General features: G+C 70.9%; 51 protein-coding genes (2 of these 51 cut by a window edge). 32 read left to right on the top strand and 19 right to left on the bottom strand.

Translation table 11 applies throughout. The features are described from left to right. Together ACGGCP_RS25515 and ACGGCP_RS25510 are read right to left on the bottom strand one after the other, a co-directional pair. Positions 1-343 carry the 5' portion of a response regulator gene (locus tag ACGGCP_RS25515; protein ID WP_392971051.1) on the bottom strand. Its footprint begins 332 nt before the window's first position, so the window shows 343 of its 675 coding nt (coding positions 1-343); its start codon is at positions 341-343; its stop codon lies beyond the left edge, outside the window. Continuing rightward, positions 343-1,698: a sensor histidine kinase gene (locus ACGGCP_RS25510; RefSeq protein WP_392971048.1), complete on the bottom strand. Its 1,356-nt coding sequence runs from the start codon at positions 1,696-1,698 to the stop codon at positions 343-345. Before ACGGCP_RS25510 ends, ACGGCP_RS25515 begins: the two co-directional genes overlap by 1 nt. Positions 1,699-1,841: 143 nt before the next feature. Between ACGGCP_RS25510 and ACGGCP_RS25505 the strand changes: the two genes are divergently transcribed. Then, positions 1,842-2,639: a DUF998 domain-containing protein gene (locus ACGGCP_RS25505; RefSeq protein ID WP_392971045.1), complete on the top strand. Its 798-nt coding sequence runs from the start codon at positions 1,842-1,844 to the stop codon at positions 2,637-2,639. Positions 2,640-2,918: 279 nt separating this feature from the next. On the opposite strand, the gene ACGGCP_RS25500 is transcribed toward ACGGCP_RS25505, so the two are convergent. Further along, the gene (locus ACGGCP_RS25500; protein WP_392971042.1) at positions 2,919-3,179 is read right to left on the bottom strand and encodes a hypothetical protein; all 261 of its coding nucleotides are present in this window, start codon (positions 3,177-3,179) and stop codon (positions 2,919-2,921) included. Positions 3,180-3,572: 393 nt separating this feature from the next. Here ACGGCP_RS25500 and ACGGCP_RS25495 point away from each other — a divergent pair, with 393 nt between their 5' ends. Beyond that, positions 3,573-4,016, top strand: coding sequence for a hypothetical protein (locus tag ACGGCP_RS25495; protein ID WP_392971039.1), 444 nt, complete (start codon positions 3,573-3,575; stop codon positions 4,014-4,016). A gap of 48 nt (positions 4,017-4,064) precedes the next feature. Here ACGGCP_RS25495 and ACGGCP_RS25490 read toward each other — a convergent pair whose 3' ends face one another. After that, positions 4,065-4,772, bottom strand: a complete 708-nt coding sequence (locus tag ACGGCP_RS25490; protein ID WP_392971036.1) for a siderophore-interacting protein — start codon at positions 4,770-4,772, stop codon at positions 4,065-4,067. Between the two features lie 66 nt (positions 4,773-4,838). Here ACGGCP_RS25490 and ACGGCP_RS25485 point away from each other — a divergent pair, with 66 nt between their 5' ends. Continuing rightward, positions 4,839-7,430, top strand: coding sequence for a GNAT family N-acetyltransferase (locus ACGGCP_RS25485; RefSeq protein ID WP_392971033.1), 2,592 nt, complete (start codon positions 4,839-4,841; stop codon positions 7,428-7,430). 66 nt (positions 7,431-7,496) lie between these two features. Here the strand turns inward: ACGGCP_RS25485 and ACGGCP_RS25480 are convergent, their stop codons facing one another. Continuing rightward, positions 7,497-8,531, bottom strand: a complete 1,035-nt coding sequence (locus ACGGCP_RS25480) for a polysaccharide lyase family 1 protein (protein WP_392971030.1) — start codon at positions 8,529-8,531, stop codon at positions 7,497-7,499. A gap of 196 nt (positions 8,532-8,727) precedes the next feature. On the opposite strand from ACGGCP_RS25480, the gene ACGGCP_RS25475 reads away from it, so the two are divergent. The 8 genes from ACGGCP_RS25475 to ACGGCP_RS25440 are packed head-to-tail and all read left to right on the top strand — an operon-like array spanning position 8,728 to position 18,161. Continuing rightward, complete coding sequence (locus tag ACGGCP_RS25475; RefSeq protein ID WP_392971027.1) at positions 8,728-10,065, top strand: ABC transporter substrate-binding protein; 1,338 nt, start codon at positions 8,728-8,730, stop codon at positions 10,063-10,065. A 26-nt stretch (positions 10,066-10,091) separates the two neighbouring features. Further along, a complete protein-coding gene (locus ACGGCP_RS25470) occupies positions 10,092-11,012 on the top strand; it encodes a carbohydrate ABC transporter permease (protein ID WP_392971099.1) in 921 nt (306 codons plus the stop codon). Positions 11,013-11,022: 10 nt separating this feature from the next. Continuing rightward, positions 11,023-11,919 carry a carbohydrate ABC transporter permease gene (locus tag ACGGCP_RS25465; protein WP_392971024.1) on the top strand — a complete coding sequence of 299 codons (897 nt, stop codon included), beginning with the start codon at positions 11,023-11,025 and terminating at the stop codon, positions 11,917-11,919. Between the two features lie 14 nt (positions 11,920-11,933). Next, entirely contained in the window at positions 11,934-13,454 is a 1,521-nt protein-coding gene (locus ACGGCP_RS25460; RefSeq protein WP_392971021.1) for a glycoside hydrolase 43 family protein, read from the top strand. Next, positions 13,447-14,328 carry a PmoA family protein gene (locus ACGGCP_RS25455; protein ID WP_392971018.1) on the top strand — a complete coding sequence of 294 codons (882 nt, stop codon included), beginning with the start codon at positions 13,447-13,449 and terminating at the stop codon, positions 14,326-14,328. The genes ACGGCP_RS25460 and ACGGCP_RS25455 overlap by 8 nt, the downstream gene beginning before the upstream one ends. A 15-nt stretch (positions 14,329-14,343) precedes the next feature. Next, the gene (locus ACGGCP_RS25450; protein WP_392971015.1) at positions 14,344-15,270 is read left to right on the top strand and encodes a PmoA family protein; all 927 of its coding nucleotides are present in this window, start codon (positions 14,344-14,346) and stop codon (positions 15,268-15,270) included. Beyond that, the gene (locus tag ACGGCP_RS25445) at positions 15,267-16,460 is read left to right on the top strand and encodes an ROK family protein (protein ID WP_392971012.1); all 1,194 of its coding nucleotides are present in this window, start codon (positions 15,267-15,269) and stop codon (positions 16,458-16,460) included. Before ACGGCP_RS25450 ends, ACGGCP_RS25445 begins: the two co-directional genes overlap by 4 nt. Positions 16,461-16,511: 51 nt before the next feature. Beyond that, positions 16,512-18,161 (top strand): long-chain fatty acid--CoA ligase, encoded by a 1,650-nt coding sequence (locus ACGGCP_RS25440; protein ID WP_392971009.1) that lies wholly within the window; start codon positions 16,512-16,514, stop codon positions 18,159-18,161. Between the two features lie 305 nt (positions 18,162-18,466). Here ACGGCP_RS25440 and ACGGCP_RS25435 read toward each other — a convergent pair whose 3' ends face one another. Beyond that, positions 18,467-19,078, bottom strand: coding sequence for a TIGR03086 family metal-binding protein (locus ACGGCP_RS25435; protein ID WP_392971006.1), 612 nt, complete (start codon positions 19,076-19,078; stop codon positions 18,467-18,469). Between the two features lie 75 nt (positions 19,079-19,153). Between ACGGCP_RS25435 and ACGGCP_RS25430 the strand changes: the two genes are divergently transcribed. Beyond that, a complete protein-coding gene (locus tag ACGGCP_RS25430) occupies positions 19,154-19,648 on the top strand; it encodes a hemerythrin domain-containing protein (protein WP_392971003.1) in 495 nt (164 codons plus the stop codon). 3 nt (positions 19,649-19,651) lie between these two features. Here ACGGCP_RS25430 and ACGGCP_RS25425 read toward each other — a convergent pair whose 3' ends face one another. The 5 genes from ACGGCP_RS25425 to ACGGCP_RS25405 all read right to left on the bottom strand — a co-directional run bounded on the left by ACGGCP_RS25425 (position 19,652) and on the right by ACGGCP_RS25405 (position 26,571). Then, positions 19,652-21,256 (bottom strand): DUF4041 domain-containing protein, encoded by a 1,605-nt coding sequence (locus ACGGCP_RS25425; RefSeq protein ID WP_392970999.1) that lies wholly within the window; start codon positions 21,254-21,256, stop codon positions 19,652-19,654. A 170-nt stretch (positions 21,257-21,426) separates the two neighbouring features. Further along, on the bottom strand, positions 21,427-22,587 hold the full coding sequence (locus ACGGCP_RS25420) for a CHAT domain-containing protein (RefSeq protein WP_392970996.1): 1,161 nt from the start codon (positions 22,585-22,587) through the stop codon (positions 21,427-21,429). Between the two features lie 20 nt (positions 22,588-22,607). After that, a complete protein-coding gene (locus ACGGCP_RS25415) occupies positions 22,608-24,242 on the bottom strand; it encodes a tetratricopeptide repeat protein (RefSeq protein WP_392970993.1) in 1,635 nt (544 codons plus the stop codon). Beyond that, complete coding sequence (locus tag ACGGCP_RS25410; protein WP_392970990.1) at positions 24,239-25,297, bottom strand: hypothetical protein; 1,059 nt, start codon at positions 25,295-25,297, stop codon at positions 24,239-24,241. The genes ACGGCP_RS25415 and ACGGCP_RS25410 overlap by 4 nt, the downstream gene beginning before the upstream one ends. Further along, positions 25,294-26,571 (bottom strand): hypothetical protein, encoded by a 1,278-nt coding sequence (locus tag ACGGCP_RS25405; protein WP_392970988.1) that lies wholly within the window; start codon positions 26,569-26,571, stop codon positions 25,294-25,296. The genes ACGGCP_RS25410 and ACGGCP_RS25405 overlap by 4 nt, the downstream gene beginning before the upstream one ends. A 95-nt stretch (positions 26,572-26,666) precedes the next feature. Between ACGGCP_RS25405 and ACGGCP_RS25400 the strand changes: the two genes are divergently transcribed. Beyond that, the gene (locus ACGGCP_RS25400; RefSeq protein WP_392970985.1) at positions 26,667-27,929 is read left to right on the top strand and encodes a PA2928 family protein; all 1,263 of its coding nucleotides are present in this window, start codon (positions 26,667-26,669) and stop codon (positions 27,927-27,929) included. 69 nt (positions 27,930-27,998) lie between these two features. Next, entirely contained in the window at positions 27,999-28,787 is a 789-nt protein-coding gene (locus tag ACGGCP_RS25395; RefSeq protein WP_392970982.1) for a hypothetical protein, read from the top strand. 20 nt (positions 28,788-28,807) lie between these two features. On the opposite strand, the gene ACGGCP_RS25390 is transcribed toward ACGGCP_RS25395, so the two are convergent. Then, positions 28,808-29,224: a DUF4259 domain-containing protein gene (locus ACGGCP_RS25390; RefSeq protein ID WP_392970979.1), complete on the bottom strand. Its 417-nt coding sequence runs from the start codon at positions 29,222-29,224 to the stop codon at positions 28,808-28,810. 127 nt (positions 29,225-29,351) lie between these two features. Here ACGGCP_RS25390 and ACGGCP_RS25385 point away from each other — a divergent pair, with 127 nt between their 5' ends. Next, positions 29,352-32,093, top strand: a complete 2,742-nt coding sequence (locus ACGGCP_RS25385; protein WP_392970976.1) for an Hsp70 family protein — start codon at positions 29,352-29,354, stop codon at positions 32,091-32,093. A 96-nt stretch (positions 32,094-32,189) separates the two neighbouring features. Here ACGGCP_RS25385 and ACGGCP_RS25380 read toward each other — a convergent pair whose 3' ends face one another. Both ACGGCP_RS25380 and ACGGCP_RS25375 read right to left on the bottom strand, forming a co-directional pair. After that, the gene (locus ACGGCP_RS25380; RefSeq protein WP_392970973.1) at positions 32,190-32,606 is read right to left on the bottom strand and encodes a DUF3592 domain-containing protein; all 417 of its coding nucleotides are present in this window, start codon (positions 32,604-32,606) and stop codon (positions 32,190-32,192) included. Positions 32,607-32,725: 119 nt separating this feature from the next. Then, on the bottom strand, positions 32,726-34,441 hold the full coding sequence (locus tag ACGGCP_RS25375) for a carbohydrate-binding protein (RefSeq protein ID WP_392970970.1): 1,716 nt from the start codon (positions 34,439-34,441) through the stop codon (positions 32,726-32,728). A 206-nt stretch (positions 34,442-34,647) separates the two neighbouring features. Here ACGGCP_RS25375 and ACGGCP_RS25370 point away from each other — a divergent pair, with 206 nt between their 5' ends. The 6 genes from ACGGCP_RS25370 (at position 34,648) to ACGGCP_RS25345 (ending at position 42,122) form a co-directional block, all read left to right on the top strand. Then, entirely contained in the window at positions 34,648-35,676 is a 1,029-nt protein-coding gene (locus ACGGCP_RS25370; RefSeq protein ID WP_392970967.1) for a LacI family DNA-binding transcriptional regulator, read from the top strand. Between the two features lie 43 nt (positions 35,677-35,719). After that, positions 35,720-36,967 (top strand): extracellular solute-binding protein, encoded by a 1,248-nt coding sequence (locus tag ACGGCP_RS25365; protein ID WP_392970964.1) that lies wholly within the window; start codon positions 35,720-35,722, stop codon positions 36,965-36,967. Positions 36,968-36,979: 12 nt separating this feature from the next. Continuing rightward, complete coding sequence (locus ACGGCP_RS25360) at positions 36,980-37,957, top strand: carbohydrate ABC transporter permease (RefSeq protein ID WP_392970961.1); 978 nt, start codon at positions 36,980-36,982, stop codon at positions 37,955-37,957. After that, complete coding sequence (locus ACGGCP_RS25355) at positions 37,954-38,766, top strand: carbohydrate ABC transporter permease (RefSeq protein ID WP_392970958.1); 813 nt, start codon at positions 37,954-37,956, stop codon at positions 38,764-38,766. The genes ACGGCP_RS25360 and ACGGCP_RS25355 overlap by 4 nt, the downstream gene beginning before the upstream one ends. 4 nt (positions 38,767-38,770) lie before the next feature. Continuing rightward, positions 38,771-40,672 carry a glycoside hydrolase family 127 protein gene (locus ACGGCP_RS25350; protein ID WP_392970955.1) on the top strand — a complete coding sequence of 634 codons (1,902 nt, stop codon included), beginning with the start codon at positions 38,771-38,773 and terminating at the stop codon, positions 40,670-40,672. An 832-nt stretch (positions 40,673-41,504) separates the two neighbouring features. After that, complete coding sequence (locus ACGGCP_RS25345) at positions 41,505-42,122, top strand: hypothetical protein (RefSeq protein ID WP_392970952.1); 618 nt, start codon at positions 41,505-41,507, stop codon at positions 42,120-42,122. Here ACGGCP_RS25345 and ACGGCP_RS25340 read toward each other — a convergent pair whose 3' ends face one another. Then, complete coding sequence (locus tag ACGGCP_RS25340; protein ID WP_392970949.1) at positions 42,123-42,545, bottom strand: winged helix-turn-helix transcriptional regulator; 423 nt, start codon at positions 42,543-42,545, stop codon at positions 42,123-42,125. A gap of 83 nt (positions 42,546-42,628) precedes the next feature. Between ACGGCP_RS25340 and ACGGCP_RS25335 the strand changes: the two genes are divergently transcribed. Genes ACGGCP_RS25335 through ACGGCP_RS25325 form a run of 3 tightly spaced genes read left to right on the top strand, consistent with a single transcriptional unit; the run spans position 42,629 to position 45,051 of the window. Beyond that, positions 42,629-43,537, top strand: a complete 909-nt coding sequence (locus tag ACGGCP_RS25335) for an NmrA family NAD(P)-binding protein (RefSeq protein WP_392970946.1) — start codon at positions 42,629-42,631, stop codon at positions 43,535-43,537. Positions 43,538-43,587: 50 nt separating this feature from the next. After that, positions 43,588-44,445: an N-acyl homoserine lactonase family protein gene (locus ACGGCP_RS25330; protein WP_392970943.1), complete on the top strand. Its 858-nt coding sequence runs from the start codon at positions 43,588-43,590 to the stop codon at positions 44,443-44,445. Positions 44,446-44,487: 42 nt separating this feature from the next. Beyond that, a complete protein-coding gene (locus ACGGCP_RS25325; RefSeq protein WP_392970940.1) occupies positions 44,488-45,051 on the top strand; it encodes a DUF4291 domain-containing protein in 564 nt (187 codons plus the stop codon). Positions 45,052-45,183: 132 nt separating this feature from the next. On the opposite strand, the gene ACGGCP_RS25320 is transcribed toward ACGGCP_RS25325, so the two are convergent. From ACGGCP_RS25320 to ACGGCP_RS25310, 3 genes are all read right to left on the bottom strand, one after another. After that, on the bottom strand, positions 45,184-45,639 hold the full coding sequence (locus tag ACGGCP_RS25320) for a hypothetical protein (protein WP_392970937.1): 456 nt from the start codon (positions 45,637-45,639) through the stop codon (positions 45,184-45,186). Between the two features lie 86 nt (positions 45,640-45,725). Then, positions 45,726-46,550, bottom strand: coding sequence for an ABC transporter permease (locus tag ACGGCP_RS25315; RefSeq protein ID WP_392970934.1), 825 nt, complete (start codon positions 46,548-46,550; stop codon positions 45,726-45,728). Beyond that, positions 46,547-47,467, bottom strand: coding sequence for an ATP-binding cassette domain-containing protein (locus tag ACGGCP_RS25310; protein ID WP_392970931.1), 921 nt, complete (start codon positions 47,465-47,467; stop codon positions 46,547-46,549). Before ACGGCP_RS25310 ends, ACGGCP_RS25315 begins: the two co-directional genes overlap by 4 nt. 144 nt (positions 47,468-47,611) lie before the next feature. Between ACGGCP_RS25310 and ACGGCP_RS25305 the strand changes: the two genes are divergently transcribed. Genes ACGGCP_RS25305 through ACGGCP_RS25290 form a run of 4 tightly spaced genes read left to right on the top strand, consistent with a single transcriptional unit; the run spans position 47,612 to position 51,012 of the window. After that, the gene (locus tag ACGGCP_RS25305) at positions 47,612-48,808 is read left to right on the top strand and encodes a sensor histidine kinase (protein ID WP_392970928.1); all 1,197 of its coding nucleotides are present in this window, start codon (positions 47,612-47,614) and stop codon (positions 48,806-48,808) included. Then, positions 48,805-49,482: a response regulator gene (locus ACGGCP_RS25300; protein ID WP_392970925.1), complete on the top strand. Its 678-nt coding sequence runs from the start codon at positions 48,805-48,807 to the stop codon at positions 49,480-49,482. Before ACGGCP_RS25305 ends, ACGGCP_RS25300 begins: the two co-directional genes overlap by 4 nt. A gap of 49 nt (positions 49,483-49,531) precedes the next feature. Then, positions 49,532-50,317, top strand: coding sequence for a DeoR/GlpR family DNA-binding transcription regulator (locus ACGGCP_RS25295; protein WP_392970922.1), 786 nt, complete (start codon positions 49,532-49,534; stop codon positions 50,315-50,317). Positions 50,318-50,358: 41 nt separating this feature from the next. Beyond that, positions 50,359-51,012: an NUDIX domain-containing protein gene (locus tag ACGGCP_RS25290; RefSeq protein WP_392970919.1), complete on the top strand. Its 654-nt coding sequence runs from the start codon at positions 50,359-50,361 to the stop codon at positions 51,010-51,012. Positions 51,013-51,057: 45 nt separating this feature from the next. Here ACGGCP_RS25290 and ACGGCP_RS25285 read toward each other — a convergent pair whose 3' ends face one another. Further along, a complete protein-coding gene (locus ACGGCP_RS25285) occupies positions 51,058-52,455 on the bottom strand; it encodes an MFS transporter (protein WP_392970916.1) in 1,398 nt (465 codons plus the stop codon). A gap of 121 nt (positions 52,456-52,576) precedes the next feature. On the opposite strand from ACGGCP_RS25285, the gene ACGGCP_RS25280 reads away from it, so the two are divergent. The 4 genes from ACGGCP_RS25280 to ACGGCP_RS25265 all read left to right on the top strand — a co-directional run. Continuing rightward, complete coding sequence (locus ACGGCP_RS25280; RefSeq protein ID WP_392970913.1) at positions 52,577-53,494, top strand: LysR family transcriptional regulator; 918 nt, start codon at positions 52,577-52,579, stop codon at positions 53,492-53,494. Between the two features lie 84 nt (positions 53,495-53,578). Then, positions 53,579-54,955, top strand: coding sequence for an alpha/beta hydrolase family protein (locus ACGGCP_RS25275; RefSeq protein ID WP_392970911.1), 1,377 nt, complete (start codon positions 53,579-53,581; stop codon positions 54,953-54,955). Between the two features lie 194 nt (positions 54,956-55,149). After that, positions 55,150-56,700: an amino acid adenylation domain-containing protein gene (locus tag ACGGCP_RS25270; protein WP_392970908.1), complete on the top strand. Its 1,551-nt coding sequence runs from the start codon at positions 55,150-55,152 to the stop codon at positions 56,698-56,700. Continuing rightward, positions 56,697-56,983: the 5' end (the start) of a hypothetical protein gene (locus ACGGCP_RS25265; protein WP_392970905.1), read on the top strand. It continues 1,000 nt past the right edge of the window; only the first 287 of its 1,287 coding nucleotides appear in the window; the start codon lies at positions 56,697-56,699; its stop codon lies off the right edge, out of view. Before ACGGCP_RS25270 ends, ACGGCP_RS25265 begins: the two co-directional genes overlap by 4 nt.

The following is a 56,983-nucleotide window of genomic DNA, read 5'->3' as shown; positions in this document are numbered from 1 at the left end:
TCAGGTCCCCGGGCGGCGCGTCCTTCAGCAGGAACCCGCTGGCGCCCATGCGAAGCGCCTCGTACACGTAGTCGTCGAGATCGAAGGTGGTGAGCATGAGCACGCGCGGCCGCCGCTCCTCGGGCGCCGACAGGATCCGCCTCGCCGCCTCCAGACCATCCATAGTGGGCATCCGGACGTCCATGAGGACCACGTCGGGCCGCAGCCGCGCCGTCTCGGTCACCGCGCCCACACCGTCCTCGGCGTCCCCGACGACCTCGATGTCCGCCTGCGCGTTCAACAACGCCGCGAAACCGGCGCGGACCATCGCCTGGTCGTCGGCGATCAGCACCTTGATCTGCACTAAGACTCCTCTGCGCTCGAACGGTCCTCGATCGGCAGCACCGCCCGCACACGGAAACCCCCGTCGGCCGTCGGTCCGGTCTCCAGCGTCCCGCCGTCGAGCGAGACCCGCTCGCGCATCCCGACCAGGCCCAACCCCGACCCGTGCGGATCAGACGCGGGCGAACCCGCAGGCCGCGCCGACCTATGGCTCGCCAGCCTCTCCAAGGGAGGGCCGTTCACCACCGTAACCGTGACCTGCCCGTCAGCGGCGGCGACATCCGCCTCGACCACCGCCCCCGGCGCGTGCCGGACCACGTTGCTCAACGCCTCCTGCACCACCCGGAACACCGTGAGCGCCACCGTCTCCGGCAGCTCCTCCGGCAGCTGCCCGACCCGCAGCTCCACCGGCGTCCCCGCCCGCTGCACCGCCTCCGCCAAACCGTGCAGCGCCTCCGGGCCCGGCTGCGGCTCACGCGCGCCCGCCTCGTCCTCGCTGCGCAGCACCCCCAGCAGCCGCCGCATCTCCGCGAGCGACTCGCGCGCCTGGTCGCTGATCGACCGGAACTCCGCCTTCGCCTCCTCACCAAGGTCCGCGAGCCGGTACTCCGCCGTCGACGACTGCACCGTGATCACCGACATGTGGTGCGCCACGATGTCGTGCAGCTCCCGCGCGATCCGCGTCCGCTCCTCCAACAGCCGCCGCTGATGCCGCTCCGACTCGGCGACTCGCTCCTCCTCGGCCACTCGCAGTCGCCCCTGCCGCGAGATCCGCACCGTGAACCCGATCAGGAACGCCAAAGCGCCCAGCAGCGCCCCCAGCGTCAAACTGTCGGACGCCGGAGTCGGCGTCGGGTTCGAGACCGGGTCCGACACGATCGTCACCAGCCGTGCGTTCGAGAGCCAGATCGCCGCCGCGCCCGCCAGGAAATACGACGACCACGCGATCACACCCGCCCACGGGCGCCGGTCGCGCGCCAGCGCGAACAGGACCACCATGAGCGCGAACAGGTTCGGCGACGTGAGCGGCCACGGCTGCCAGCCGATGAAGTCCGCGCCGAACATCACCGCGACCAGCGACCCCATGACCAGAAGCCACGCCTCCACCGGACGGAAACGCGCCAGTACGACCGCAGCGGCCGTCGCCATCGCCGGGATCGCGCCCCAGCCGATCTCGTAGTCGTACCGGAGCACCTGGTCCTGGCTGAACAGCAGCACCAGCGCCAGCGGCACCGACCCCGGCCCGATGAGCGCGAGCGTCGTCGTGAACCGCCAACGCCACGTCCCCGAACCGACCGGACCGGCCGCGACCAGGTAGTTGACCACGACACGGACGGCGCTGAACGGAGCGGGCTCGGACTTCTCACGGGACTTCACGGCACCAACCTATGCCGCCCGCGGCCTGCGCGACCTCACTCCCGGGTACGGGTCGCCGACCCGCGTCTCACCCCTGGGTATGAGGCCCGATTCCACGCCTCGGCTTGAGGGAACCGCACGTCCCCGCCCCTACCGTTCGCCGCATGATCCAGAACCTGTTCCGTTCCCGCGCAGCCGAAGTGACCGCCATGGCCGCGGTCGCGGCCAGCCAGGCCGGTTTCGCGGTGATGCACCTGACCCAGTCCGGCGCGGTCGACCCGGTGGCGACGCCGGTCTCGAGCTACGCCCTGACCTGGCCCGGGATCCTCCTGTTCCCCGCCTCCGTGCTGGCGCTCGCGCTGGCCTGCGCGATCCTCGCCGGGCGCGGGGTCGGCCTCGCCCGCGAGGGCTTCATCCGCTTCCTGCTCGGCTCGACCGCCGTGATGCTGCTGTGCGCGGCGGTCTTCCGGACCGGCACACCCGAATCGGGGCTGACGTGGTGGGCGCAGATCCACCGCTACACCGCCGGTGCGGCGTTCGTGCTGCTCACCGTCGTCGCGGCGTTGTGCGCGATCCGCATGAAGGACGCCGACGTGCCCGACTGGGTGCGGCGCGGCACGTGGTGGGTGACGGGCCTGGCGGCGCTGACGTTCCTGACGACGACGCTGAACACGTTCCTGCCGGGCTTCCTCGACGGCGGCGACTGGCGCGGGGTCGGGCAGCGGGTGCTGCTGGTCGTGCTCTCGGCGCTGGTGTGGATCCTCGTCGCGAACTCGACGCGGGTCACGGTCCCGGCCCGGACGGCAAGGCCCGCAGCGGTTCCGGCGAGTGCGGACAGATCGGGCGCGGTCGCGACGGGCGGGACGGCCTCGCCGATCGGGGCAGCGTCGAGCGGTGTCACGGCGGCCGTGGCCGGAGCCGTTGTCGACGCGGTGCCCGCGCTGGCGGGGACGCGGTCATGATCGGGGCGGGGAAGCTGCGCGCCCGGTTGGGCCGGGCGCGGATGGCATTGGGGAAGTGCGGGGAGTTGCGGGGGCGCGGGCCGGTGCGGGCGTGGCGCGACGGCGAGGTCTTCGGCGGGCGGCCGGAGGAGGCCCGGGAAGGGCCGTCCTTCGGGAGCTGGTTCTAGGGGCTAGGGGCGGCCGGTGCCCCGGGGCAGGTCGGGCCCGGTGCCCGGGGCGGCGCGGCTCGGTCCGGCGCGGTGTTCGTTCAGGCGCTGGTCGGCTCTCCGCGGTGCTCGGTCAGATGGAGTTCGCGTACTGCTCGAAGGTGTCCGATCCTCCCTGGTAGAGCGTGAGGGCCTCTTCGAGCTTCTCCTTCGCCTGCTGCCACTGGCCGAGGGCCTCGCCGGGCATGGAGCTGCCGGTGTCCTGGGTGGCGGCGGTGCCCGCGCCGATCGCGTTGTCCGTCTGGGACTGGGCGCCGCCGATGGCGCCCATCGCCTCCTGGACCTGCTCGATCGCGCCCTGGATCTGCGACTTGATCTCCGCGGTGCTTGCCATGGGGCCGCCTCCTCGCCTCGGGTCTGCTGACTGCCAGCATCACGGTAGTGGACCCGGGGCGTTTTCCACGGCCGACGCGTCGAAGCCGAAGCGGCAGCAGAGGCGCGCGACGGATCCGACCGCCACTGGGACCGCCCGGGCGAGGGCCCGCTGCCTCCGGGCCTACCTGTGTCTTCGCTCAACCCGGACACCCCGGCGCCGCATCGTGCTCTAATCGGGGGCGGGGAGCGGTCGACAGCGATCCGCCAGTGCCGCACCGAAAAGCGACACTGCGGCCAAGGCCGCCGGTTCGTCTCGGAACCGGACGTCCCCGAGATCCCTGAACGGCCCGCCCGAGGGCGGGGCCCTGCCGCGTGCCCGCGGCGATTCGAGATCCCAACGGGGGGAACATCAATGAAACTCGCACGAGTCCTCAGCGCCGTCTTCGCAGGCGCGGCCTTCATCGCCGTCACCGCGACCGGCGCCGCCGCTGCGGAAGAACAGGGACGCGGCGTCGACGACGGCTTCACCGTCGCCACGCAGAACGACGCCGGGTACGCCCAGTACGTCGACTACGGCAAGGGCGGGTCAGGAGGCGGGAACAACGACGACTACGTCGAGATCGACGACACCTGGGCCGACGGCTGGGACATCTGGGTCCGGGTGACCCAGAACGGCGACTCGCACTACAAGGAGTACAAGCGCGGCGCGTGGGGCGACGTCATGGTCTGGGACCCGTTCCGCGACAACAACGTCAAGCCCGGCGACACGATCGAGATCGAGGTCTGCCTCCTCGACCCCGACAGCAACCAGCACGACGAGTGCAACGAGCACGGCGACGTCTCCGCCGACGGATGACCGCGGACGCGCTGCGCGGGCGTCCCGGTCCGGTGCGCCCGCGTCCTGCTACTCGCGCCAGTACGCCATGGCGTGCATGCGGTCCTTGGGGAAGCCGATCTCCTTGCGGGCGAACGCGGTGAGGGCTCGGGTGGCCTTGGCCTCGCAGGCGATCCAGCAGTAGGAGCGGGCGGGGTCGGCGGCGAGAGCGGGGAGTTCCGCGCGGACGCGGTCGGCGAGGGCGTCGCCGTCGCGGGGGACCAGCCGGAGGTCGTGATGCGCGGTGGTGCGGTGGGGGAGCTCGTCGTCGCTGGAGGTCTCGAACCAGACGGTCGCGGGGGTGTCGGGGAAGGCGTCGAGGAGCGAGTTGACCGCCGGGAGCGAGGCGGCGTCGCCGACGATGAGGAGGCGCTCGGGCTCGGGGTCGAGGGGCGCGAAGCCGGTGCCGTAGACGGTGGCCTGGACGGTGTCGCCTGGCTGGGCCTTCTGGGACCAGTCGCTGGCGATGCCGTTGTGCAGGGCGAACTCGATGGCGAACGTGCCGGCTTCGCGGTCGGGGTCGACGAGGGTGTAGCCGCGCTGGTGGGGCTTGCCCTGGTTGTCGAACCAGAGGCGGACCCACATGGTGGGGTGGACGCCGAGTTCGGCGAGGAGGCCGCCGTCGGTGAACTCGAGGCGGCGGTAGTGCTCGGTGATCTGTGTCGCGCCCGTGACGGTGAAGGTGAAGTCCTTGGCGCGCAGCAGTTTCAGTACTGCGCCCTCCCAGCCGTGGCCCATGTCCGTTCCCTTCTCGCATCCCTGTGCGAAACTACGATCCAACGATTAGGTTAGACTAACCTAACTATGAGCTTCGTGTGCTATCGGGACGCCTGGGGCGTCCCCCATCTGCGCGCGGCCGATCCCCAGTCGCTCGCTTTCGCCCAGGGCCGCAACGCCGCCGACGACCGCGCCTGGCAGCTGGAGACCCTGCGCCGCCGCGCGGCCGGGACCTCGGCCGCCGTGTTCGGCGCGGAATGGCTGCCCTGGGACCGGCTCGCCCGCCAGACCGGCATCGCCGACGCGGCGAAGGCGGCCTTCGCGCGCCTCGACCCCGCGACCGCCGCCTGGGTCGGCGCCTACACCGACGGCGTCAACGCGGGCCTGGCCAAGGCCGACGCGCCGGAGTTCCAAGGCCCCCCGGGGGTCTGGGAGCCGTGGACGCCGCTCGCCGTCTGGCACGCCGAGCACCTGCTCTTCGGGTCCGGGTTCCCCGCGAAGCTCTGGCGCGAGCGCGTCATCGAGCACCTCGGGGAGGACGCGGTCGACCGGTTCGCCATGGACGGGCCCGCCCCCACCGGGTCGAACGGCTGGATCGTCGACGGGACGCGCACCGCCTCGGGCGCGGCGATCGTCGCGGGCGACCCGCACCGGTTCCTCCAGCTCCCCGGCGCCTACCAGCAGATCCGCCTGGCCTGCAACGAGTTCGACGTCGTCGGCCTCGCCATGCCCGGCATCCCCGGAATCGCCCACTTCGGACACACCGGGGACGTGGCGTGGGGGATCACCAACGCCATGGCCGACACGCAGGACCTCTTCCACGAGCGGCTGCGCCGCAGCGCCGACGGCACCGTCGAGGCCTTCGGCCCCGCAGGCTGGGAACCGACCAGGTCCTGGACCGAGACGATCGAGGTCGCCGGGGCCGAACCCGCCGCGGTCGAGGTGATCCAGACCGGACGCGGATCCGTCATCGCCGACGACGGCGAGACCGCCCTGAGCCTGCGCAGCCCCCTCCACGCCGAACCCGAGATCGGCTTCGCCGCCCTGCCGCGACTGCTGCGGGCGCGCACCGCGGCCGACGTCGACGCCGCCCTCGACGACTGGGTCCTCCCGGTCAACGTGGTCATGGCCGCCGACACCGCGGGCGGCCTCCTCCACCGCGTCGCCGGACGCGTCCCCGAACGCGACGCCGCCAACCTCGTCCGCCCCGTCCCCGCCTGGGAGGCGCAGTACGCGTGGCGCGGCTGGAAACCCATGGCCTCCAAGGAGGTCCACGGCATCGCCGCCATGGCGAACGACCGCGGCATCTCCGGGGAGCTCGGCGTCGAGTTCTGCGCGCCCCACCGCGCCGAGAGGATCACCGCGCTCCTCGGCGGCCGCGACGACTGGACCGCCGCCGACATGGCCCGGATCCACGCCGACACGTTCCTGCCCACCGCCGCACCGCTCCTCGCCCTCGTGTCCAAACTGGACCTGAGCGGTGACGCTGCGCGGCTGCGCGACCGGCTGCTCGCCTGGGATTGCCGGATGGACGCCCAGAGCACGGATGCCGCCGCGTTCGCCGCCTTCCGCGCCGCGTTCATCCGCGCGCTCGCCGCGCTGCCCGTGTTCGCCCCGCTCGCCGCCCCGTCGCGCTACCCCGAGGTCTTCGCGCCCTGGCTCGTGCTCGAGGTCCGCATCGCGTTCGCCCTGGAGCACCTCCTCGACGGCGACCTCGTGACCCCCGCCGAACGCGATACCGCACTGCGCCAAGCGATCGAGACGGCCGCCGTGGCACCACCAGCGGCCTGGGGCGACGTGCACCGGCTCGTCCCCTGGCGCGACATCGACCCGCCCGAAGCGCTCGACGGCATGTCCGGCGACGCCGACTGCATCCTGTCGACCTCCGGCGCCCCCGGCATCACCGAGGACTTCGCGCGCGGCCCCGCCGCCCGCTGGGTCTGGGACCTCGCCGACCGCGACCAGTCCCGCTGGATCGTCCCCTTCGGAGCGTCAGGCGTCCCCGGGACGCCGCACTACCGCGACCAGTTCCCGCTGTGGCAGCGCGGCGAACTCGCCCCCGTCGTCACCGACTGGCAACAGCTGCAAGAGGAGTACCGCATGATCGACCGCCCCGCAGTCTTCGAGCAGACACTCGACGGCTTCGGCACCGTCGCCGTCGTCCCCGTCAGACCGAAAGAGGACCTCGACCTCGTCTACGGGTGGGTCACCGAGGAGCGCGCCCGCTTCTGGGGCATGACCGAGCACACCCGCGAATACGTGCTCGAGATCTACGAGTACCTCGAATCGCTCGACACCCACCACGCCTACCTGCTGCTGCGCGACGCCCAGCCCGTCGCGCTGTTCCAGACCTACGAGCCCGCTGCCGACCCCGTCGGCGAGTGCTACGAGGTCGAGCCCGGCGACATCGGCGCGCACCTGCTCGTCGCCGCCGCCGGCGGGAACGCCACGGTCGGTTTCACCGGCGCCCTCATGGGCGTCCTCGCCGCGTTCCTCTTCGCCGACCCCGATCACCGGCGCATCGTCGTCGAACCCGACGCCCGCAACGAGCAGGCCGCGGCCCGCATGCGCCGCACCGGGTTCACCCTCGGCCCGCAGATCGAGGTCGAGGGCAAACGCGCCCAGCTCGCCTTCCTGCGCCGCGAGGACGCGCCCTGCGAACTGCTCCGCGAACGCTGAACAGCGGCCCCCGGCACTGGTGCGCAGTGCCGGGAGCCGCCGCAGAGAATCCAGTCGCGCCGCAGCTCAGGTCCCAATCTCGGGCTGCGGGCCGCTGAATTCGTTCAGGAGGGCCGGGACGGCCGCCGCCGGGTCGGCCTTGTAGTCGTAGAAGTCGCGCGGGTCGAACGCGTCGCCCTGCTCGCGGATCACGTCGCCCCACGTGCAGTCCACGGTGATGTTCCCCCGCTGCACCAGCTCGCCGTCCACTGTGTAGTAAGGGTTGTGCGTGCCCCGGTAGAAGCTGTTCTCGATCACCGCGCTGGTCTTGCCGCGCACGTAGTTGCCGTACGCCGAGGCGTTCTCCAGGTAGTTGTTGTACATGTGCAGGTTCGCGATGTTGTCGGCGCTCGGGTTGCGCTGCACGGTGTTCTTGAACCAGTTGTGGTGGATCGTGATCTGCGAGGTCACGTTCGGCGTCCAGCCGATCCCGAAGGTCTTGTTGTTGTCGAAGAACCGGTTCCAGGAGACGGTGAGGAACGTCGTGTCCTTGCGGCTGTCGAGCAGCCCGTCGTTCATGCGCGTCAGCGTGTTGTGGTCGATCCAGATGTGGTCGGCCGTGTCCAGCTGGATCGCGTCGAAGTCGTACTCCTTGTCGTCCGGGTCGTCCTCGGGCATGAGGGTGTCCCGGATCGTCAGGTTCCTGATGATGACATTGTGGACGCCGGTGCCGAGGAAGAACCCGCCGCCGACGATCTCGCCGGACGTGCCGACGCCGACGATCGTCTTGTCGGAGGCCACCTTGAGCTCGGTCCCCTTGGGCTCGATCGTGATCGCGCCGGTCACCTTGACGACGTAGGGCTCAGGGGCGGTGACGTACTGCTGGAGCTCGGCCATGGTGTCGACCTCCACCACGGCGCCGCCTTCGCCGCCGGTGGTCGGGCCGCGGCCCAGCCCCGGGAGCGACGCGAAGCCGTCGGCGGTGTCGGACCAGCCCTGGCGGGGGCGGCTCGGGGGTTCGGCGCTCGCGGGGACGGCGGCGGCGAGGCCGGCGAGGACGAGCCCCGCTGCGGCGGCGGCCGCCGCGGCTCGGCGCAGCCTCGTTGCGGGCCAAGGGTTCATGTGACGCTCCTATCGACGGGGGCGGCGTCTGCTCGGCTCAGCCTAGGCACGGTCATCGATTTGCGTCAATGGGTTGCCGAAACTTCCATCTAATTTTTTTCATGACTTGACATAACCTGGCTCACAGCCCTAACCTGGTCGCACTTATCGAGTCCGATCGATACCCCCCACCCCTCACCGTGAAGGGACCGCAAGCGTGACCACTGAACGACCCCCCGCCTCCGGCTCGGAGCTCAACCGCCGCAACCTCATGAAGCTCTCCGGCCTCGGCCTGGCCGCCGTCCCCGGGCTCGCCGCCTGCGGGCGCGGCTTCGGCGGAGGTGGCGACGACGAGAGCGGCGACGGCGTCACCCTCAACATGGTCTGGTGGGGCGACGCCACCCGGGCCGAGAAGACGCAGGCCGCCCTCGACATCTTCATGGAGGCCAACCCCGACATCACGATCGAGGTCGAGTACCAGGACTCCGGCCCCTACCAGGACAAGCTCGCCACCCGGTTCGCCGCGAACGACGCGCCCGACCTCATGGCGATGCGCATGGACTCGCTGCGCGAGTACGCCGACCGGGGCGCGCTCCTGGACCTCAACGAGTACGGCGACGACATCGACCTGAGCGGCCTCAGCGAGAACGCCGCCAACCTGGCCGAAGTGGACGGTTCGGTGTTCGGCGTCCCGGCCGGGCTCAACGCGGTCGGGTTCGTCATCCGCAAGGACTTCGCCGAGCAGTACGGCGTGGCCGTCCCCGACGGGTACACCTGGAGCTGGGACGACCTGGCGGCGTTCGCGCAGGGCATCAGCGACGCCTCCGGCAAGGAGGTGTACGGCACCGGGTACGACGTGCAGACCCTCCAGAACCTCGTCGTGTGGGTGCGCCAGCAGGGCGAGGACCTGTTCACCGAGGACGGGAAGCTCGGCGTCTCCGCGGGCACGATGCAGGCCTGGTTCGAGCTGGCCGACGGGATGCGCCAGTCCGGCGCGTACCCGCCCGCCGGGTTCTTCGAGGAGATCGGCGGCTCCGCCGACCAGTCGTACATCGCGCAGGGCAAGCTCGCGTCGCAGATCATCCCGACGAACAACTTCCTGGGCTACAACGAGGCCTGCGGCGGGAACCTGGCGCTGCTGCGCATCCCCGGCGAGACCCAGGCAGTGCGCAGAGGGCAATCGGTTGACTGCCCGCACCTGTGGTCGGTCGCGGCGGCCTCCAAGCACCCCAAGGAAGCTGTGAGGCTCCTGAACTTCCTCACCAACGACCCCGAGGCGTCGCTCGCCACCGGCACCACCCGCGGCGTCCCCGCGAGCACGGCCGTCGCCGAGGAGATCAAGGACTCGCTCGAGCCGGACGACCTGGCCGCGACCGAGTACCTCATGGGACTGCAGGGCGAGGACCTGCCGCGCTCCTACACGTACCCGCCCGGCGGCAGCGCGATCGCCGACTTCCTCGACGTGATCGCCGTCGAGGTCGAGTTCGGCCGCCAGAGCCCCGCCGACGGGGCGGCCCAGTTCATCACCGAGGCGACGGCGGCGATCGAAGGGTGACCACCGCGCCGACCAAGACCGCCGTCATGCCGGGGGCGGTCGCCCCTCCTGCGCCGCAAGCGAAGCCGCGGCGCAGGAGGGCGCGAAAGGACCGCGCCGGGTACCTCTTCCTGCTGCCGTGGTTCATCGGGATGCTCTTCACGGTCGTCCCGTTCTTCGCGTCGCTCTACCTCGCGTTCACCGACTACAACCTCCTGAACGCTCCGAAGTGGATCGGCATGGAGAACTTCGCGGACATGTTCCGCGACCCCGTGCTGCTCAAGTCGCTGCAGGTCACGTTCGTGTACACGTTCGTGTCGGTGCCGCTGTCGCTCGCGGCCGCGCTCGGCGTCGCGATGATCCTCAACCGCGGCATCCGGGGCCTGCCCTGGTACCGGGCCGTGTTCTACCTGCCCTCGCTCCTCGGCGCGAGCGTCGCCGTGGTCCTGTTGTGGCGGTACGTGTTCGGGTTCGACGGGATCGTGAACGCGTTCCTCGGCTGGTTCGGGATCGACGCGATCTCGTGGACCTCCGACCCCGACTACGCGCTGACGACGCTCATCATCCTGCACATCTGGACGTTCGGGTCGCCCATGGTGATCTTCCTGGCCGGGCTGCGGCAGATCCCCACCATGTACTACGAGGCCGCCGCCGTCGACGGCGCCTCGAAATGGCGGCGCTTCCGGTCGATCACCCTGCCGCTGCTCAGCCCCATCATCTTCTTCAACCTCATCCAGTCGCTCATCGCGTCGTTCCAGACGTTCACGCAGGGCTTCGTGATGAACAACGGCGGCGGCGGACCGGCGAACTCCACATTGTTCTACAACCTCTACCTGTACCAGCAGGGCTTCAACCAGTTCAACATGGGCTACGCCTCCGCGATGGCCTGGACCCTGCTCGTCATCATCGCCGTGTTCACCGCGATCACGTTCTTCACCGCCAAGTACTGGGTCAACTACGACAGCTGAGGTCCCGCCAATGTCCACGACCTTGCCAAGGGTCAAGAAGTCCAACGAGGACACCGACGCGCTCATCGAGCGCTTCGGCAGCACCCGCAAGAGCCGCTTCTCCCGGCACGTGATCCTGTGCGTCATCGGCCTGGTCATGATGTACCCGCTGCTGTGGCTCGTCTCCAGCTCGCTCAAACCCAACGGCCTCATCTTCGACGACCTGTCGCTGTGGCCCGCCGAATGGAACCCGTCCAACTACAGCGACGGCTGGACCGCGCTCGAGTACGACTTCGGGATCTACTTCTCCAACTCGATCATCATCGTCGTCCTCAGCATCGTCGGGAACCTCTTCTCGTGCTCCCTCGCCGCGTACGGGTTCGCGCGGCTCAACTTCACCGGCCGCAAGCTCTTCTTCGCGCTCATGCTCGGCACCATGATGCTCCCCGGCCACGTCCTGCTCATCCCGCAGTACATCCTGTTCGCGAAACTCGGGTGGCTCAACACCTACTATCCGCTGCTCGTCCCGAACTTCCTGGCCACCAACGCGTTCTACATCTTCCTCATGGTGCAGTTCATGCGCTCGCTCCCGCAGGAGCTCGACGACGCCGCCCGCATCGACGGCTGCGGACCGTTCCGCACCTTCTGGAGCATCATCCTGCCGCTGTGCCGCCCCGCGTTCGCCACCACCGCGATCTTCACGTTCATCTCCGTGTGGAACGAGTTCTTCGGGCCGCTGCTCTACCTCACCGACCCCGAGCTGTACACCGTGCCGCTCGCACTGCGCCAGTTCATCGACTCCGAAGGCCAATCCCAGTGGGGCCAGATGTTCGCGATGTCCGTACTCTCCCTCGCGCCCATCATCGGCTTCTTCATCGCCGGACAGAAATACCTGGTCAAAGGCATCGCCACCACCGGCCTCAAATAATGAACGGGAACACCTTGCCACACTTCCTCTCGAAGCACAGCGGCCCCGACAACGGCGACGGCACCTACCGCAACCCGGTCCTGCGAGCCGACTGGTCCGACCCCGACGCGATCCGCGTCGGCGACGACTTCTACCTCACCGCCTCCAGCTTCCACCGCGTCCCCGGCCTCCCGATCCTTCACAGCCGCGACCTCGTGAACTGGACGATCATCGGCCACGCACTCCAGCGGCTCGTCCCCGAAGACGACTTCCGGACCCCGCAGCGCGGCGGCGGCGTCTGGGCCCCCGCCCTGCGCCACCACGCAGGCCGGTACTGGATCGTCTACCCCGACCCCGACCGCGGCCTGTTCGTCACCAGCGCCGAAGACCCCGCGGGGGAGTGGACCGAACCGCACCTATTGAAGGGCGGCAAGGGGCTCATCGACCCGTGTCCACTATGGGCATCCGACGGGAACGCCTACCTCGTGCACGGCTGGGCCAAGAGCCGCGCCGGCATCAACAACCGCCTCACCGTCCACCGCATGAACGACGACGCCACCCAGCTCCTCGACGACGGCACCGTCGCCATCGACGGCGACCGGCTCCCCGGCTACCGCACCCTCGAAGGCCCCAAGTTCTACGAACACGACGGCTGGTACTGGATCCTCGCCCCCGCCGGAGGCGTCACCGAAGGCTGGCAGTCCGCCTTCCGCTCCCGCGACCCCTTCGGCCCCTACGAAGACCGCATCGTCCTCGAACAAGGCCACACCGACGTCAACGGCCCCCACCAAGGCGCCTGGGTCACCACAAAGGACGGCGCCGACTGGTTCCTGCACTTCCAGGACAAAGGCCCCTTCGGCCGCGTCGTCCACCTCCAGCCCGTGCACTGGACCGACGACGGCTGGCCCAGCATCGGCGACAACGGCACCCCCGTCACCGCACACCCCAAACCCGTCGCGGGCGAACCGCCCACCGCACCCGCCGCCTCCGACGACTTCACGTCAACCATCGGACCCCAATGGGCCTGGCAAGCCAACCCCCAACCAGGCTGGGCCACAGTCGACCACGGCCTCCACCTCGCCTGCGTCCCCGGCACCCCCGACCTCCGACACCTCCCCAACCTCCTCGGCCAGCGCCTCCCCGACGGCGGCTGCCGCGCCGAGACCGCCATCCGCCTCCACCACCCCGCCGACGGCGCCACCGCAGGCCTCGCCCTCGTCGGCGACGACCACGCCTGGATCGGACTCACCCGCGACGGCGACACGACCCGCATCACCTGCCGAACCGCCGAAGCCGGAACACCGGCCCGGCAGAACGGCCCCGAGCGGCCGGTCGCGACCGGCGCCGACACCTCTGTGAGGGTTGGTGTCGACGTCGATCCGACCGGCCGCAGCCAGTTCTGGGCCGCACCCCCCGGCGAAGAACCCCAACCGTTCGGCGCACCCTTCCAAGCCGTCCAAGGCCGCTGGGTCGGCACCGCGATCGGCCTCTTCGCCACCGGAACCAGCGGCACCGCCCGATTCGACGCCGTCCGGATCACCCACGCCGATGGATGACCAGACCACCCTCACCCAGACCCACCCGCTCATCCTCGGCGGACAGACCGTCGCCCAATACGTCTGGCGGCCACACCTCCCGCACACCCTCTCCCCCCGCCCCTACCTCCACCCCGTCCGCACCCTCAACGGCACCCGCGTCACCGAAGCCATGCCCCCCGACCACCTCCACCACCTCGGCGTCAGCATCGCCGTACCCGACGCCGGCGGCGTCAACTTCTGGGGCGGCCGCACCTACGTCCGCGACCGAGGCTCACTCCCCCTCCCCAACCACGGCGTCCAACGGCACCACCGCTGGGAAGCCCGAACCGACACCGTCCTCGCCCACGAACTCCACTGGATCGCCCCCGACGGCACCCTCCTCCTGCGCGAACGCCGCCGCATCGCCGCCCGACCCGTCGACCACCGCGCCTGGGCGCTCGACTTCCGCTACACCCTCCACAACCACACCCCCGAACCGCTCCACATCTCAAGCCCCGGCGCCAAAGGCCGCACCGGCGCCGGATACGGCGGTTTCTTCTGGCGCGCCCCCCTCGGCCCCGACGGCGCACACGTCCACGGCCCCAACGCGACCGGCACCGAACACCTCCACGGCACCGCCACCCCCTGGCTCGCCCTCCGCTCAGGCGAACCCCGACCCTGGACCCTCGTCTTCATTGACATCGCCGCCCAACGCGACCCCTGGTTCATCCGCAGCGGCGACTACCTCGGCGTCGGCCCCGCACTCGCCTGGACCGAGCCCCTGATGGCCGCCCCGGGCGACGGCCCCCGCCGACGTATCATCACCGTAGTCGCCGACGGCGACCTCAGCCCCCGAGCCATCGAAGGCCTGGTCGACACCGTCACGGCCAGCCCCGCACCCCGCGAGGCCTAAGTGATTGGAGCCGCAATGGAGCACTCCGGCACTGTCCGCGCACTCCACGCCGACCAACCCCTCGGACTCCACGTCGACGGCCGCGAAGTCGCCAGCTACGTCTGGCGCTCCGACCTGCCCGCCTCCACCGCGCCCCGCCCCTTCCTCCACCCCGTCCGCACCCTCAACGGCACCGTCGTCACCGACGCCCGACCCCACTCCCACACCCACCAGCTCGGCATCAGCATCGCCGCCCCCGACATCGGCGGCCGCAACTTCTGGGGCGGCCGCACCTTCGTCGCCGGACACGGCCCCGCCTGGCTCGACGACCACGGCGCGCAACGCCACCGGAGATGGCTGCGGCACACCGAAACCGAGCTCGCCCACACCCTCCACTGGGTCGACCGGGACGGTGCGGCGCTCCTCAGCGAACGGCGCGCGATCGCCTGCGTCCCTTTGACTCCCGACGCCTGGACGCTCTCGGTGCAGACCCGGCTCGCCAACGCCACCGACCGACCGCTGCCGATCCGCAGCCCCGCCGCGCTCGGCCGCGTGGGCGCCGGATACGGCGGGTTCTTCTGGCGCGGCCCCGCCGTCAGCGGGCAGGTGCGCGTACAGAGCCCCGCCGGGACCGGCGTGCGCGCCGTCCACGGCACCACCGCGCCCTGGCTCACCGTCTCCGGCACCAGCGGCGGCGACTCCGGCAGCAGCGCAGGCGCTTCCGAAGTCAGTGCAGAGTGGACGATACTGTTCGCGCCCGCCGACGCCACCACCGCCCGGGACCGCTGGTTCGTGCGCGCCCGCGACTACCTCGGCGTCGGCTCATCGCTCACATGGGACCGTCCACTGGTACTCGAACCCGGCGAGCAGATCGAGCGGCATATCCTCGCAGTCGTGGCAGACGGCAACCTCACCGAAGACGCGGCCGCCGCGCTCGCCGAAGCAGCGCGGCCCCCGGCATGAACGCGGCCCGCTCGAACGACCCCGCCCGGCAGGAACGCCTGCGCGCGTTGAACCTCGAACTGGTCTTCCGGCACGTCCTCGCCGCCGAGGCCCCCGTCTCGCGCACCGAGCTCGCCGCCGCCACCGGCCTCACCCGGCCCACCATCACCCGCATCGTCGAAGAGCTCATCGCCGGGCGGCTCGTCACCGAGACCGGCGCGACCCCCGACGGCCGGGCCGGGCGCCCCCGTATGGGTCTCACCCTCTCCCGAACCGGACCCGCCGGGCTCGGACTCGACATCCGCACCGACGGCCTCGCCGCGTGCGTCGTCGACCTCCACGGCACCGTGCGCCACCTCGCGTACACGCCGTTCACCGAGACCGAGGCGCCCGCCGTCCTCGAACGCCTGGGCCGCATGGCGACCGAAGCCGCCGCCGTCGCCGCCGCCGAAGGGCTCACCGTCGTCACCGCCACCCTCGCCGTCCCCGGCCCCACCGACGACGGGATCGTCCGCACCGCCCCCTCCTTGGGCTGGCGCGACGTCGACGCCGGAACCCTGCTCGCCGAACACCTCAGCCACCTCGACGTCACCACCAATGTGGACAACGAGGCGAACCTCGCCGCCAGAGGCGAACTCCACCGCGCCACCCCCGACCACTTCCTGTACATCTCAGGCGGACTCGACATCGGCGCCGGCATCATCCTCGACCGCCGCCTCATGCGCGGCTCCCACGGCTGGGGCGGCGAACTCGGCCACCTCACCATCGACCCTGACGGCAAACCCTGCCGCTGCGGCTCGCGCGGCTGCCTCCAGACCTACGCCAGCCTCGCCGCCATCCTCGACGGCGAAACCCTCCCCGCCGGCCTCACCGCCGACGCCGCCCTCCTCACCTGGGCCGACGCCGGACGCCCCGAGACCATCGCCGCCCTCGACACCGCCGCCACCGCCCTCGGCATCGCCGTCGCCAACGTCCTCAACCTCCTCGACATCGACACCGTCCTCCTCGGCGGCAGCTTCGCCCTCCTCTCCTCCTGGCTCATCAACGGCGTCGAAGCCGAGATCGGCCAACGCGTCCTCTCCGCCCGCTGGACCCCCGTGACCGTGCGCCCCGCGACCCTCGGCCCCGACGCCGCCGCGATCGGCGCCGCCATGGCCGTCATCGACCGCATCCGCCGCGACCCGACCGAATGGCTCGCCTCCGGACGGTGACACGGCCCGCCCCGACACGGCAGGATGGGCGTTGAGCAAAGGAGACGTGCAATGACGCACCAGCCCGGCAGCGCGCGAACCGGCCAGGCCGCGAACGGCCCCGGCCCGACGCGCGAACCCGACCCCGCCCTCGACGGCCCCGGCCAGGGAACCCTCTCGATCGCCGCGATCCTCGCCGAGACCGCCCGCCGCCGCCCCGAGGCCCCGGCCCTGCACTTCATGGACCAGACCATCGCCTACGGCGACCTGTGGAACCAGACCCGCGCCTACGCGGGCGCGCTCGCCGCGCGCGGCATCGGCCCCGGCTCCCGGGTCGCCATGATCATCCCCAACGTCCCCGACTTCCCCCGCGTCTACTACGCCGCGCTCGCCCTCGGCGCGGTGGTCATCCCCATCCACCTCCTCTTCAAATCCGAGGAGATCCGCTTCGTCCTCGAAGACGCCGAAGCCGACCTGGTCGTCGCCGCCGCCCCGATGCTCGCCGAAGCCGCCCCGGCCGCTGCCCTCGCGGGCATCCCCCTGGTCACGGTCCTCGCCCCCGAAGGCCTCGAACTCGACGGCCGACCCGTCGACCGCCTCGAGGCCGAAGCCGCCACCGCCGCCCCGATCGACCGGTACGCCTCAGTCCACCCGCTCGCCGCCGCCACGATCCTCTACACCTCGGGCACCACCGGCACCCCCAAAGGCGCGGTCGGCTCCCACCTCGCCGTCATCGAGCAGGTCCATACAGGACTCCTGGACACCTTCGAGTACCGGCCCGACGACGTGCTCTACGGCGGACTCCCGTTCTTCCACACCTTCGGCCAGACTGTCGTCCTCAACGCCGGGTTCCGCCGCGGCGCGGCCATCATCCTGCTCCCCAAGTTCGACCCCGACGAAGCCCTCGCGCTCCTGGTCCGCCACAAGGCGACCGTCTTCGCCGGCGTGCCCACCAACTACGCGGCCATGGTCGCCGCCGCGACCCGCAGTCCCGACCGGCCCCCGCTGCGGATCGCGATCTCCGGCGGCGCCGCCCTCCCGACCGCGCTCCTCGAGGCGTTCGAAGTCGCCTACGGCGCCCAGGTCCACGAGGGCTACGGCCTCACCGAGACCTCCCCGGTCGCCAGCTTCAACCTCATCTCGGAACCCATCCGGCCCGGCACGGTCGGCAAGTCCATCTGGGGCGTCGATGTCGCGGTCGCCGACCCGGAGGCCGAGGACCGCATCGACCTCCTCCCGCCCGACACCCTGGGCGAGATCGTGGTGCGCGGCCACAACCTCATGAAGGGCTACCTCGGCCGCCCCGACGCCACCGCCACCGCGGTCGTCGACGGCTGGTTCCGCACCGGCGACCTGGGAACCGTTGACGGCGACGGCGTCATCCGGATCGTGGACCGCAAGAAGGACATGATCATCCGCAACGGCTACAACGTCTACCCCACCGAGGTCGAAGCCGTGCTCTCCCGACACCCGGCCGTCGCGCTCGCGGCGGTCTTCGGTGTCCCGCACGAGGAGCACGGCCAGGAGGTCCATGCCGCGATCGTCCCGGCCGAAGGCGCCGAGCCCGATCCGGCCGAGCTCGTCGCCTACGTGAAGGCGAAGATCGCCGCCTACAAATACCCCCGGGTCGTGCACGTGGTCGAGGCCCTGCCGCTGGGCCCGAGCGGCAAGATCCTCAAGCGTGAACTCCAGCGCCTGTATGGGGATGCGCCTGCGGCGTAGGTATGTCGTGCAGTTGTTGTGGCGGGCGGCCGAGCTGGTGGCTCGGCCGCCCGCGCCTTGCTCCCGCGGGAGCGAGGGGTGTGGCACCTGGCGGGGGCCACGCGCGGCTGGATTGCCGCGCGTGACCTCGGTATGGCGACATATCGCGATTCCCTCTTGTCGCCGCCATCCCGCTGGTGCCAGATGGCTTTTGATTCCGTTTTTGCTATCTACTACAACATGTTGAGTAGTGGAGTGGCAACAGAAAGTTTCCGCCTGTGGATAACTTGTGGATTCGGAGTCGTTCTGCCTGTGGATAACTGGCGTTACCGCAGGTCGTTCATGGTGAGGTGCGGATCGCGGCCGAGGGTTGCCAGGAGGCGGTCGAGTTTGTCCAGGCCTGGGTCGATCGCGACGGCCGGGGCGAAGGGCGCGTAAGGGCCGTTGCGGGTCGGGCCGTCGAGCGGGACCTCCTCGGCGAGGGGGAGTACGGCGGTGAGGATGTCGTCGTCGAACTCGGGCTTGCGGCCAATCGACACGCCCACATCCCAGGCGTGCACGACATAGTCGATGAAGTGGAAACCGAGTGCCTGCCGCCCGGGGACGGGGAGCGAGCGGTCGTCGCCGACGAGGATCGGCCATTCGCGGTCCAGCGCGCCGGGGGAGTTGAAGGCGGCGACGACTTCGCCAGCGGAGGCCGCGAATTCCTCACCGGGCCCGCCCGGAGCGGGCAGCTCGGCCCAGGTCTCGAGGGCGAACGCCTCGCCGCGAGCGGCCGAGGCGAAGCCGCGGTTCTGGCCCGTCATGTGGGCGATCAGCTGTGAGAGATCCCAACCGGCGCAAGGGGTATGGGCGCTGAGCTGGTCTTCGCGGACCTCAGCGACGATCGCGGTGGCGATCGTCATCGTCCGACGGTGGAGAGGGAGGAGATCGGTCATGACCGGGATCATAGGCCGCCCGCGCATGCGCCGATAGAATCGTCGCGGCGCATCCGCCCCACGGGGCGGCGCGCCGTGATCGAAGGAGCACTAACCATACATTCCGACACCGACCGCCTGGTCGCGTTCAGCACCCAACTCCGCAACGTCCACCAGCGCCTCCGCAAGGCGCTCGACCTCGCCCGCCGCTCGATAGACGGCGAGTTCGACGACGGCGACACCGCCGGGCAGGACCTCCTGCTCTTCTGCCGCGGCTTCTGCTCGGCCCTCTCCGGCCACCACCGCAGCGAGGACGGCGGCCTCTTCCCACAGGTCATCGCCGAGCACCCCGAGCTCAAACCCGTGATCGCCAACCTCATGAGCGACCACAACATGCTCGAGCACCTCATCGGCCAGCTCACGGCCGCAATGGACTCGGATGCCGGGGCCGATGAGCTCCACCGCCACCTCGACGGCATCGGCGCGGTCATGGAGACCCACTTCAGATACGAGGAGAATCAGCTCCTCAAGGTACTGGACGCCCTTGCGATCGAGGGCGATCCGACCGCGCTCCTGGGCGATCTCGCCTAGCGGTCAGGCGGGTCGGGGCGCACCGCCGCTGGCCCGCCACTCGTAGGCCTCAGGTTCATCGGTGTACTCGAGCAGGTGCTCGCCCGCGAGTTTCGCCAGCGCCTCGCGGACCTGCAGCGGGGTCACGTAGAAGAACTCGCGACGCAGGTTGACCTTGTTCACCCGGTGCTCGGCGAAAATCTCGTGGAGGCGGGCTTCGAGGCCGCGCGCGTCTTCGCTGAACACGATGGCGTGCACGTCGAAGCGGAACGGCACGGATGCGTCACCGAGTTCGTTCACCCGGTCCATCGGTTCGAGCCGACGGGTCATGCCGATTTTCACCATCTGGTCGCCGAAGGCTCCCCTGTTGGAGATCACGTACACGTGGCCCGCAGCCGAGTTCGCCTGCCGGGCCATGACGTTCTCGAAAGCGGCGTCGACCTCGTCGAGTTTCGCGGTCAACGCTGCGGCCGCCGCTGTGTCGCCGTTGGCAGTGAGCTTTGCGATCGCCGAACGGAGGTGGGCGCGTTCCTTCTCGAGCTTCTCCTGTTCCTTGAGCATCTCCCGCTGGGCTTTCTCCTCTTCGCGCTCGCGGGCTCGCTGCTCTCGGATGCGTTCCTTCTCCTCCTCGGTCTTCGCCTTGTAGTCGGCGGTCAGCTGGAGTTCCCGAACGCGTAGCCGGTGGTACGCGTCGGTGATGCGCATGTCCATGGTCGAGCCGAGACGGATGATGGTCTCGCGGGTCTTCTGGAGCCGGTCGACAGCCGAATCGAGTTTGTAGGGCCGCATGGTGCGTACCAGGCTGTCGGCGTCCGCGTTGTAGGCGCGGAGCATCAGCTTCGAGAATTCCCGGACCATCTTCTTCCCGGCAGTGGCGGAGCCGTTCACGTGCCAGTTGGAGATGCTCGAAATGGCCTTGTCGCTCTTGGCCAGCGACTTGTACTTGGACTTGATGGTCTCCAGTTCGGCCTTGTACGCGACCGCGTCTTCGAGCGGATGGGTGTACTCGTACACGCCGACCTCTTGGAGCAGGGCCTCGTCGCGGGTCACGACGAGTGACCGCTTGGCCTTCTCCAGTTCGAGGCTCACGCGGTGGAGTTCGGTGTTGGCGGCGGTGGCCTGCATACCGATCTGGTGGAGCTGGTCCTGTGCCTGCGCGTCGGCCGCTGCCTTCCTGGCGGCGGTTTCCGCGTCGAGATGGTCGATCATCGCCTTGCGGCGGTTGGTCTCGACCGCGAGTTCTGCGGCATCGAGCGCCCCGAGGGTCTGCAGTTCGCCGACGGTTGCGACGAGCGCCCGCTGGAGTCGTCCTGCGAACTCCTCGATGGCCGCCACCTGTGACTCCAAGCGTCCCTTGCGGGTGAAGCCGGTCTCGGATGCCGAGACGGAGGCGATCGGGGTGGTCAGGAGCAGCTGGAGGTCGGGATTGACCTGCGGCGCAGTCGAAACCGGTGCTTGGGCGGCTTCCGGTGGGGCTGGCGCGGGTGCGGGAGGCAGCGGTTCCGCTGCCACCCACCATTGCCAGCCGGGAGGGGCGCTCGGCCAGACGGGAGGGGCCTGCCAGTTCGCGGGCGGCGTCCATCCGGGCTCGACGGGCCAGCCTGGGGGCACGTTGAATCGATAGGTCATGGGGTCCGCTCCTCAGTCACTCCACGTTGAGTGACAACACGATTGCATCTCTGGAGCGCGCCCGCAATGTTCGTGGGAGAGAATGCATGTTCGGACGGTCCATATGAGCTGATCGGACGAACGCCGGTGGCCCGTAGGCGCTCTGCGCGACCTCCGGGTGGTCAGCCTGGTTACGCGAACGCGGTGGCGAAGGCGGCCCAGATGATCGGGGAGTGTTCCAGGCGGCCCCCGGATTCCCAGGCTGCGGCGTGGGCTCGCTGCCATTCGTTGAGGGCCGCGACGGGGTCGGGGGCCTGGTGGGCTCCGTTGACCGCGAGGACGGCTTCGGGGATGACAGGGGTCGTGGGGGGTGCGGTGGCGAAGCGGCGGATGCCGGCGTCGGTGGGGAGGGTCCAGCGGGTCGCGGTCACGTACTGCGCGCCGGTGTGGATCGCGGCGGCGACCAGGCCTACCGGTTCGGCGAAGCGGACCTCGCCGCCGCTCTCGCACGCGATGAACGCGACCCGGTTCGGCATCCGCCAAGCGCGGGGCGCACCGGGTCGGTGGCCCAGCACGATGTCGGCCGCAGTGAGCGGGCGATGGCCCGCAACGAGCGCGGCGCGGCCGGTTGTGCCTGGGCCGCAGCTCAAGTGGAGGCGGGCGTCGAGGCCGTGCGCGGCGGTCGTGACGTGGCCGACGTAGAGGAAGCGGGACGCGTCGGCGAGCAGCGGTTCGATCGTGTCGCGGGTCTGGTCGCCGCGGTGGTACGCGGACCCGTCCAGGCCGAGGCGCTCGGCGAGGTCGGTGCCTGCGGGGCCGAGGACCGAGCCGAGCGCGACGCCCGCACCCGGAACCTTGGGATCGAGGACCGTGACCGTCGCGCCGTCCGCGCGCCAGACCGAGACCCGGCGCTCGGGGGCGTTGCGGACGGTCGCGGGCGGCAGCACCGACATGTCCGCGTTGGTGACGAACCGTTCGCCCTCGTCGACTCGCAATGCCTCCCAAGGGACCTGGCCCGTGGCGTGGGAGGGCTGGATGCGCACGTGCGGGCGGACGCCCTGCGACAGGTACGCGTTCAGCTCCTGCGCGAGCCGGTACGGGATGAGCGCCCGCGCGAGCCTCGTGGCGAGGTCGAACTCGCGGCCGGGGTCGGTGAGCGGGCCGTTCAGGGAGCGTTCCAGGGCCTGGTCCACCGTCTCGCCGGGCAGCGGGGTGGGCAGGGCTCTGGCGAGTTCGTCCACGACCGGCCACACGGTCTCGCCGGGCACCATGGTGTTCTGGATCGCCCCGAGGTCGTGTTCCCAACGCCACGAAGAGAACAGGTGGTCGGTGTCGACGAGTTTGAGTTGCACGGTCGGCCGCACCGGAGGCATCACCAGGAGTCCACCACCTGGTCGGAGCGGATCGCGAAGCCGTAGCGGTGCTCGGTCTCCGTGATCCAGGGCTCCAATGCGGACGGTCGGTTCGGGTTGACGCGCAGCCGGGGCGGCAGGGCGAACTGCGGGGCCGGGAAGTCCGCCGAGGTCCCGGTGATGAATGCCGATGCGGCGAACGCCAGCCGAGCCGGTTCACCGCTCGGGACAGGGAGATCGGGAGCGGCGAGGTCGGGGGGAGGCTGGTCGGGTGCGAGCGCGGCGGCGGACGCCGGCGCGTGCAGCGACACCGTCCCGCTCATGTGCTCGAGCAGCTCCGACATCAGCGCCCCGTCCTCCATGACCGTCACCAGGTGCAGCGCGTGCGCCATCGCCGGGATCGCCACGGTCGCGGCCCACTGCTCCCGCGCGCGGCCAGGCGCGTACGTGTGCCGGATCGCGTCGGTGGCGAGCGCGGACGGCAGGGACAGGTTGAGCGCCAACAGGACGAGATGCCCCTGCTCCTGCGGGTCGGCCGCCCGCTCGGCTGCGGCGGAAATGGCGAGCGCGCGTCGCATGTCCACGCGCGCGACCTGGTAGCGCGCCCCGGTCTGCTCGTAGAGCGCGCGGGCTTCGAGGAACGCCTGCTCGGCCTCGTAGAGGTCGCCTTCCGCCGCGAGCATGTCGCCGCGGACGCCGAGGGCCTCGGCCAGCATCACGACGTGGCCCGCGTCCCGCAGGGCCTCGATCGCTTGCGGCAGCAGGGAACGAGCGAGGTCGGCGTCGCCGCTTTGGAACGCGACGTGCGCGCGGCTCAGCCGGATCTCCGCGGCCCGTAGCGGATGCTCGCCGTCGAGGAACGTCTGCTCGGCGCGCGCGAGGAGGCGCCCGGCCGCCTCCGGGTCGCCCATGCGGGCGGCGACGCGGCCCTGGTTGGCGACCACGAGGGCCGCCTGCACGAGGTCGCCCGCAGCGGTGTGGATCTGCTCGGCTGACCGGAGGTAGGACATCGCGTCGTCGCCGGCGTTGTGCGCCTGGGCGATCATGCCGAGGTTCGTGTACGGGTGCGCGGCGAGCCTTGGGTCGAACGCGTTCGCGAGGTCGAGGGCGCGCCGCGCGACCGTCTCGGCCTCTTCGAATCGTTCGAGGCCGAAGAGCAGCACGCTGCGCGTGTTGTGGAGGTTGAACTCCAGCAGCCGGTCGTCGCCCGTGCCGGTGTCCGAGGTGAGGGCGAGCGCCGCGTCGAGGTCGGTCAGCGCGTCGTCGTAGCGGCCGAGCAGCTGGAACGTCTGGGCGCGTTGGATGAGGACGCTGGTCCGCACCGCGACCGTCCCGTACCGGTCGCCCGCTTCACGTTCGGCGCGTTCGCAGGCGCGGAGGGCTTCCCCGGCGAGGCGCAGGGCCTCGGCGGTCTCGCCGCGCCCTTCCGCGAGGCTCGACAGGTTCCCCAGCACCCGCGCGCGGCCGTCGAACCCGGCGGCGTCGAGGTCGTCGACCAGCGTGAGCGCGTACGCCTCCGCGAACATCGCCGCCGCCTCGGTGACGCGGCCTTCGCTCGCCAGACGTGCGGCGGCGTTGTTCAGTTCGCGGAACGCGGCCCAGCGCGGGCCGCTGGTCTCCTTGCCGTGCAGGCCGATCAGGTCGTCGGTGCTCATGCGGCGCGCTCGGCGAGGCTCGCTTCAGGGTCGTCCAGGCGCTCACGGGCGAACTCGATGATCGCCGCCCGGTGCGGTGCGAGCCTCGGGTCGTTCGTCACGTCGCCGGTCGTGAAGTCCGGGGAGAAGACGTGCAGGACGCGCCGGTCGGCCGGGAGCAGCAGGAATGCTTGCGGCGCTTCGGCTTCGCCGGTGAACGTGCCCGTGCCGGGGTCCAGGCGCAGGTCGATCTCGACGCCGCCGATCTGCGCGGTCAGCCGGAAGTCGCGGGTCTCGGGAGCGGCCGGGACGGTCACGGTGACCCGGAGGCCGCCCGGGCCCTGATGCAGCTCCCAGGACGCGCCGTCGGCGGCGTCGACCAGGCCCTGCGGCACCATCGCCCAGTCCACCGGCGCCCCGCCGCTCGCCAGCACCGGAGCATCGGCGGCCGTCCCGCCCGCGGCGAGCGCCCAGTCCTCGCGGCGGAGCCGGACGGTTTCGCGGCGCAGTTCGACGCCGTAGTCCTCGGCCAGGTGCTCCAGGGCTTCCGCGAGTGGTGCGGCGTCGATGTCCGGGTGGTCGGCGGCTGCTTCGACTGCGGTCATGTCGGTTTCCCGGAGTGCCCGCTCCACTGCTTCCTCGTCGTCGAGGAGGTGTTCGATTCCTGCTGTGCGCCAGGCGGCTTCGGCCCGGAGGAGCCCGGTGTCCAGGGCGGGGACGCCCGCCGCGTGGGAGGACGGCCACCATGCCTCGGCCCAGCGCAGGTAGGCGAGGCGGCGGGCGGCGTCGAGGACAGGGGCGTCCCAGTCGGTGTCGATCGGGCCGGAGGCGTCCAGGATCGCGTCGGCCGCTTCGGGTCCGTAGATCTCCCAGAGCCAGTCGGCCGCCAGCTGCTCGTTGTGGATCTCGGCGGACGGGTGCGCGTTGCGGTCCAGGACGTCCCAGTAGAGGAGCGCTCCGCGTGCCTCCACGAGTGCGGTGCGTTCCGGGTGCGGGCGCTCCACCCCTTGCGGATGCACCGGGTGGTTCGCGACGATGATGACCGCGCGGACGCGGCCGACTTCGAATGCGGTCATGCCCGGTCTCCTTCGCGTTCGAGGAGGCGCCGGAGCCGGTCGCGCTGGTCGAGGAGGACCGACCGGAAGACGCCGTCGAGCAGGTCCCACATCGTGTCGGCCGTCGTCGTCTCGCCGCGCAGCTCGCGGCCGTGCAGGCGCGCCCACAGCCGCCGCAGGTACGGCTCCTGCACGTTCATGATCTCCCGTTTCAGGGCTTCGGGGACCTTCGCCGACTCGGGGTCGGGCTGCCGGTGCACGGCGTGGACGTACTCTTCGCGCGAGTAGCGGGCCATCAAGTGCGCGTTGGCATCCGAGGTCGGGGTCGTGTCGACCCAGTAGTCGATGCCGTCGCTGGCGTCGCGCCCGAGGGCCATGGCGACGCGGCTCGGTTCGTCGGCGAGCTGCCAGGGTGCGGCGGAACGGTGGATCTCGCCGACGACCATGGAGGGGATGTCGCCCATGGATTCGCGGTGGAAGACGGCGGTGAACGCCGCGAACAGGCGCTCCATGATGGACCTGTCGAACGGCGGCGGGAGGCGGCGCTTCGAGGCGCGGTCGCCGAGTTCCGGCGGCTGGGGCTGCTCTCGGGCGGTGAGTCCGTAGTCGCGGGCGACCCGGGGTCGGTCGAGTTCGGCGGCTTCGGCGGTGCCGACCGCCCTGTCCACCAGGGTCTTCCACAGGTGCGCATCGGGCCGGGTCGGGCAGGTGTCGAGGAACGCGGTGAGGCCGTCGGGCGGGGCGTGCGGTGGTTCGGGCCGGTCGTCCCAGGCGTTCTGGAGGATCCCGGCGAGTTTGACGACCTGGTCGGGGTCGGTCATGAAGCGGCGCAGGCGGTCGACGGTGACGTCGCCGCGTTCGGCGCGGATGTCGGTGACCGTGGCGGCGGCGATCGCGTCGGCGTCCGGGAGGGCGTGCGGGGCGCCGTGTTCGTGGGCGAGTTCGTAGCAGCGCTGGAAGTACAGGTCCTGCGGGTTGCCTTCGGTGATGCCCGCGCGTCGTCTGGCTTTCTTGAGGAGCTGGAACCAGGCGGCGGTCGCGGCGAGGGCAGGGCCCGCGTCGAGGAGGGTGCGGCGCAGGTCGTCGACGTGTGCGAGGCCGATGAGGCCGCCCGCGAAGCGCGGGTTGAGCGTGGGGCGCAGGACGAGCGGGTCGAGGAGGAGCTTCACGGTGCGCGCGAGCGGGCGGCCGGACGTGTTGCTCAGGGGCGCGACGGTATCGCCGAGCTGCGCCCACGCGTCGGCGATGAGCATGCCCCGGGGCACGGCCGCCCCGGCCGCGATGCGCTGCACCATGACGCGAATTCTAGTCGGACTCGGCCGCCGGAAAGTTGTGATCGGTAGCGGCCGGGGCGCGGCGATGCTGACGGGACCCAAGAAGGAGGCCCGTCATGAGCCACGTCCCCGGATACTCCTCGGCCCGGCCGTTCCCGGACCGCCAGCCGCCGGTGCGCTCCCCGTACGGGACGCCGGAGCATCCGCTGACGCCGAAGCCCGAGCGTGGGCGCGGGCTCGGCGTCTTCGGGTCGGTCCTGGTGATGAGCTTGGGGATCGGCGCGTTCGCGGTCGGCGGCGAGTACCTGACCGCGCCCGACCCGGACATCGCGATCCAGTCCGGGATCGGCTTCGCGTCGCATGACGGCACGGACCTCGCGCTCGTCCCCTACGACCGCAACGGGTCCGGGGACCTCATCTCGTCGCTGCGGAACGAGGTGTTCGAAGTGCGGCTCGCCGCAGTCGATCTCGCGACCGGCGACACCGCCTGGGACGTGAAGCTGACGGAGGAGCCGTCGTGGAAGGCCGCCGTCGTCGCGGCGGGGGAGCGGTACGCGTACGTCGCCTCGGACGACGGGCTGATGGTCCTCGACCTCGCCGACGGCAGCACCGTCACTGAAGCTGGAGACATTCCCGGTCTCGCAGGGGCCCAGTCGGTCTCGGGTGCGGCGTACGCGTTCGACCCGGGCCTCGGGGCCGTCGTCGCGCTCGACGTGAACGGCGGCGTCCACACGATCGCCCTCGACGCGCTCGAAGCAGCCCCTGCGGACGCGGACACGACCGCGAGCTGGTCCGGTCTGCTGTTCGCCGAAGGCTCGGTGCCCGACATCGGCGGGATGACGAGCACGGAGGCGCTGCTCGCCGACGGCGAGAGCACGGTCTGGATCGAGCCGACCGCCGACGGCGCGCTCGGCGGCGGTCTCGTCGTCGACGGGCCCGAAGGCGAACGCGCCCTTGGCACCCGCGTGTTCTACGAGGCCGGGATCGTCCTCGACCAGACCTCGATGATCACGACCTACACCGTCGAGATCGACGTGGACGAGCTCATCGCCGACGCCATGGAGGACGCCGCCGCCGCAGGCCAGGACCTCCTGCAAGGATTCGGCGCGCAGGCCGCAGCAGGGGCCGGCTCGGGGCATGTCCTCGTCGAGCACCGGCCCGAGCCGGGCGTCGAACGATACGCGCTGCACGTCGTCGACCTCGCCACCGGCCAGGTCACCGCGTCGGTCGACACCGGCAGCCGCCTCGGCCGCGCCCTCACCGGCCCCGGCGGGCACACCGCCGTCATCGCCGCACCCGAAGGCTCGTACTGGCTCTCCGACCTCGTCATCGTCGCCCCCGAAGGCTCCATCGAACGCGTCCAGGTCGGCCTCGGCTGACCGAAACCTGTGACCGGTAGGGCCGCTTCCGGTCCGAGACTGAATCCACCAACCCGAAAGGAACACCTCATGTTCAAGGCACTCAGCGTCATCGGCCTCATCGTCGGCGGCGCCCTCACCGTCATGTACGTCGTCACCGGCCTCGGCGGCGACACCCCCGACGCGTGGGCGAACGGCTGGCTCGCCGGGCCGATCGTCCTCCTCTGCGTCCTCCCGATCCTCTCGATCTCGCGTGTCGCCGACGGCGCGATCCGCCAGATGCGCGGCCTCGCCCCGAAAGGCTTCGAAGGCGCCCCGCTCGCCATGGGCACCATCGTCTCCGCCGAGCGCACCGGCCTGAGCATCAACGACCAGCCGCAGCTGGAGATCCTCTTCGACGTCGACACCATGGACGGCCAGTCGTTCCGCGGCGTCGCCAAAGCGATCATCGACATCACCGAGCTCGCCCACGTCGTCCCCGGCGCGGTCCTGCCCGTCCGCTACCGGCCCGGCAGCACCGACGGGAAGATCGTGATCGCCGCCGACGCGCCGCAGCACGAGATGCAGGCCGTGATCGACCGCGTCCGCGTCGCGAAAGGCCTCGTCACGCCCCGGCAGCTGCAGATCTCCGAACAGGGCGTCGAAGCGAAGGCGGTCGTGCTCGCCATGGCCCCGACCGGCGAGATCCAGGGCGACCGCGCCGTCATGGACCTCACGTTCCGCGTCACCCGCGCCGACCAGAGCACATTCGACCTCGCGCAGCGCAAGCCGATCGACGCGAGCGCGATCCCGCAGCTGCAGCCGGGCATGGTCGTGCAGGTCCGGTACCTGCCGCACGACGAGTCGGAACTGGTGGTCCTCACCGCGTTCCGGCCGTGACCGGGATGCCGCGGCCGGGGTCAGGATCCGGCCGCGGCGAGCCGTTCCCGGTAGGGCGCAAGGAGCTCCAGGACCTTGTCGAGCGAGCCCGCGTCGGTCCACAGGTCGTGCCATTCGTTGTCGCGCGGGTCGGCGAGCCGGTCGAGGACGCGCAGGGCCGCGAGCCGCAGTTCCCCGTCCGCCTCGAACGGGCAGGACGCGAGCAGATCCGCGGCCGAGGCACTGCCCGGGTCCGCGCCGAGGCGGCACGCGACGAGCACCGCCGCCGCGAGCGCGGCGTCGGTCTCCGGGTCCTCGAGGTAGTCGGAGGAGTCGGCGACCGCGCGCATCGCCGCGAGCAGGCCCGCCCGCACCTCGCCCGGCCCGGCGTCGGCCAGGTCGCCGACGAAGTCCAGGGCCGCGTCGTTCTCGAACGGCCCGTGTCCCCAAGCACCCATGTCGTCCCCCGTCAAGTAGCGGTGTCGGTCGTTCGTGCCACTGTAGAACCAGGGTCCGACACCGCGATATCCTCGCAGAGGATCGCCGGTCCCCGCCCCCTCCGCCCCGCCCATGAGTAGGACCCGCTTGCAGACCCCCGTTTGGCTCGCCGTCGACCTCGGCACCACCCACACCGTCGCCGTCGTCGGCCGTCAAGGCCAGGAACCCCGCTCCCTGCTGTTCGACGGCTCGCCGCTCCTCCCGTCGGGCGTGTACCTCGACGCCGAAGGCGAGCTCCACACCGGACGCGACGCGCAGCGGCTCGCCGCCGCCGAACCCGCGCGGTTCGAACCGCATCCCAAGCGCCGCATCGACGAAGGCACCGTCCTCCTCGGCGACCGCGAAGTCCCCGTCGAGGAGCTCCTCGCGACCGGCCTGCGCCGCGTCGCCCAGGAGGCGGCCGCCTCCGGCCAGCGCCCGACCTCCACGGTGCTGACCTACCCCGCCGACTGGGGCCCGGTCCGCCGCGCCTCGCTCGAACGGGCCGCCGCGACCGCCGGATTCGGGCAGGTCACGCTGCTGCCCGAACCCATCGCGGCCGCCACCTACTGCGCGGAGATCCTCGGCCAGGACGTGCCGCGCGGCGGCGCCGTCGCCATCTTCGACTTCGGCGGCGGCACGTTCGACGTCGCCGTGGTCCGCCGCGAGGACGACGGCACAGGCCGCTTCCGGACCCTCGCGGTCGGCGGCCTCGACGACCTCGGCGGCCTCGACGTCGACATGGCGCTCGCCGCGCACCTCGGCCGGATCGTCGCCGGGCGCGACCCCGAACTGTGGCAGCGCCTCTCGGAGCCCGAGACGACCGCCGACATGCGCGACCGGCTCGCGTTCTGGGGCGAAGTGCGCGCCGCCAAGGAGATGCTGTCGCGCACCTCGACCGCGCCCGTGGCGCTGCCCGGGCACAACCCGATGGGCCTGCACCTGACCCGCGACGAGCTCCAGTCGCTGGCCGACCCGCTCGTGTCCCGCGCCGTGGACGAGACCCGCCGCACCGTCGAACGCGCGGGCGTCGCCCCCGGCGAACTCGCCGCGCTCCTCCTCGTCGGCGGCTCCAGCCGCATGCCGCTCGTCGCCACGCGTCTGCACGCCCGCCTCGGCGTCGCCCCGTCCGTGCCCGAGCAGCCCGAACTGCCGGTCGCGTTCGGCGCGCTGCGGTTCGCCGTCACCGGCCAGGACCCCGCCGTCTCGAGCCCGCCCGCCACGCCCCCGGTCGTGTCGCCCGCGACGCCCCCGGCGGGCGCGCCCACGGTCACCTACGCGCCCTACCCGAGCCCGGCCCCGGTGCCGAGCCCGACCGGGAGCCTCCCGCCCGCCGCCCCGTTCACGCCGCAGGCGCCCTTCCAGCCGACCGTCCACACCGGACCGGTGCCGATGCCGCCGCGGCCCGTCCCGAAGCGGACCCGGATCCTCGCCGGAGTGCTCACCTCGGTCGTGCTCATGATCGTCGCGGTCGCCGTGGTGCTCAACAGCGTCGACTGGGGCGGGCTCGTGGGCGACGGCGCCGGCGACCTCATCGAAGGGCTCTCCGAGAACCTCGAGGAGGCCACCGGCGGCGGGCCCGCGCTCACACTCGGATACGAGCAGCAGCTCAACGCCACCGGAGCGGGCGCGGTCACCGCGGCCGACAGCCTCGCGATCCTCGCCGAGGTCGCCGACGGCCAGACCACGGTCAGTGCCGTCTCCGCCGAGGGCGAGCCGGTCTGGACCACGTCGATCGAACTCGAGCCGACCGAGCTGTTCCTCACCGTCGTCGGCGAAGTCCTCCTCGTCGACGCCACCGCATCGGCCACCGACGGCGGCCAGAACATGCGCGCCGCCCTCTCCTACGACAGCGGCGAGTTCCTGTGGAAGCAGCCGTGGATCGACCGCAACGACGTCGCCTACTACGGCAGCGAGGCGATCGTGGAGCAGCGCACCGGCTTCGAGGACAACGCCGTCATCCGCATCGACCTCACCACCGGCGAGGAGGTGTGGAAGGAACTCGGCCCCTACGACCTGTTCATCATCGACGAGTACCGCGTCCGCGCCGCGACCGTCTGGGACGAGGGCGCCGAAGACCTGGGGGCCGTGCCGCCGAACTCCTACGCGCTCTACGACAACCTGGCCGCGAGCGACCGCATCGTCGAGCTCCTCCCCGACGACGGCACCGCGATCGTGCGGGACGCCGCCGACGGCAGCGTCGTGCACGACGGCGACCTGCCCGTGAACAGCGAGTACTGGACCGCCTTCGACGACCTCGTCATCGCCAAGGCCTCCGACGAGGCGTCCCCGGGGCGGGACACCCTTGTCGCGCACGCGCTCTCGGACTTCGGCGAGGCCTGGCGCATCGAGCTCGACGTGGCGTTCACGATCCAGCACGTGAAAGCGTGCGGGCCGCACCTGGTGTGCGCGGCGCTCGACCACGCCAACGCCGACGACCAGTACAAGACCATCGCGGTCGACACCCAGACCGGGAAGCAGGTGTGGGAGACCGTCGTCGAATGGTCCGTGGACGACCACTGGTACTCCACCCCGAGTGGCATCGTCCACGGCGACCAGGTCTTCGACACCGTCGACTCGGCGCAGATCCTCGACTTCGAAGGCGGCCAGGTCCTCGAAGGCGAGCTGTTCACCTCCGCGATCGCCGTGCGCGGCGGCCTCGCCGCCATGGAGGTCTCGACCATGGGCGGCTGGGACGTCGCCGTCGTCGACACCGCGACCGGCGAGCGGTCGGCGGGGGCCGATGTCGGCGCCGACCTCCCCGAGCACGCCGCGCTCGCGGGGAACCTGCTGGTCGTCCTGGGCGGCGACATGAAAGCCCGGGTGTTCACCGTCCCCGAACTGAGTTGACGAGTCGAGGCCCGGTCGGCGAGGCGAACGACGACGGACGCAGGTCGGTGTTCGAACGGCAGGACCAGGCGACATGGTCGCGAGTGAGCAGGGGCGCTACAGGGTCTGCCCGGACAGGTCGGCCAGCCCCGACAGGAACATGAAGACGCCGAAGCCGATCATGCCCATCATGAACGGCAGTACGAGCACGAGGAAGGCGACCGAGGACAGTTCGTTGTCGTTCGGATCGGCGGGGTTGTACATGACCCCGACCTTCTTGCCTTCCCGCGGCGTGCGAAGGGTGGTTTCGGTGCCGCTGCGCTGCTCGCCCGTCGCGTCAGTGAAGCGGTACCGGACGGTGGTGGTCGTGTCGTTGCTGGTCCGCACCGTCTTCACACTCGTCACGGTCCCGGTGACGTGCGTCCAAGTGCGCCGCCGTTTCACGAAGCGGGCGGTGAAGACGCACGCTGCGACCGCGGGAAACACGATGAAGAGCAACCCGACCGGGATGCCGACGGGCGCAGATATCGCCATCAGCGCCATGCCGTCCCGCTTTCCTGCTCGGAGGAGTTTTGCCGACGACCCTACCAACCGAGGTCCACGCGAGCAGCCGGGCCGCGTCGCAGACGCGGCCCGGCTTCGTGTGTGCGCCTTTAGGTCAGCTTGATGTTGTCGAGTTCGGCGTAACCCGTGCCGCCCGAGAAGTACGGGGAGCCCTTGGCCAGGCGGATCACGTTGTAGCCAGCCTTCAGATTGACGGTGACGTTCACCGTGCCGAACTGCGCCCAGCCCGCCGTCGGCGGATAGGTCACTGTGGACCAGGCGCTGCCGTTGTAGGCGAGGCCGTGCGTCGAGTTCGCGCCCGTTCCGTTGGCGTAGCGGATGGTCATCGTGTACGAGCGGGCGGTCGGCACGTTCACCGTGAAGTCTACGAAGGACTGTGAGCGCATGTCGGCCGAGCCGTCGATCTGGCCCACGTAGTAACCGTTCGAGGCGTTCCCCGACCCGAACGTGTTGGCGTTGACCACGGTCTGGTTCTCCGCCTCGTACACCTGCTGCCAGGACGTGGTCGGGCCGCCCACAGGCGTGACGACGAGCTGGTACGCCGCCTCGGCGTCCATGTTGTTGACCGGCACCGAGATCGCGCCGTTCGACACCGTCATCGTCGTGGTCGAGATCGTCGTCGGCGCGGTCACGGCCGTGTGCCTGCCGGAGCCGGGGGTCGACAGGAGCTGGACCTGCACCTGCGAACCGAAGCCGCTGAGTCCCTCGACGCGCACCGTGTTGTTGCCGTAGTCGCCGCCGAAGACCGTGTTCACGATCTTGCGGGTCGAGTCGTACGAGGCGACGCCGTCGAGCCAGGACTGCGGCGTGGTCTCCACGATGTTGCCCGTCATCGCGCCGTACCAGCGGTACAGCCAGTACGAGGCGGTCGGCTGGTTCTGCAGCGTGAACAGCCCGTCGAACGTCCCGGCCTCGAACCAGTACGCCCGGTGCGCCTCGCGGGCGCCGTGCCGCTCCAGCACCGCCATCCAGTGCAGCGCGACCGACGGGATGTCCATCTGGTTGAAGCTGTTGTACTCGTTGATCGCGATCGGGCGGTCCGAGATGCCCAGGGAGTCCTCGATAGCGCGGTAGTCGGCGACGTGGTCGTCGAAGTTGTTCCAGTCCATGTCCGTCAGCTCGTGCCACACGATGACGTCGGGGACCGTGTTGGTGGCCTTGGCGTGCGTGAGGAACGAGACCATCCGGTCGTGGCTGTAGTACGAGTCGCTCGGGCCGACGATCGGCGTCACCGGGTCGATCGAGTCGACGAGCTTGTACGTGCGCGCCCAGCCCTCGTTCCACGACCCCGCCTCCGAGGTCTGCCAGGTCCAGTCCGGCTCGTTCCACAGCTCCCAGCCGCGGATGTTCGTCATGTCGGTCTCGGCGAGCCGCGCGTTGACCATGGTGCGGACCTTCGACTCCCAGTCGCCCCAGCCCTGCCAGTCGTACGGGAACGTCGGGTAGATGTCGGGCATGCGGATGAACTGCTGCGCGCCCGCCCGCACGAGGTTGTCGCCCACGTCGAGCGAGTCGCAGCACGGCTCGGTCGCGCCGTTGCCCAGGTGGGTCGTGCCCGGCGCGGGCTGCGTGAAGCTGGTCGGGTTGAGCGGCAGCAGCATCGCGGTGGTCGGCTGCGAGTCCGAGCCGACGCCGTAGAGGCCGCCCGAGGCGACCTGCGTGGCCGGGCGCACGACGTCGGCGACGTTCACCGTGAGCGTGAGCCCCGCGGCCTGGGACGGGACCGCGCTCCCGGCTATGACGGCGCCGAGCGCGAAGGCGATGACGCCCGCCCGCGTCGCCGCTTTCCTGAGGGTGGATTGCATGAGTGCTCCTAGTCGAAAGGTCGAACCGGTTCGACACGTCGATGGAGGTCTGACGCTAGTTTCGAACCCCGTTCGATGCAAGATCTTCGATATAACGAAGGGATATACACGGGAAACGTCCTCAGGTCTCACTTGCGTCCGCCGCGTCACGGGGTTATGCTCCGAACCGGTTCGACGATTCGCGTCGGGCTCGGAGGAGGCAGCACATGGTCAACATCGGCGACGTCGCCCGCGCCGCGGGCGTGGCCCGCTCGACCGCGTCGTACGCGATGACCGGCAAGCGCGCCGTCTCCGACGAAGTGCGGATGCGGGTCCGCCAGGCCGCCGCGGAACTCGGCTACACCCCCAACGCCGGAGCCCGGGCCCTCGCGACCTCCCGCTCCAACGTCATCGGGCTCCTCGCCCAGTTCCTCCCCGACGAGTTCGCGCCCGCGATGCTCCAGTACCTCCAGGGCGTCACCGACACCGCCCGCGACCTCGGCTACGACATCCTGCTCTGCTCCGAGGCGGACGGCCGCAGCGCGCTCAAGCGCATCACCGACTCCCGCATGGTCGACGGCGTCGTCCTCCTCAACGTCGCCGAAGACGACGACCGCCTGCCCGTGCTCCGCGCCGCCGCCCAGCCCGGCGCGCTCGTCGGCCTCCCGCGCGACTGCACCGGCGTCGACGTCTTCGACCTCGACTTCGAAGAGGCCGGCCGCGCCATGGTCGAACACCTCGCCCGCCTCGGCCACCGCGAGATCATCCTCGTCTCCCAGCCCGAGCACGTCGTCGAACGCGGCGGCGCCTACGTCTGGCGCCTCCAGAACGCCGCCGTCCAAGCCGCGAAAGCCAAGGGCGTCACCCTCCACACCGTGTTCGGCGCCGCCACCCAGCCCGACATCGGCCGCGACCTGGGCGCCCTCCTCGACGCCCACCCCGGCGCCACCGGCCTCCTCCTCAACAACGAGGCCGCCGCCGCCGCGCTCCCCACCGTCCTGCGCTCCCGCGACCTCGAGACGCCGCACGACCTCTCGGTCATCGGCCGCTACTCCGACGAGTTCGCGCGCACCTTCTCCCTGCCCTACTCGTCGATCGAGAGCGCCCCGGACCGGTTGGGCCGCATGGCCGTCCGCCAGCTCGTGCGCCGCATCGAAGGGCAGGTGCCCGACGGCGACCCGTACGTCGTGCGGTTCGTCAACCCAGAACTCGTCGACAGGGGCTCAACCGCCGCCCCTGCGGCGTCCCGGCAGTAAGTCCCATCCCTCACCGCAATTCCCGTTCAAGGAGGAACCAGAAATGCAAGCCCGCAAGCCCCTCTTCAAGGCCGCCGCCGCAGGCGTCGCCTGCGCCGCGCTGGCGTTCGCCACCGCCTGCTCGTCCGGCGGCACCACCGACCAGGACGCCGAGACCTTCACGTGGTGGGACCCGTACCCCCAGCACGCCGAGGACTCCGACTGGGCCAAGCGCGTCGCCGCCTGCGGCGACGCCGCCGGGGTGACCATCGAGCGCACGCCGTTCGACACCACCGCCCTCACCAACCAGGCGCTCCTGTCGGCGCAGGAGGGCACCAGCCCGGACGTCATCCTGCTCGACAACCCGGCCGTCTCGACGCTCGCCGACACCGGCATGCTGACCACAGTGGACGAACTCGGCCTCGACGTGTCGGGCGTCGACGAGAACCTGCTCGCCGCGGGCGTCGTCGACGACAAGACCTATGGCATCCCCGTGGGCGCCAACACGCTCGCGCTCTACTACAACGCCGACGTGCTCACCGCCGCCGGAGTCGACCCGGCCTCGGTCACCGACTGGGCCACGCTCACCGACGCGCTTGCGAAAGTTACCGGTAACGGCGCCAAGGGCATCACCTTCGCCGGCATCGGCACCGAAGAAGGCTCCTTCCAGTTCCTGCCCTGGTTCTGGGGCGCCGGAGCCGACCTCAAGCAGCTCGACTCGCCCGAAGCCGTCGCCGCCCTCGAACTGTGGACCGGCTGGCTCGACGCGGGCTACGCGCCCGACTCGGTGATCACCAACTCCCAGAACACCACCTGGGAGGAGTTCCTCACCGGCGAGTACGGCTTCGCCGTCAACGGCACCTGGCAGGTCAACAGCGCCGCCGAGGCCGGATTCGCCACCGGCGTCGTCCCGCTGCCCGCCCAGAACGGCGGCACCGCGCCCGCACCCACCGGCGGCGAGTTCATCGTCGCCCCCGTCCAGGCCGACACCGAGCGGTACGACACCACCCGCCAGATCGTGGAGTGCATGACCACCCCCGAGGGCTTCGTCGAGACCGCCACGACCTTCGCCTACTACATCCCGCCCACGGCCGACGGCCAGACCGCGCTGCTGGAGGCCCAGCCCGAGCTGCAGCCCTGGGTCGACGCCGTGCGCGGCGCCAAGGGCCGCACCAGCGACAACCTCGGCACCGACTACCCGATGATCTCCGAAGCGCTCTGGACCGCCGTCCAGAACGCCCTCTCCGGCTCGGCCACCCCGGCCGACGCCCTGGCCCAGGCGCAGACTGACGCCGCCGCGGCCACCGAATAAGACGGAGTCGCCATGACCACGACCTCGGTCACCCAGACCGGCCGTGCGTCCGGCACCGGTGCGGCGGGCCCAGGGCCCGCCGCACCCGGCCCGGGCGCCCGCCGCCGCAACGGCGCGTCGCGTTGGACCGCAATCGGATTCGCCGCGCCGCTCCTCGCCTACCTGCTCGTCTTCTACGCGTACCCGCTGTGGCGCAACATCGAGCTCAGCGTCCACGACTACACCGTGCGCGCCTTCGTCCAGGGCGACCCCGAATTCGCGGGCCTCAGCAAGTACGCGGAGGTCTTTGGGTCGGCGTCCTTCGGCACCGCCGTGCTCAACACGGCGCTGTTCACCGTCGTCTCCATCGCGTTCCAGTACGCGATCGGGCTCGCACTGGCGGTGTTCTTCCGCAACCACTTCCGGCTGTCGGGCGTCCTGCGCGCGCTGTTCCTCGTGCCGTGGCTCCTGCCGCTCATCGTCTCCTCGTCCACTTGGGCGTGGATGCTCAACAGCGAGAACGGGATCGTCAACTCCGTGATCGAGGCGTTCGGCGGCGAGCAGGTCAACTGGCTCACTTCGCCCGACACCGCGCTCACCGCCGTCATCATCGCCAACATCTGGCTCGGCATCCCGTTCAACCTCGTCATCCTCTACTCAGGACTCCAGCAGATCCCGCCGGAGACCTACGAGGCCGCGTCCCTGGACGGCGCGAACGCGCGTGAGCAGTTCTGGCACATCACGCTGCCGCTCCTGCGCCCCGTCTCCGCGATCACGCTGCTCCTCGGCTTCATCTACACGCTCAAAGTCGTCGACGTCATCTGGATCATGACCACCGGCGGGCCCGGCGACTCCTCGCTCACCCTCGCCGTGTGGTCGTACCGCGAAGCGTTCGGCACCGGGCAGCCCGACTTCTCGCCCGCCGCCGCGATCGGCAACCTGCTCATCGTCATCGCGCTCGTCTTCGGCTTCGTCCACCTGCGCATCCAGCGGAACGGAGAACGCCGATGACCGCCTCCAGGACCTGGTGGAAGACCGGCCTCGGGGTCGTCTTCACCGCGATCATGCTGTTCCCCGTCTACTGGATGGTGAACGTCTCGCTCACGCCGACGAACGAACTGCGCCAGACCAACTGGTTCCCCGTCCACCCGACGTTCGAGGGGTTCGAGTCCGCACTGGGGCAGCAGCTCCCGGCGCTCGGCACGAGCCTGGGCATCGGCCTGGGCTGCGTCCTGCTCACCGTCGTCATCGCCGCACCGGCCGGGTACGCGCTCGCGATCCTCAACCTGCGCGGCGGGAAGGCGCTCAACTTCCTGCTGCTGGTCGCGCAGATGATCCCCGCGGTCGTCATGGCCATGGGGTTCTACGCGATCTATGTGCGGCTGGGGATGCTGAACACGGTGTGGGGCCTCATCATCGCCGACTCGACCATCGCCGTCCCCTTCGGAGTGCTGCTCTACACGACGTTCATGGCGGGCATCCCCAAGGAGCTCATCCAGGCCGCCCGCGTCGACGGGGCCGGGGCCTGGGGCACGTTCACCAAGATCGTGCTGCCGGTGAGCCGCAACTCGACGCTCACCGTGTCGCTCTTCGCGTTCCTGTGGGCGTGGTCGGACTTCATCTTCGCCTCGACCCTCAGCCGCTCCAGCGAGTACGTGCCGATCACCCTCGGGATCTACCAGTACATCGGCAACAACACGACACAGTGGAACGCGATCATGGCCACCGCCGTCGTCGCGTCGCTCCCCGCGGCGATCCTCCTGGTCGTCGCCCAACGATATGTGGCCGCCGGCGTGACCGCCGGGGCCGTGAAGGACTGAACCAGTGCGAGAAGACATCGTCCCCGTCGACCCGCCCGGCGGCCTGCGGGGGCTCGGCCTCGGCGAGTTCCGGCTCGACGGCGGATTCTGGGGCGGCCTCCAGGCCGTCAACACCGCCGCCACGCTCCAGCACTGTCTGGAGTGGATGGAGCGCCTCGGCTGGATCGCGAACTTCGACCGCGTCGCGCAGGGCGGCACGGGCGGCGAGCGGCCCGGCTGGCAGTTCTCCGACTCGGAGATCTACAAGCTCATGGAGGCCCTGGCCTGGGAGCACGGGCGGACGGGTTCGAGCTGGGCCGATGAGGTCTTCACGGCGCTGACCGAACGCGTGGCCGCCGCGCAGGACGACGACGGCTACCTCAACACCTGCTACGGCCATGCAGGGCAGGCGGAACGGTACAGCGACCTGTCGTCCGGGCACGAGCTGTACTGCACCGGGCACCTCCTGCAGGCCGCCGTCGCGCGGGTCCGGACGGTCGGCGAGGACAAGCTGGTCGAGGTGGCGAGGCGTGCGGCGGACGAAGTCTGCCGCACCTTCGGCGCCGATGGGCGGGACGGCATCTGCGGACACCCCGAGATCGAGGTCGGCCTGGCCGAACTGGGCCGCGCGCTGGGCGAACCCCGCTACACCGAGCAGGCGCGGCTCTTCATCGAACGGCGCGGGCGGGGTACGTTGAAGCCCGTCACGCTGCTCGACTCCTCCTATTTCCAGGACGACATTCCGGTCCGCGAAGCCGACGCCTGGCGCGGGCACGCGGTGCGGGCGCTCTACCTGGCCGCCGGAGCGGTCGACGTCGCGATCGACACTGACGACTCCGATCTGCTCAAGGCCGTTGAGCACCAATGGAAGCGAAGCGTCGAGCGGCGTACCTACCTCACCGGCGGCATGGGCTCGCGCCACCAGGACGAGGGCTTCGGCGAGGACTGGGAGCTCCCGCCGGACCGCGCCTACTGTGAGACCTGTGCGGGCATCGCCTCGAACATGGTCTCGTGGCGGCTCTACCTCGCGACGGGCGAAGTGCGCTACGCCGACCTCATGGAACGCACCTTCTACAACGTCATCGCCGCGTCCCCGGCTGAGGACGGGAAGGCCTTCTTCTACGCCAACCCGCTCCACCAGCGCAGCGCCGCAGCGGATGTCCGCCCCAACGAGGTCAACCCCCGCGCCGAAGGCGGGGTCCGCGCCCCCTGGTTCGACGTCTCCTGCTGCCCGACCAACCTCGCCCGCACTCTCGCGAGCTGGCAGGCCTACGCCGCCTCCGTCGAAGGCCACCGGATCTCGCTGCTCCAGTACGCCAACGGCGACATGCGGATCGAGACGGGCGACGGAACCTTGGCCCTGCGCATCACCACCGAGTACCCGCACGACGGAACCATCCGCATCGAAGTCCTGGAAGCTCCCGGCACTCCCGTCGAACTCCGCCTCCGCATCCCGCACTGGGCCGAAGGCGCGAGCCTCGCCAACGAGTCGGCGGCCTACGCGGTCGAACCCGGCTGGGCCGAGGTCCGAGACCCGTTGAAGGTCGGCCGAGTCATCGAACTCAGCCTCCCTGTGGAGCCCCGGTTCACCTGGCCCGACGAGCGCATCGACGCCGTAAGGGCTTGCGTCGCAGTCGAACGCGGCCCACTTGTCCTGTGCGCCGAATCGACCGACCTCCCCGAAGGACACGCGATCGAAACCCTCCGCGTCGACCCCGCACACCCGCCCCGCTTCGAGTCAGATGGAGCGGTGGTCCGAGCATCCTCGGCCCCCGCACCTGCCTCCCCGAACCCTGGTCTCCCGTACCGGTCGACGTTGCGGCGGATGAACTCCTCTGTCGAACCGACAGAACTCCGGCTCATCCCGTATCACCGCTGGGCCCAGCGAGGCAGCGTGACAATGCGCGTCTTCCTCCCCACGGCGTAGCGATCTTGCGGGCCATCCGCAGCGTGCGTTGCCGGTGGCAGGGTCCTTGATCACCCGGCCGGGCACCGCAGTTTGCGCTGGCGGTGGTGTCGCCATGAACGTCGGTTGCTGCCCGGCCAGGTCCTCTATTGCCTGGTCGGGTATCGCCGCCAACGCTGGCGGGTCTTGCTTGACTCGCGAATGCCTCCGAGTGAGGCAACGCCTACTGGCGGGGTGATCCCTTCCAGGAAACCGTCCACCCAGTCACGGCCCGTCGAGAGCCGGACAGCTGCGGTCCGATAGCACGGGGATGAGATCAGCGCCCCCAACTGGGGGAGAACCCTCGCTTACCGGGTCGCAGCCTCGGAACAAGTCGGTTTGTCGGATCGGCCAGAGGCTTGGCTTAGTCTGCTTGCACCTACCCCGTCACCTGTACGAATTCCTTGTCCCTGTACGTACCTCAATTGTCCCCCGAACAGCCCCGGACTGTCATCACCCACACGTGTGCAAACAACTCACGTTCCGCCCAGGAATCACTGCGCCGCAAGGGAACAGAAGAGCACCGACCCACGCGGTCGGGAGTGTCGCGCCCCGCCCACAAACCGGCCCGAGGCCACCGTCCGGCCTCGCCCGGTCGCTACCTCTTCGTCGCTGCCCGCTTGAACCCGAGCGAGATCGATCTGCGACAGCGACAGCGACTGCGTCGCCTGCCGAAGTGACGAGGCCTTGGTTGGTCCGAGGCCGGATCGCTCAGGCGTGCTGCGGCGGCGGGCGACCCTTGGCCGACCCCTTGGCCAAGGGTCGCCCGATCGCGTGTCCCGCGGAGTGGCGGCCGCTCCAATAGGATCGGCACATGCCCCTCCCGCCCCCCGAAGGTCCTGGCGCACCCCCTGTCCAGGAACCGGAATACGGCCGGATCCTGTTCAATCCAGGCATCTTCGCCTTCGTGGCCTCGGCGCTGTTCCTGGCGGCCCCTGTCCTCACCATCCTCGGAAACGCCCCTGCTGCCGTGGTCTTCATGGGAGTCACGATCGGGGTCCTCGCGGTGGCGATGCACTTGAGGATCATCTGCGGCATTCCCGTGATCGAGACAGACGCGGACGGCATCACGCTGCGCTCGGGCGTTGGCAGCAGCCGGATCTTCGTGCGGTGGGAGGACGCGAACGGCGTGGTCATCTGGCACAACATGACCGGTGGCGAGCGGACCACGATGGTCGCCATCAGCACGGCAGACGACTTCACGTACGACAACTATGGCCTGTTCCCACCGGTCCGCCCGTACCGGGCCACGCCGCACTCGAAGGTGAAGCCGCGCTTGCGGTCATGGTCTATCAGCGCAGGCGTGACCAGCAGTCATCGCATCGCGAAGCTCGTCAACGCCAGCGGCAAGGGCGTTCCGGTCGTCGAGGAGCTTCCTCAAGGCGGCCTCTGGAATCACTCCGGCCCCCAATGGGGTTCTGAAGGCCGCTGATCAGGCGCGCTCCGGCGATTCGTGGTCGGCGTCCCAGGACTCGCGGGCTGCCGCGATCTCGGACTTGTGGTCGCGGGACCAGTCGGCGAGGCCGGTGATCATTCCGGCGAGGCTGCGGCCCATGGGCGTGAGCCGGTAGTCGACCTGCGGCGGGATCGTCGGGTGGACAGTCCGCTCGACGAGGCCGTCGCGCCAGAGGCGCTTCGTGGTCAGCGTCAGCATCCGCTGCGAGATCCCGGGGATCGCCCGCTCGAGCTCGCGGAAGCGGCGCACGCCCTTCGCGAGCTCGACGACGACGAGGACGGTCCACCTGTCGCCCAAGCGGTCGAGCACGTCCCGGATCCCGCAGTCGTCATCGCCACAGGGCCCCAGAGCGGCAGGGTTCTTAGCCTGGGCGCTTACCGCCGTGTTCGTGGCAGACACCGAAGTGCCTCCTTTCGGATTCCGCGTTCGCGTGCCGATAATCGGACCGCACTCGGAACCCTACAAGGCAAGGAACCCTCACCATGATTCTCGTGACCGGCGTATCGGGCGGACTCGGCGGCCTCGTGCTCGACGGACTGAAAGCCGTGGACGACGTCGAGGTCGTGCCGGGCACGCGCCAAGGCGACGGCGTCACTGCGCGCCGCATCGACTTCGACGACCCCGCGTCCCTCGCGGAGGGCTTCAAGGGCGTCGACGTCCTGGTTCTCATCTCCGCCGGGTACGCCGAGGACGACATCGTGCTTGCGCGCCACGGGGCCGCGGCCGACGCCGCGGCCGCCGCAGGCGTGAAGCACGTGATCTACACGAGCCTCGCGGCCTCCGGCGAGCGCATGACCATCGCGCTGCCCCACCGCTGGACCGAGGACCGCCTTGCCAAGGGCCCCTTCGATGTCACGATCCTGCGCAACGGCCTCTACGCGGAGGTCCCGGTCGGCCTGGCCGTCGCCGGTGCGGCGTCCGCCGCCGAGACCGGCGTGTTCGCCGCCCCGTTCGGCGACGGACGGATCTCGGTGGTCGCCAAGGAGGACCTGGCGGACGTCGCGGTCCGCGTCGCGGCCGAGTCGGACCGCGACCTGGCGGCGGGCGGCCGGAGCCGCCACGCAGGCAAGACCTACGAGCTCGAAGGCCCCGAAGCGATCGGCGGCAAGGCGATCGCGGAAGCCCTCACCGAGGCGCTCGGCCGCGAAGTCGAGTACCGGGACGTCTCCATCACCGACGCCAGGGAAGGCCTGCAAGGAAGCGGACTCCTGCCCTACCAGGTCACTCACACGCTCTCGATCTTCGCGAACATCAAGGCCGGATGGTCCGAGGCGGCGCGCACGGACCTCGTCGCGCTCCTGCCGACCGAGCCTCGGCCGGTCCAGGGCGGCATCGCGGCAGCGGTGGCCGCAGGCGGGTACCGGTCCCAGTCGGTGAACCCGGCGGGGTGAACCGGCCACGCTGAGTAGGCTGCGGGGCAACCCCTTTCGCATGGAGCGCCATGAACCCGCAGCATCCCGTCCGCCGCGTCTCGGTCCTCAGCACCGGGTCGGTCTCGATTCATCCCGAGCATGTCGGGCCGACATGGAAGAACAGCTACTTCTGGCTGTTCACGTCGACGCGGTGGACGGCGCCCCGGCCGGTGAACGTCTTCGTCGTCGAGCACCGGGACGGCCTGGTGCTGTTCGACACCGGGCAGGACCGGGGCGCGGTCACCGATCCCGGGTACTTCCCGTCCGGCCCGTCCGGACTGATCTACTCGCGGATCGCCCGGTCCGACATCGGCGAGGACGAGACGCTGCCGGGCCAGCTGGCGAGACTGGGCTACCAGGTCGCGGACATCGACAAGGCCGTCATCTCCCACCTGCACCACGACCACATCGGCGGCCTGCGGGAGCTCGGCCATGCCGAGATCCTCATCAGCCGCGCAGAGCTGGAATCCATCGACCGGCCGCTGCCCGAGACGCGCGGGCTGCTGCCGCGCCACATCGACCTGCCTGGGCTGCAATGGCATCCGGTCGACTTCACACCCCTCGACGACCCCGAACTGGAGCCGTTCACCACCGGCTTCGACCTCTTCGGGGACGGCGCGCTGACGCTGCTGCCGACTCCCGGGCACACGCCCGGTTCGCTGTCGATGCTCGTGCGCGGCCCGGGACGGCCGCTGCTCATGGTCGGCGACCTCACCTACGACGCCGACCTGCTCGCCGCCGGGAAGCTGCCCGGGATCGGCGACAAGCGCCAGATGGCCAGGGCCGCAGCCGATGTCAACGCCCTGCGCGAACGCCTCCCCGGCCTCACGGTCCTCGCCGCCCACGACCCCGGCGCGGCCGCGCTGCTCGAACGCGCACTCGCCTAAAAGGATTGCCTTCGCGGCGACGGCGGTGACACGCTGCGGGGCATGGACTCCCAGTACGACATCCGCGCCGACTTCGACGCCCGCACCATCGTCGTCTACCAGGCGTACTCGCCCGCGATCGCCGACGCCGCGCTGCGGGCCGGGCGGTTCACCGCGCCGTTCTCGTTCAACCGGATGACGTGGATCAAGCCGTCGTTCCTGTGGCTCATGCACCGCAGCAACTGGGCCCGCAAGTCCGGGCAGGAGCGGATCCTCGCTGTCCGCATGACCCGCGACGGCTGGGAGGAGGCGATCGCGAACAGCGCGCTCACCACCGGCGACCCGGCCGCGCTCGCGAAGGCCGCAGTGCACGTCCAGTGGGACCCCGAGCGGTCGGCGCGCGGGGCCGCGCTCAACCACTACAGCATCCAGGTCGGCATCGGCCGCCACCTCATCCGCACGTTCGTCGAGGAGTGGGTCGTCGAGCTGACCGACCTGACACCGCAGGTCCGCAAGGCCGCCGACCAGATCCAGAAGGGCGGGGCCGCGAAGGCCCAACGACTGCTGCCGCCCGAGCGCCGCTACCCGCTGCCGCCGGAGCTGGTGCGCCGCATCCGACCGGCCTGACCGTCAGCGGCGACGCCGCAGGCCCGCCCGTTCGGGTCGGGGCCGTAGGCGGGAGCGCCGTGTCGTTCCAGCCGAAGGAGCCGTAGCGAGGACCCCGACCGCCTTGCGGGCTGCGAATCGAGTACGAGCGCGCTACGCCTCACCAGCCGCGAGGCGGTACCGCTCGAGGGTCTCGACCGCCTCGCGAAGCGACCTGGGGTGGCCGAACCAGCGGAGGCATTTCAGGGCGCTGGGGCGGTGGCTGCCTGTGGCCGTTCGGATCTCGACCTCCCAGGTGTGGGCGTCGCCGCCGACCTCGATCGCTGTGATGTCGTTCCAGGCCACCCGGATCTCGCCCGCGCTCTGGACGAAGGTGACGCCCTCGGCGTCGAGGATCATCCTGCAGCGCAGGCCGAACGCGTTGCCGACGGCGGCCGCGACGATCACGACGTACAGGCAGCCGCCCAGCAGGGTCTCGACGACGCCTTCGTCGTTGCCCGCCATGACCAGGTAGACCGGCACGGCGACCGAGAAGTAGCCGAGCAGGACCACGGCCAGGAGCTTCCGGCCGACGGCGGCGCGGCACCGCAGGGTGCGAGGTTCGTTCACGGGCAGAGCCTAAGGGCCCGACGTGAACAGGAGGGGACGCCGAAGCCGCCGACCGCGATGCGCGGTCGGCGGCTTCTGCCCCCTTGCTAGACGTCGGAGCGCTTGATGCGCCAGGCGGCCGCGCCGATCGTCGCGGCGATGTAGCCGCCGAACACGGCCAGTCCGGCCGCGGGCGAGAGCGTGCCTTCCGCCTGCGTCACCGCGGTGAACGCGTTGCCCGCCTCGGACGGCAGGTACTGCACGACCTCGCTCCAGCTGTCCGGCACCAGCAGCGCGGCCACCATGGCCAGCAGGAACATGACGCCGAACAGGGTCGTGATCGCGCCGGGCGTGGAGCGCATGAGGGCGCCGAGCCCGAGGCCGAGGAGGCCCGAGCCGGTGAGCAGGCCCGCGGTGCCGATCACGGCGCGGGCGACGCCCGGGTCGGACCAGGACGCGCCGCCGTCGCCGATGATGGCCTGGCCCGCGGTGAACACGATCGCCGAGGCGGCGAGCGCGACGGTGAAGACCACGGCGGTGAAGACCGCGATCTTGGCCCACAGCACCGGCAGCCGCTTCGGGACGGCCGCGACGGAGGAGCGGATCATGCCCGTCGAGTACTCGCCCGCGGTGAGCAGCACGCCGAGCGTGCCGAACGCGAGGATCGCGAAGTTGGTGCCGGTGAGGCTGGCGCCGACCGGGTCCGTGGGCTCGTTGCCGGGAGGGCCGCCCGGGTCGGAGCCGTCGCCGAACATCGACGAGGCGAGCAGGCCGAACCCGACGAGCAGGAGGACGGAGACGACGAGGGTGATCCAGGTGGAGCGCACGGACCAGAACTTGATCCACTCGCTCTTGACGACGCGGGCCTGGTTGACCCGCTTGCGGGGCCGGGCGGCGCGGGCCGTGGCCGGTTCGAGGATTGCCGTGGTCATCGTGCTTCTCCGATCAGGGTGGACTGGTATTCGACGGCGTCCTTGGTGAGCTCCATGAAGGCCTCCTCCAGGGAGGGGCGGACGACGGTGAGCTCGTGGACGGCGATGCCCGCCGCGGCGGCGCGGTCGCCGATGTCCTCGGCGCTCATGCCGGTGACCTCGAACAGGCCCCGGTCGACGCTGAGGACCGTGGTTCCGGGCCCGGCGATGAGGTCGTGGAGCGCGCTCGCGTGGGGCGAGCGGACCCGGACGCTCTCGTTGGCGGCGTTCTCGATGAAGCCGCTCACCGAGGTGTCGGCGATCATGCGGCCCTTGCCGATCACGATGAGGTGCTCGGCCGTGAGCGCCATTTCGCTCATGAGGTGTGAAGAGACGAACACGGTGCGTCCTTGTGAAGCGAGATCACGCATCAGGTTGCGGATCCACAGCACACCCTCGGGATCAAGGCCGTTCGTCGGCTCGTCGAGGATGACGACGTCGGGGTCGCCCAGGAGCGCCGAGGCGATCCCGAGTCGCTGGCCCATGCCGAGCGAGAAGCCGCCGACCCGCTTGCGGGCCACCTGGTGGAGGCCGACGATGTCGATGACCTCGTCGACGCGGGACTTCGGGATGCCGGTGGTCGCGGCCAGGGCGTGCAGGTGCCGGTACGCGCTGCGTCCAGTGTGGACGGCCTTCGCGTCGAGCAGCGCGCCCGCCTGGTGGAGCGGGTCCGGGTGGTCCTCGTACGGCCGGCCGTTGACGGTGGCGGTGCCGGAGGTCGGCCGGTCGAGGCCGAGGATCATCCGCATGGTGGTGGACTTCCCGGCGCCGTTCGGGCCGAGGAAGCCGGTGACGATGCCGGGCTTGACGGTGAAGGTGAGACCGTCGACGGCGGTCTTGTCGCCGTAGCGCTTGGTGAGGTCGTGTACTTCGATCATGCGGTCAAGTCTCGGATCCGGGGCCTGTAATCGTCGTCCTCCGACGGCGGGCCGTCGCCCTACTGCGGTTGCGGTACCTTCGCGGCCAGCGGTTACTGCGCGCGGACGATGACCTGCGCGTACGCGTCCGGATACGATTCCGCCATGGCATGGGGGAAGGCACGGGCGTGGCGGCAGCGGCACGCGACGCTCATCGACACGGTCTTCGCGGTCGCGCTCGTCGGGCTGTTCTTCGCCGGCTACTTCCTCGGCGACGACGAGGGCGGGCACGGCCCCCGCCCCGACCAGGTCGACTTCCCCGCCGCGGTCCACGTCATCGCTGGCATCACGGCGCTCGCCTGCCTCTCGCTGCGGCGGCGCTGGCCCGAGCGGCTGCTCATCGCCGACACGATCGTCCTGATCGGCATCTTCGCGGCCACTGGGAACCGCTACCCGCTGCTGCTGCTCACCTGGTTCTTCGTCGGGTACACGTTCGCGCGGCGCACGAACCGGCGCCGGGCGTGGCTGGTCGCGGGTGCCAGCATCGCGGCCATGTTCCTCGCCGCCGGACTGTTCGGCGACGAAGGCTGGCTGTCGCCCAGCACCCTCGGCTCCGCCGCCTGGTCGATCGCGATCATCGCGATCGCCGACGCGACCCGCAGCCGCCGCGCCTACATCGACGAGGTCGAGGAGCGCGCCCGCCGGGCTGAGGAGACCCGCGAAGAGGAGGCCCGCCGACGCGTCGCCGAGGAGCGGCTGCGGATCGCCCGTGAACTGCACGACGTTGTGGCCCACCACATCGCGGTCATCAACGTCCAGGCCGGCGCGGCCGCGCACGTGCTGGAGACGCGCCCTGAGGCGGTCGGCCCGGCGCTGGTCCACATCCGCCGCGCGGCCGACACGGTCATGCAGGAGCTCGCCGCGGTGGTCGGCGTGCTGCGCAGCCCCGAGGAGCCCGGCGACGACAAGCCGACCGAGCCGACGCGCGGCCTCGCCCGGCTCGCCGACCTCCTCGACTCCTTCGCGGCCGCCGGGCTGCAGGTCGAGCACCGGCAGAGCGGCACCGCGCGCGACCTGCCAGCGGTGGTCGACCTGGCCGCGTACCGGATCGTGCAGGAGTCGCTGACGAACGCGCAGAAGTACGGGACGGGCCGCGCCGACCTCGCCATCGCGTACGGGCCGGAGTCGGTGCAGATCGACGTCGGCAACGCCATAGGCAAGGGCGCCAACGCGACCGGTTCGGGCTACGGGCTGGTGGGCATGCGCGAGCGGGCCGCCGCGACCGGCGGTACCGTCACTGCGGGGATCGTGGACGGCCGCTTCGCCGTGCACGCCGAACTGCCCGCGAAGGAGACGCCGTGACCATCCGAGTCCTGCTGGCCGACGACCAGGCGCTCATCCGCGCGGGCTTCGCCATGATCATCGGCTCCGAACCCGACCTCGAAGTGGTCGGCGAGGCGGTCAACGGCCGCGAGGCGGTCGAGCTCGCCCGCTCCGAACGCGCCGACGTGGTGCTCATGGACATCCGCATGCCCGAGGTCGACGGCATCGAGGCGACGAAGCGGATCGCCGCCGACGACGACCTCGCGGGCGTGCGCATCCTCGTCCTCACGACGTTCGAGAACGACGACAACGTGGTCCTGGCCCTGCGCGCGGGCGCGAGCGGCTTCCTCGGCAAGGGCGTCGAGCCCGCTGACCTGGTGCGCGCCATCCGCGTCGTCGCCTCCGGCGAGGCCCTCCTGTCGCCGAAGGCGACGCGCGGCATGATCGGCCGCTTCCTCAGCCAGAACGAGCCCGGCCCGCTCCCGAGCCCCGAACCGCTTGCGGCCCTGACCGAACGCGAACGCGAGGTCCTCGCGCTGGCCGCTCACGGCCTGTCGAACGACGACATCGCCGCGAAGCTCTACCTCTCCCCGCTGACCGCGAAGACGCACGTCAACCGGGCGATGACGAAGCTCGGCGTCCGCGACCGCGCCCAACTCGTGGTCATCGCATACCAGACCGGCCTGGTCAGGCCGGGGGACCCGCTCCCGTAGTTCGAACATCACATTGTTCGTTTGAACATCAGTCTGTTAAGTTCGGGGCATGGGTACCGCCGACCGCCTCGACCTGACGCTGCGCCTGGTGCAGGGCGCCGACCGCGTCTCCGTCGCCGAGCTCGCGCAGCGCCTCGGCGTCTCCGAGATGACCGTGCGCCGCGACCTCGACGAACTCGAGCAGCGCGGCTTCGTGCGCCGCGTGCGCGGCGGTGCCGTCGCCAACCGAACGCTGGACGAGGACGACGGGTACGCCGTGCGCGCGTCCTGGCAGGCGGCGACGAAGGACCGGCTCGGCGCGCAGGCCGCCGCCCTCATCGAGCCCGGGTCGCGGGTGCTGCTCGACGCCGGGACGACGACGGTGCACGTCGCCGAGCACCTGGCCGCGCGCGGCCCGCTCACCGTCGCCGCCCTCAGCCTCCAGGCCGCCGTGGCGCTGGCCGACAAGCCCGGCATCGAACTGCTCGTCGTCGGCGGCCGCTCCCGGCCGGGCGAACGGTCGCTCGTCGGCCCGCTCGCGTTGCGCACCTTGGCGTCCCTGACCTTCGACACCTTCATCATGTCCATCGGCGGCGTCCACGCCGACCACGGCTGGTCGGAGTTCTCGCTGGACGACGCCGCCGTCAAACAGGTCGGCCTCGACCAGTCCGCCCGCACCGTCGCGGTCGCGGACGCCACCAAGCTCGGCGTGCGCGCCTTCAGCCGCGTCGCCCCGCTCGAAGCGGTGCACGAGTTCGTCACCGACGCAGCCGCGGGCGACGACGCCACGCACCCGGGCGGCCCGCCCACGCTGCGCGCGCTCCGTGAATCGGGCGTCGAAACCCATCTCGTCTAAGGAGTCACCATGACCATCGCACTCACGACCGGGGCGACCCGATGACCGCGGGCGTCGACACTCCCGACCGGCGCGGGCGCACCGGCCTCGACCGGCAGGGCCGCGACCTCGACGGCAATGCGCGCGTGCGCATCCGCGACGTCGAACTGCTCTCCAGCGACTGGTACGTCCTGCGCAAGACCACCTTCGACTACCAGCACAGCGACGGGCACTGGAGCCAGGAGCAGCGCGAGACCTACGACCGCGGCGACGGCGCGACCCTCCTGCTGTACGACGAAAGCCGCCGCACGGTCCTGCTCACCAGGCAGTTCCGTCTGCCCGCCTACGTCAACGGCCACCCCGACGGGATGCTCCTGGAGACCGCCGCCGGGCTCCTGGACGACGACGACCCCGAGACCGCGATCCGCCGCGAGGCCGCCGAGGAGACCGGGTGCCGGGTCGGCGAGGTCCAGCCCGTCTTCGCCGTCTACATGAGCCCCGGCTCGGTCACCGAACGCGTGCACTTCTTCGCCGCGCCCTACGAGGCCGCACCGGAAGACCGCTCGCACGGCATCGCCGCCGAAGGCGAGGACATCACCGTCGTCGAGCTGCCGTTCGACAAGGCCCGCAGCATGATCCGCACCGGCGAGATCGCCGATGCGAAGACCGTCATGCTCCTGCAGTGGGCCGCCCTCGACGGGCCGTTCGCCCGCTGAACGGCGCGAACCGGCCGCGGCTCCGCAGCCGCGGCCGGTCCGTGTTCAGGCGTTCGCGAGCTCCGGTTCCCGCTGCGCCGCAGCGGCCTTCCCGCGGAGGTTGAACGCGCCGATGACCACCGCGATCACCGCCGCCGCCAGCGGCACCAGGAACGCCGCCCGGTAGCCGTCGAGCAGCGCGCCCGGCTCGCCCGAAGCGGTGGCCGCGACGTTGACGGCCGCGACGCCCGCGAGTCCGAGGGCCGCGCCGAACTGGAACGAGGTGTACAGCAGCCCGCCTGCGAGCCCCTGCTCCGACTCGTCGATCCCGTTGGTGGCGATGATGGTCAGCGGCCCGTACGCCAGCGTGAACGCCAGGCCCATCGCGACCAGGCTCGGCAGCATCCCGACGTAGGACGTGTCCGCCCCGGCGGTCTGGAAGAGCCCGAACGCGAGCGCCGCGAACGCCAGCCCGGCGAGCAGCACCTTCGCGTTCCCGAAGCGCCGCACCAGTTTCGGCGTCACAGTCGGCGCGAGCGCCACGTCGATGCCGATGACGAGCATCGCCAGGGACGCTTCGATGGTCGACCAGCCGCGCAGCTCCTGCAGGTACAGCACGACCAGGAACTGGAAGCCGAAGAACCCGGCCATGAACAACATCCCGATCAGGTTGGCCCGCAACAGGGATCCGGACTTGAGGATGCCGAGCCGCACCAGCGGGGCTGGGTGGCGCTTCTCGACCGCCGCGAAGACCGCGAACAGCGCGATACTCGCCGCGACCGTCCCGACCGTCCACTCCAGACTGACATGCGAAGCGCGTTCGACGCCGAGCACGAGCAGCACCACGGCCGCGGTGATGGTCAGGCCGCCGAGGAGGTCGAAGCGCTGGCCGTCCCGCTCCGGCCGCGCCGCCTTCGGGATGAGCAGCACGGCCGCGACCAGCAGCACCAGCGACAGGCCCACCGGCATGAAGAACACCCAGCGCCAGTCGAGCGCCGTGAGCAGGCCGCCGATGACCATGCCGAGCGTGAACCCGCCAGCGCCGATCGCGCCGTAGACCATGAGCGCGCGGTCGCGCTTGGGGCCCTCCTCGAACCCGGTCGTGATGATCGACAGCCCGGCGGGCGTCATGAACGCGGCGGCCAGGCCGGTGATGAACCGGGCCGCGATGAGCGTCGCGCCGTTCTCGGCGAGCCCGCCGAGCCCGGAGAACAGCAGGAACACCAGGAGCGCGGCCAGGAACACGCGGCGGCGGCCCAGGATGTCGGCGGCGCGCCCGCCCAGCAGCATGAAGCCGCCGTAGCCGAGCACGTACGCGCTCACGACCCACTGCAGCGACCCGGTCGAGAGGCCGAGGTCGGTGCGGATCGAGGGCAGGGCGATGTTGAGCATGGCGATGTCGATGCCCTCCAGGAAGATCGCTCCTGAAAGGACGAGCAGCACACCCCATTCACGGGCTTTCACAGTTGACTCCTTGGGAATCGGTGGTTTCCTCAGCCCGGCAATCATCGATCCGCCCGCGTCCGGGAACAACGGCGAAGAACGCAACGTTCGGTAATTCAGGCTTACCGATTCGGAGGAACCCGTGGAACGCGACGAGCTCGAATGCTTTCTCATCCTCGCCGAGGAGCTGCACTTCGGCCGCACCGCGACGAGGATGCGCCTCTCGCGCGCCCGCGTCTCACAGCTGGTGCAGCGTCTCGAACGCCGCCTCGGCGCGCCCCTGTTCGAGCGCACCAGCCGCAGCGTCGCCCTCACCGAGCTGGGCGCGCGCTTCCGCGAGGAGGTCGAGCCGCACCACCGCGCGATCGAACGCGCCCTCGCCCGCACCGCCGCGGCCGCGCGCGGCATCGGCGGGACCCTCCGCGTCGGCTTCGCCGACTCGCTCACCGGCGAGATCGCGATCCGCGCGGCCGACGACCTCCGCGCGGCCTATCCCGAACTGGCCGTGGAGATCTGCGAGATGTCGTACACCGATCCGTTCGCGCAGCTGCGCGACCGCTACTACGACGTGCAGTTCATGGAGCTCCCTGTACGCGAGGACGACCTCGGGAAGGGCCCGACCCTGCTCAGCGAGGCCGGCGTCCTGGCCGTCCCCGTGAGCCACCCGTTCGCGTCCCGGCCCTGGCTGACCATGGACGACCTCGCCGAGACCGCGCTCCTCCAGATCGAAGGCGACGTCCCCGACTACCGCCGCCCGCCCCGGCGCACCCCCGGCGGCCGCCCGATCCCCGCCGGGCCCGGCACCACCAGCCTCCAGGAGGCGTTGATGCTCGTCGCGGCGGGCAAGGGCGCCATGCTCACCGGCGCCCACACTGCCGTCCACCAGCCCCGGCCCGGCATCGCGTACGTGCAGGTCATCGACGCGCCGCAGGTCCGCTACGGCCTGGCCTGGCGCGCCGACGAGCGCACCGCCGCCGTCGAGGCCTACGCCGCCCGCGTCGACGCCGTGATCGAGGCGCGCGACCAGCTGGAGGTGCCGCGCGACCTCGCCGCCGCCTGAGATCGGCCGAAAGGCGGAGGCCCCGGGACGGAATTCGACCTGACGGCGGAAGCGCCGACCCCCGCACGCGGGCACGATCGAGCGGTGACCGAACCGATCCCCGGACTCAGCCTGTCTCCCTTGGAGATCCTGGCCGTCCTCGGCGCGCTCGCCGTCGTCCTCGCCCGCTGGCTCCCGTACCGCAGGGCCTTCCTGCTCAACGGCGCGGCCACGGTCGCGGTCGCCGGGGTCGCGCTCGCGGCGACCGGGCTGCGCTGGCAGCTGTACCCGGTCGTCGCGGTGACCGCGATCGTCCTGGTCGTCGCCGTGGCGCGACGCGGCCGCGGCCGGATGCGGCGGCGGTTCGCGGTTCCGGCCACGGCGGCCGCCCTGCTCGTCCTCGCAGCGGTGCCCGTGGCGGCCTGGGCGCTGCCGGTGCCGGTTTACCCCGAGCCCACGGGGGAGTACGCGGTCGGCACCGCCGTCCACCAGTGGACGGACGCGACCCGCCCCGAGCCGTTCACCGCCGACCCCGACGACCACCGCACTGTGGTCGTCCAGCTCTGGTACCCCGCCGAGGTCCCGCCGGGCGCGGCGACCGCGATCGCGGGCAGGGCCGACCTCGAAGAGTCCCAAGCGGTCACCGACGCCTCTGCCGACCTCTTCGGCATCCCCGCGTTCCTCCTCGCCGACGCCGCCGCGGCCCCCTCGCACGCCGTCTTCGACGCGCCGGCCGCCCCCGGGGACTTCCCGGTCGTCGTCTTCTCACCCGGTCTGAACGCGACCCGCACCGCCAACACCGTCCTCGCCGAGGAGTGGGCCAGCCGCGGGTACGCCGTCGCCACGGTCGACCACCCCTACGACGCCGCGGTCGCCTTCATCGACGGCGCGCCCGTCTACTCGCGGAACACCCTCACCTCCGACGACGAAGCCGAGATCGCAGCGATCAACCGCGCCAACATCGCGACCCGCAGCGCCGACCTGAGCTTCGTGCTCACGCAGCTCAAGACGATCGGGCACGTCGACACCGCGCGCGCGGCCGTCGCGGGCCACTCCCGGGGCGCGGTCGCGGCCCTCGCCGCGCTCGCCGCCGACACCCGCTTCGACGCGGCCGTCCACATCGACGGCGGCCTCGAACCGACCCTGCCGCCCGGGCCCTTCTCCCAACCGGCCCTGTCGATCACGAGCCCAATCAGTGCCGCCGACAACCCCGACTACATCCCGAACCTCGAAGCGGCCCTGGCTCTCGGCCCCGCCGACACCTACCGCCTCGAACTCCCCGAAGCCGGGCACTTCTCGTTCACGGACGCCGCCCTCTTCTTCCCGCCCGTCCCCTCGGCCGTCGGCACCATCGGCCGCACCGAGGGCCTCGAACGCACCTCCGACGCCACCGCGCTCTTCCTCGACTCGGTCCTGCGCGACCGCCCGGCGGACCTCCCCGCCGAGCTCAAGGCATACGGGGACCTCGCGCTCTACGGCTGACCCGCTGCGCCGCCGCCCGATTCGCGAAGAACGCGCATTGACTTCATATTGATTGAAATCTATACTTTCTCTCGTGTGAGCGCTACCACACCTGGCTCACGTACCGAAAGGGTTGGGATTCAAGCAAGCACAAGCGAACTGGCGGGTGACCTATGCCTGAAGTCGACTACACACAGCGATCGATCAATCACCAAATGAGCGGCACTCCGCTCCTGGAGAAGCCCGGCACACCATCCTCACTGGACGAACGGGACGCGCACCTGTTCCGCCGCTTCGGATGGGGACCCTCCCGCGCCGTACCGCGCACGGCGATCCACCACCTCATCGAACGGCACGCCGCCGCGAGACCGTCGGCGACCGCCGCCCGGCACCGGGGCCGCACCCTCACCTACGGCGACCTCGAACGCCACGCCGACCGGCTCGCCGCGCGCCTCGTCCGCAGCGGCGTGCGCCCCGGCGACCGCGTCGCGCTCGTCGTCCGCCGCGGCCTGCCCATGCTCGTCGGCATCCTCGCGGTCCTCAAGACCGGCGCCGCGTACGTGCCCCAAGACGCCAAGATGGTCCGGACCCCGGCACTCCGGCACCTCCTCGACGTCTCGGGCTGCCGCGTCGTCCTCACGCAAACCGATGCGCCCGTGGCGATCCCGCCCGGACTCACCGGCATCGACATCGACGAGGCCATGCGCGACCGCACCGATGTCCGGGCCCCGCACGTCTACACGGACCCCGCGAGCGCCTGCTATGTCCTCTTCACCTCAGGCACCACCGGCACGCCCAACGGCGTCGCGGTCACCCACGCCAACCTCGCGAACCTCCTGCTCACCGAGCCGGGCGACCTCGGCATCCGGCCCGGGACGAGCGTCGGGCAGATCCTCAACATCGCGTTCGACATGGCCGCCTGGGAGATCCTCGGCTGCCTCGTCCACGGCGGCACGCTCCACATCCGCGGCGACGACATCGCAGCGACCGCAAGGGAAGTCGAGGTCCTCATCGCGACCCCGACGATCCTCTCCAGGCTCGACCCCGAAGCGTGCCAGCGCATCCGGACCGTGGCCGTCGCGGGCGAGCCCTGCCCTCCCTCGCTCGCCGACCGCTGGGCCGCCCGCGCCGCCTTCTACAACGGCTGCGGGCCTACCGAGACCACCATCGTGAACACGATGCAGCGCCACCGTCCCGGGGAGCGCCTCACCATCGGCAGGCCCACCCCGAACAACACCGTCTACATCCTCGACGAGCACCGGAACCCGTGCCCGATAGGGGAAGTCGGCGAGATGTGGGCGGGCGGCGACGGCGTCTCGGCGGGCTACCTCGCCAACCCCGGGCTGAACGCCGAGCGGTACGCGCCCGACCCGTTCCTCGGCGGCGGCCGCACGATGTTCCGCACCCGCGACCTCGGCCGCTGGACCCCGGACGGCGAACTCGACCACCTCGGGCGCACCGACGACCAGGTCAAGGTCCGCGGCTTCCGGGTCGAGCTCGACGCCGTCTCCGCTGTGCTGGAAGGCGTTCCGGGCTGCGTCCGGGCCGCCACGGTCAAGCTCGACGACCGCACCCTCGCGGCCTTCGTCCAGCCCTCCTCGGTCGACCCGGTGCTCGCGCGCGAAGCGGTCGCCGAAGCGCTGCCGTACTACTGCGTCCCCGACGCCGTCCACGTCATGGAAGCGCTCCCGCTCACGGATCGCGGGAAGATCGACAAACCAAGGCTGCTCCGTCTCGCCCGCATCGGACGGGAGGCGACGGCATGACCCGGCTCGAGAACGCGCTCGTCGACGACGTCGAACTCCCGCCCCTCCTCCCGCCCGTGCGGCGCGCCTTCAAGCACCCGGCGCTCATGCACTTCAACCGCCTCGCCGCCGCGGTGATCATCGTCAACCTGGCATTCCTCGCGACGGCCGACGGCATCACGGCCGAGACCGCCTCCCGCGCGGCCCTGTGGAACTTCGCGCTCGCGATCGTCATCCGCCGCCAGCGCCTCATCAACCTGCTGTTCCGCCTCGCCACCGCCGCGCCGGTGACGTGGCCGCTCAA

The organism is Glycomyces sp. NPDC048151 (assembly GCF_043202775.1).
In the GTDB taxonomy this organism is placed as follows: domain Bacteria; phylum Actinomycetota; class Actinomycetes; order Mycobacteriales; family Micromonosporaceae; genus Glycomyces.
The sequence above is the reverse complement of the archived record's forward strand: the minus strand, read 5'-3'. Positions and strand labels throughout refer to the sequence as shown.

Coding starts and splice junctions, on each gene's coding strand:
- ACGGCP_RS25505 (WP_392971045.1), top strand. CDS start 1,842: ATGATCCAGAACCTGTTCCGTTCCCGCGCAGCCGAAGTGACCGCCATG.
- ACGGCP_RS25500 (WP_392971042.1), bottom strand. CDS start 3,179: ATGGCAAGCACCGCGGAGATCAAGTCGCAGATCCAGGGCGCGATCGAG.
- ACGGCP_RS25495 (WP_392971039.1), top strand. CDS start 3,573: ATGAAACTCGCACGAGTCCTCAGCGCCGTCTTCGCAGGCGCGGCCTTC.
- ACGGCP_RS25490 (WP_392971036.1), bottom strand. CDS start 4,772: ATGGGCCACGGCTGGGAGGGCGCAGTACTGAAACTGCTGCGCGCCAAG.
- ACGGCP_RS25485 (WP_392971033.1), top strand. CDS start 4,839: ATGAGCTTCGTGTGCTATCGGGACGCCTGGGGCGTCCCCCATCTGCGC.
- ACGGCP_RS25480 (WP_392971030.1), bottom strand. CDS start 8,531: ATGAACCCTTGGCCCGCAACGAGGCTGCGCCGAGCCGCGGCGGCCGCC.
- ACGGCP_RS25470 (WP_392971099.1), top strand. CDS start 10,092: ATGCCGGGGGCGGTCGCCCCTCCTGCGCCGCAAGCGAAGCCGCGGCGC.
- ACGGCP_RS25465 (WP_392971024.1), top strand. CDS start 11,023: ATGTCCACGACCTTGCCAAGGGTCAAGAAGTCCAACGAGGACACCGAC.
- ACGGCP_RS25455 (WP_392971018.1), top strand. CDS start 13,447: ATGGATGACCAGACCACCCTCACCCAGACCCACCCGCTCATCCTCGGC.
- ACGGCP_RS25450 (WP_392971015.1), top strand. CDS start 14,344: ATGGAGCACTCCGGCACTGTCCGCGCACTCCACGCCGACCAACCCCTC.
- ACGGCP_RS25445 (WP_392971012.1), top strand. CDS start 15,267: ATGAACGCGGCCCGCTCGAACGACCCCGCCCGGCAGGAACGCCTGCGC.
- ACGGCP_RS25440 (WP_392971009.1), top strand. CDS start 16,512: ATGACGCACCAGCCCGGCAGCGCGCGAACCGGCCAGGCCGCGAACGGC.
- ACGGCP_RS25435 (WP_392971006.1), bottom strand. CDS start 19,078: ATGACCGATCTCCTCCCTCTCCACCGTCGGACGATGACGATCGCCACC.
- ACGGCP_RS25425 (WP_392970999.1), bottom strand. CDS start 21,256: ATGACCTATCGATTCAACGTGCCCCCAGGCTGGCCCGTCGAGCCCGGA.
- ACGGCP_RS25415 (WP_392970993.1), bottom strand. CDS start 24,242: ATGAGCACCGACGACCTGATCGGCCTGCACGGCAAGGAGACCAGCGGC.
- ACGGCP_RS25410 (WP_392970990.1), bottom strand. CDS start 25,297: ATGACCGCATTCGAAGTCGGCCGCGTCCGCGCGGTCATCATCGTCGCG.
- ACGGCP_RS25405 (WP_392970988.1), bottom strand. CDS start 26,571: ATGGTGCAGCGCATCGCGGCCGGGGCGGCCGTGCCCCGGGGCATGCTC.
- ACGGCP_RS25400 (WP_392970985.1), top strand. CDS start 26,667: ATGAGCCACGTCCCCGGATACTCCTCGGCCCGGCCGTTCCCGGACCGC.
- ACGGCP_RS25395 (WP_392970982.1), top strand. CDS start 27,999: ATGTTCAAGGCACTCAGCGTCATCGGCCTCATCGTCGGCGGCGCCCTC.
- ACGGCP_RS25390 (WP_392970979.1), bottom strand. CDS start 29,224: ATGGGTGCTTGGGGACACGGGCCGTTCGAGAACGACGCGGCCCTGGAC.
- ACGGCP_RS25380 (WP_392970973.1), bottom strand. CDS start 32,606: ATGGCGATATCTGCGCCCGTCGGCATCCCGGTCGGGTTGCTCTTCATC.
- ACGGCP_RS25375 (WP_392970970.1), bottom strand. CDS start 34,441: ATGCAATCCACCCTCAGGAAAGCGGCGACGCGGGCGGGCGTCATCGCC.
- ACGGCP_RS25370 (WP_392970967.1), top strand. CDS start 34,648: ATGGTCAACATCGGCGACGTCGCCCGCGCCGCGGGCGTGGCCCGCTCG.
- ACGGCP_RS25365 (WP_392970964.1), top strand. CDS start 35,720: ATGCAAGCCCGCAAGCCCCTCTTCAAGGCCGCCGCCGCAGGCGTCGCC.
- ACGGCP_RS25360 (WP_392970961.1), top strand. CDS start 36,980: ATGACCACGACCTCGGTCACCCAGACCGGCCGTGCGTCCGGCACCGGT.
- ACGGCP_RS25355 (WP_392970958.1), top strand. CDS start 37,954: ATGACCGCCTCCAGGACCTGGTGGAAGACCGGCCTCGGGGTCGTCTTC.
- ACGGCP_RS25345 (WP_392970952.1), top strand. CDS start 41,505: ATGCCCCTCCCGCCCCCCGAAGGTCCTGGCGCACCCCCTGTCCAGGAA.
- ACGGCP_RS25335 (WP_392970946.1), top strand. CDS start 42,629: ATGATTCTCGTGACCGGCGTATCGGGCGGACTCGGCGGCCTCGTGCTC.
- ACGGCP_RS25330 (WP_392970943.1), top strand. CDS start 43,588: ATGAACCCGCAGCATCCCGTCCGCCGCGTCTCGGTCCTCAGCACCGGG.
- ACGGCP_RS25325 (WP_392970940.1), top strand. CDS start 44,488: ATGGACTCCCAGTACGACATCCGCGCCGACTTCGACGCCCGCACCATC.
- ACGGCP_RS25315 (WP_392970934.1), bottom strand. CDS start 46,550: ATGACCACGGCAATCCTCGAACCGGCCACGGCCCGCGCCGCCCGGCCC.
- ACGGCP_RS25310 (WP_392970931.1), bottom strand. CDS start 47,467: ATGATCGAAGTACACGACCTCACCAAGCGCTACGGCGACAAGACCGCC.
- ACGGCP_RS25305 (WP_392970928.1), top strand. CDS start 47,612: ATGGCATGGGGGAAGGCACGGGCGTGGCGGCAGCGGCACGCGACGCTC.
- ACGGCP_RS25295 (WP_392970922.1), top strand. CDS start 49,532: ATGGGTACCGCCGACCGCCTCGACCTGACGCTGCGCCTGGTGCAGGGC.
- ACGGCP_RS25290 (WP_392970919.1), top strand. CDS start 50,359: ATGACCGCGGGCGTCGACACTCCCGACCGGCGCGGGCGCACCGGCCTC.
- ACGGCP_RS25270 (WP_392970908.1), top strand. CDS start 55,150: ATGAGCGGCACTCCGCTCCTGGAGAAGCCCGGCACACCATCCTCACTG.